The 53,538-nt window shown below is 69.7% G+C and carries 57 protein-coding genes (1 of these 57 only partly in view); 21 read left to right on the top strand and 36 right to left on the bottom strand.

All coding sequences use genetic code 11. From position 1 onward, the window contains the following. Window positions 1-56 precede the first annotated feature (56 nt). The gene (locus ACFPOE_RS01895; RefSeq protein ID WP_376848302.1) at window positions 57-1,193 is read right to left on the bottom strand and encodes an amidohydrolase family protein; all 1,137 of its coding nucleotides are present in this window, start codon (window positions 1,191-1,193) and stop codon (window positions 57-59) included. Window positions 1,194-1,263: 70 nt separating this feature from the next. Here ACFPOE_RS01895 and ACFPOE_RS01890 point away from each other — a divergent pair, with 70 nt between their 5' ends. Continuing rightward, window positions 1,264-2,157, top strand: a complete 894-nt coding sequence (locus ACFPOE_RS01890) for an NAD(P)-dependent oxidoreductase (protein ID WP_376848301.1) — start codon at window positions 1,264-1,266, stop codon at window positions 2,155-2,157. A gap of 29 nt (window positions 2,158-2,186) precedes the next feature. Here ACFPOE_RS01890 and ACFPOE_RS01885 read toward each other — a convergent pair whose 3' ends face one another. Next, window positions 2,187-3,074, bottom strand: coding sequence for an NAD(P)-dependent oxidoreductase (locus ACFPOE_RS01885; RefSeq protein ID WP_376848300.1), 888 nt, complete (start codon window positions 3,072-3,074; stop codon window positions 2,187-2,189). Window positions 3,075-3,196: 122 nt separating this feature from the next. Further along, window positions 3,197-4,174, bottom strand: coding sequence for a LysR family transcriptional regulator (locus tag ACFPOE_RS01880; protein WP_376848299.1), 978 nt, complete (start codon window positions 4,172-4,174; stop codon window positions 3,197-3,199). A gap of 97 nt (window positions 4,175-4,271) precedes the next feature. On the opposite strand from ACFPOE_RS01880, the gene ACFPOE_RS01875 reads away from it, so the two are divergent. Genes ACFPOE_RS01875 through ACFPOE_RS01840 form a run of 8 tightly spaced genes read left to right on the top strand, consistent with a single transcriptional unit; the run spans window position 4,272 to window position 12,653 of the window. Continuing rightward, on the top strand, window positions 4,272-5,333 hold the full coding sequence (locus ACFPOE_RS01875) for a Gfo/Idh/MocA family protein (RefSeq protein WP_376848298.1): 1,062 nt from the start codon (window positions 4,272-4,274) through the stop codon (window positions 5,331-5,333). A gap of 42 nt (window positions 5,334-5,375) precedes the next feature. Then, entirely contained in the window at window positions 5,376-6,362 is a 987-nt protein-coding gene (locus tag ACFPOE_RS01870) for a Bug family tripartite tricarboxylate transporter substrate binding protein (protein WP_376848297.1), read from the top strand. 22 nt (window positions 6,363-6,384) lie between these two features. Beyond that, the gene (locus ACFPOE_RS01865) at window positions 6,385-7,500 is read left to right on the top strand and encodes a Gfo/Idh/MocA family protein (RefSeq protein WP_376848296.1); all 1,116 of its coding nucleotides are present in this window, start codon (window positions 6,385-6,387) and stop codon (window positions 7,498-7,500) included. A gap of 8 nt (window positions 7,501-7,508) precedes the next feature. Next, window positions 7,509-8,504, top strand: a complete 996-nt coding sequence (locus ACFPOE_RS01860; protein WP_376848295.1) for a Gfo/Idh/MocA family protein — start codon at window positions 7,509-7,511, stop codon at window positions 8,502-8,504. A gap of 1 nt (window position 8,505) precedes the next feature. Further along, a complete protein-coding gene (locus ACFPOE_RS01855; RefSeq protein WP_376848294.1) occupies window positions 8,506-9,603 on the top strand; it encodes a flavin reductase in 1,098 nt (365 codons plus the stop codon). A gap of 22 nt (window positions 9,604-9,625) precedes the next feature. Next, window positions 9,626-10,720 carry an LLM class flavin-dependent oxidoreductase gene (locus tag ACFPOE_RS01850; RefSeq protein ID WP_376848293.1) on the top strand — a complete coding sequence of 365 codons (1,095 nt, stop codon included), beginning with the start codon at window positions 9,626-9,628 and terminating at the stop codon, window positions 10,718-10,720. Beyond that, window positions 10,717-11,520, top strand: a complete 804-nt coding sequence (locus ACFPOE_RS01845; RefSeq protein ID WP_376848292.1) for an alpha/beta fold hydrolase — start codon at window positions 10,717-10,719, stop codon at window positions 11,518-11,520. Before ACFPOE_RS01850 ends, ACFPOE_RS01845 begins: the two co-directional genes overlap by 4 nt. Before the next feature lie 23 nt (window positions 11,521-11,543). Further along, window positions 11,544-12,653, top strand: coding sequence for an amidohydrolase family protein (locus ACFPOE_RS01840; protein ID WP_376848291.1), 1,110 nt, complete (start codon window positions 11,544-11,546; stop codon window positions 12,651-12,653). 42 nt (window positions 12,654-12,695) lie between these two features. Here the strand turns inward: ACFPOE_RS01840 and ACFPOE_RS01835 are convergent, their stop codons facing one another. The 19 genes from ACFPOE_RS01835 to ACFPOE_RS01745 form a co-directional block, all read right to left on the bottom strand. After that, the gene (locus tag ACFPOE_RS01835) at window positions 12,696-14,798 is read right to left on the bottom strand and encodes a xanthine dehydrogenase family protein molybdopterin-binding subunit (RefSeq protein WP_376848290.1); all 2,103 of its coding nucleotides are present in this window, start codon (window positions 14,796-14,798) and stop codon (window positions 12,696-12,698) included. Next, the gene (locus tag ACFPOE_RS01830) at window positions 14,798-15,277 is read right to left on the bottom strand and encodes a (2Fe-2S)-binding protein (RefSeq protein ID WP_376848289.1); all 480 of its coding nucleotides are present in this window, start codon (window positions 15,275-15,277) and stop codon (window positions 14,798-14,800) included. Before ACFPOE_RS01830 ends, ACFPOE_RS01835 begins: the two co-directional genes overlap by 1 nt. 4 nt (window positions 15,278-15,281) lie before the next feature. After that, window positions 15,282-15,995, bottom strand: a complete 714-nt coding sequence (locus ACFPOE_RS01825) for an ABC transporter ATP-binding protein (RefSeq protein WP_376848288.1) — start codon at window positions 15,993-15,995, stop codon at window positions 15,282-15,284. Further along, the gene (locus tag ACFPOE_RS01820; RefSeq protein ID WP_376848287.1) at window positions 15,985-16,725 is read right to left on the bottom strand and encodes an ABC transporter ATP-binding protein; all 741 of its coding nucleotides are present in this window, start codon (window positions 16,723-16,725) and stop codon (window positions 15,985-15,987) included. Before ACFPOE_RS01820 ends, ACFPOE_RS01825 begins: the two co-directional genes overlap by 11 nt. After that, on the bottom strand, window positions 16,722-17,702 hold the full coding sequence (locus ACFPOE_RS01815) for a branched-chain amino acid ABC transporter permease (protein WP_376848286.1): 981 nt from the start codon (window positions 17,700-17,702) through the stop codon (window positions 16,722-16,724). Before ACFPOE_RS01815 ends, ACFPOE_RS01820 begins: the two co-directional genes overlap by 4 nt. Beyond that, the gene (locus tag ACFPOE_RS01810; protein ID WP_376848285.1) at window positions 17,699-18,568 is read right to left on the bottom strand and encodes a branched-chain amino acid ABC transporter permease; all 870 of its coding nucleotides are present in this window, start codon (window positions 18,566-18,568) and stop codon (window positions 17,699-17,701) included. Before ACFPOE_RS01810 ends, ACFPOE_RS01815 begins: the two co-directional genes overlap by 4 nt. A 1-nt stretch (window position 18,569) precedes the next feature. Beyond that, the gene (locus ACFPOE_RS01805; RefSeq protein WP_376848284.1) at window positions 18,570-19,817 is read right to left on the bottom strand and encodes an ABC transporter substrate-binding protein; all 1,248 of its coding nucleotides are present in this window, start codon (window positions 19,815-19,817) and stop codon (window positions 18,570-18,572) included. Window positions 19,818-19,864: 47 nt separating this feature from the next. After that, window positions 19,865-21,595: a CocE/NonD family hydrolase gene (locus tag ACFPOE_RS01800; protein ID WP_376848283.1), complete on the bottom strand. Its 1,731-nt coding sequence runs from the start codon at window positions 21,593-21,595 to the stop codon at window positions 19,865-19,867. Between the two features lie 8 nt (window positions 21,596-21,603). Beyond that, window positions 21,604-22,317, bottom strand: coding sequence for an ABC transporter ATP-binding protein (locus ACFPOE_RS01795; RefSeq protein WP_376848282.1), 714 nt, complete (start codon window positions 22,315-22,317; stop codon window positions 21,604-21,606). Continuing rightward, entirely contained in the window at window positions 22,314-23,057 is a 744-nt protein-coding gene (locus ACFPOE_RS01790) for an ABC transporter ATP-binding protein (protein ID WP_376848281.1), read from the bottom strand. The genes ACFPOE_RS01795 and ACFPOE_RS01790 overlap by 4 nt, the downstream gene beginning before the upstream one ends. Further along, window positions 23,054-24,088 carry a branched-chain amino acid ABC transporter permease gene (locus ACFPOE_RS01785; protein WP_376848280.1) on the bottom strand — a complete coding sequence of 345 codons (1,035 nt, stop codon included), beginning with the start codon at window positions 24,086-24,088 and terminating at the stop codon, window positions 23,054-23,056. Before ACFPOE_RS01785 ends, ACFPOE_RS01790 begins: the two co-directional genes overlap by 4 nt. After that, window positions 24,088-24,972, bottom strand: coding sequence for a branched-chain amino acid ABC transporter permease (locus ACFPOE_RS01780; protein WP_376848279.1), 885 nt, complete (start codon window positions 24,970-24,972; stop codon window positions 24,088-24,090). The genes ACFPOE_RS01785 and ACFPOE_RS01780 overlap by 1 nt, the downstream gene beginning before the upstream one ends. A gap of 13 nt (window positions 24,973-24,985) precedes the next feature. After that, complete coding sequence (locus ACFPOE_RS01775; protein WP_376848278.1) at window positions 24,986-26,245, bottom strand: ABC transporter substrate-binding protein; 1,260 nt, start codon at window positions 26,243-26,245, stop codon at window positions 24,986-24,988. After that, window positions 26,238-27,506: an FAD binding domain-containing protein gene (locus ACFPOE_RS01770; RefSeq protein ID WP_376848277.1), complete on the bottom strand. Its 1,269-nt coding sequence runs from the start codon at window positions 27,504-27,506 to the stop codon at window positions 26,238-26,240. The genes ACFPOE_RS01775 and ACFPOE_RS01770 overlap by 8 nt, the downstream gene beginning before the upstream one ends. 3 nt (window positions 27,507-27,509) lie before the next feature. Then, window positions 27,510-27,956 (bottom strand): VOC family protein, encoded by a 447-nt coding sequence (locus ACFPOE_RS01765; RefSeq protein ID WP_376848276.1) that lies wholly within the window; start codon window positions 27,954-27,956, stop codon window positions 27,510-27,512. A 137-nt stretch (window positions 27,957-28,093) separates the two neighbouring features. After that, complete coding sequence (locus ACFPOE_RS01760; RefSeq protein ID WP_376848275.1) at window positions 28,094-30,532, bottom strand: xanthine dehydrogenase family protein molybdopterin-binding subunit; 2,439 nt, start codon at window positions 30,530-30,532, stop codon at window positions 28,094-28,096. Beyond that, window positions 30,529-31,029, bottom strand: a complete 501-nt coding sequence (locus ACFPOE_RS01755; protein WP_376848274.1) for a (2Fe-2S)-binding protein — start codon at window positions 31,027-31,029, stop codon at window positions 30,529-30,531. Before ACFPOE_RS01755 ends, ACFPOE_RS01760 begins: the two co-directional genes overlap by 4 nt. 22 nt (window positions 31,030-31,051) lie before the next feature. Then, on the bottom strand, window positions 31,052-31,927 hold the full coding sequence (locus ACFPOE_RS01750; protein WP_376848273.1) for an FAD binding domain-containing protein: 876 nt from the start codon (window positions 31,925-31,927) through the stop codon (window positions 31,052-31,054). A 13-nt stretch (window positions 31,928-31,940) separates the two neighbouring features. Continuing rightward, a complete protein-coding gene (locus ACFPOE_RS01745) occupies window positions 31,941-32,588 on the bottom strand; it encodes a CoxG family protein (protein WP_376848272.1) in 648 nt (215 codons plus the stop codon). 93 nt (window positions 32,589-32,681) lie between these two features. Between ACFPOE_RS01745 and ACFPOE_RS01740 the strand changes: the two genes are divergently transcribed. The 7 genes from ACFPOE_RS01740 to ACFPOE_RS01710 all read left to right on the top strand — a co-directional run bounded on the left by ACFPOE_RS01740 (window position 32,682) and on the right by ACFPOE_RS01710 (window position 38,900). Then, the gene (locus tag ACFPOE_RS01740) at window positions 32,682-33,401 is read left to right on the top strand and encodes a TetR/AcrR family transcriptional regulator (RefSeq protein WP_376848271.1); all 720 of its coding nucleotides are present in this window, start codon (window positions 32,682-32,684) and stop codon (window positions 33,399-33,401) included. An 87-nt stretch (window positions 33,402-33,488) separates the two neighbouring features. Further along, window positions 33,489-34,211 (top strand): class I SAM-dependent methyltransferase, encoded by a 723-nt coding sequence (locus ACFPOE_RS01735; RefSeq protein ID WP_376848786.1) that lies wholly within the window; start codon window positions 33,489-33,491, stop codon window positions 34,209-34,211. A 108-nt stretch (window positions 34,212-34,319) separates the two neighbouring features. Then, window positions 34,320-35,237, top strand: coding sequence for a LysR family transcriptional regulator (locus tag ACFPOE_RS01730; protein ID WP_376848270.1), 918 nt, complete (start codon window positions 34,320-34,322; stop codon window positions 35,235-35,237). A gap of 144 nt (window positions 35,238-35,381) precedes the next feature. Then, window positions 35,382-36,272: an NAD(P)-dependent oxidoreductase gene (locus ACFPOE_RS01725; RefSeq protein WP_376848269.1), complete on the top strand. Its 891-nt coding sequence runs from the start codon at window positions 35,382-35,384 to the stop codon at window positions 36,270-36,272. Window positions 36,273-36,307: 35 nt separating this feature from the next. Then, on the top strand, window positions 36,308-36,889 hold the full coding sequence (locus ACFPOE_RS01720; RefSeq protein WP_376848268.1) for an amino acid synthesis family protein: 582 nt from the start codon (window positions 36,308-36,310) through the stop codon (window positions 36,887-36,889). A 57-nt stretch (window positions 36,890-36,946) separates the two neighbouring features. Beyond that, the gene (locus ACFPOE_RS01715) at window positions 36,947-37,915 is read left to right on the top strand and encodes a tripartite tricarboxylate transporter substrate binding protein (RefSeq protein WP_376848267.1); all 969 of its coding nucleotides are present in this window, start codon (window positions 36,947-36,949) and stop codon (window positions 37,913-37,915) included. Between the two features lie 31 nt (window positions 37,916-37,946). Beyond that, window positions 37,947-38,900 (top strand): 2-hydroxyacid dehydrogenase, encoded by a 954-nt coding sequence (locus ACFPOE_RS01710; RefSeq protein WP_376848785.1) that lies wholly within the window; start codon window positions 37,947-37,949, stop codon window positions 38,898-38,900. 36 nt (window positions 38,901-38,936) lie between these two features. Here the strand turns inward: ACFPOE_RS01710 and ACFPOE_RS01705 are convergent, their stop codons facing one another. Beyond that, the gene (locus ACFPOE_RS01705; RefSeq protein ID WP_376848266.1) at window positions 38,937-39,239 is read right to left on the bottom strand and encodes a hypothetical protein; all 303 of its coding nucleotides are present in this window, start codon (window positions 39,237-39,239) and stop codon (window positions 38,937-38,939) included. Between the two features lie 173 nt (window positions 39,240-39,412). Here ACFPOE_RS01705 and ACFPOE_RS01700 point away from each other — a divergent pair, with 173 nt between their 5' ends. Then, complete coding sequence (locus ACFPOE_RS01700) at window positions 39,413-39,724, top strand: hypothetical protein (RefSeq protein ID WP_376848265.1); 312 nt, start codon at window positions 39,413-39,415, stop codon at window positions 39,722-39,724. Between the two features lie 70 nt (window positions 39,725-39,794). On the opposite strand, the gene ACFPOE_RS01695 is transcribed toward ACFPOE_RS01700, so the two are convergent. After that, entirely contained in the window at window positions 39,795-40,175 is a 381-nt protein-coding gene (locus ACFPOE_RS01695) for a hypothetical protein (RefSeq protein ID WP_376848264.1), read from the bottom strand. Between the two features lie 273 nt (window positions 40,176-40,448). On the opposite strand from ACFPOE_RS01695, the gene ACFPOE_RS01690 reads away from it, so the two are divergent. Next, window positions 40,449-40,631, top strand: a complete 183-nt coding sequence (locus tag ACFPOE_RS01690) for a hypothetical protein (RefSeq protein WP_376848263.1) — start codon at window positions 40,449-40,451, stop codon at window positions 40,629-40,631. Here the strand turns inward: ACFPOE_RS01690 and ACFPOE_RS01685 are convergent. Genes ACFPOE_RS01685 through gspG form a run of 10 tightly spaced genes read right to left on the bottom strand, consistent with a single transcriptional unit; the run spans window position 40,618 to window position 49,521 of the window. Next, window positions 40,618-42,006: a GspE/PulE family protein gene (locus ACFPOE_RS01685; RefSeq protein WP_376848262.1), complete on the bottom strand. Its 1,389-nt coding sequence runs from the start codon at window positions 42,004-42,006 to the stop codon at window positions 40,618-40,620. The genes ACFPOE_RS01690 and ACFPOE_RS01685 overlap by 14 nt on opposite strands. Window positions 42,007-42,009: 3 nt before the next feature. Continuing rightward, complete coding sequence (gene gspD / locus ACFPOE_RS01680; protein ID WP_376848261.1) at window positions 42,010-44,091, bottom strand: type II secretion system secretin GspD; 2,082 nt, start codon at window positions 44,089-44,091, stop codon at window positions 42,010-42,012. Window position 44,092: 1 nt separating this feature from the next. Then, entirely contained in the window at window positions 44,093-44,887 is a 795-nt protein-coding gene (gene gspN, locus ACFPOE_RS01675; RefSeq protein WP_376848260.1) for a type II secretion system protein N, read from the bottom strand. A gap of 11 nt (window positions 44,888-44,898) precedes the next feature. Further along, on the bottom strand, window positions 44,899-45,378 hold the full coding sequence (gspM, locus tag ACFPOE_RS01670) for a type II secretion system protein GspM (RefSeq protein WP_376848259.1): 480 nt from the start codon (window positions 45,376-45,378) through the stop codon (window positions 44,899-44,901). Beyond that, complete coding sequence (gspL, locus tag ACFPOE_RS01665) at window positions 45,375-46,583, bottom strand: type II secretion system protein GspL (RefSeq protein WP_376848258.1); 1,209 nt, start codon at window positions 46,581-46,583, stop codon at window positions 45,375-45,377. The genes gspM and gspL overlap by 4 nt, the downstream gene beginning before the upstream one ends. Before the next feature lie 39 nt (window positions 46,584-46,622). Further along, complete coding sequence (gene gspK / locus ACFPOE_RS01660) at window positions 46,623-47,606, bottom strand: type II secretion system minor pseudopilin GspK (protein WP_376848257.1); 984 nt, start codon at window positions 47,604-47,606, stop codon at window positions 46,623-46,625. Continuing rightward, the gene (locus tag ACFPOE_RS01655) at window positions 47,603-48,301 is read right to left on the bottom strand and encodes a PulJ/GspJ family protein (protein WP_376848256.1); all 699 of its coding nucleotides are present in this window, start codon (window positions 48,299-48,301) and stop codon (window positions 47,603-47,605) included. The genes gspK and ACFPOE_RS01655 overlap by 4 nt, the downstream gene beginning before the upstream one ends. After that, a complete protein-coding gene (gspI, locus tag ACFPOE_RS01650; protein WP_376848255.1) occupies window positions 48,301-48,654 on the bottom strand; it encodes a type II secretion system minor pseudopilin GspI in 354 nt (117 codons plus the stop codon). The genes ACFPOE_RS01655 and gspI overlap by 1 nt, the downstream gene beginning before the upstream one ends. Next, window positions 48,651-49,106: a GspH/FimT family pseudopilin gene (locus tag ACFPOE_RS01645; protein WP_376848254.1), complete on the bottom strand. Its 456-nt coding sequence runs from the start codon at window positions 49,104-49,106 to the stop codon at window positions 48,651-48,653. Before ACFPOE_RS01645 ends, gspI begins: the two co-directional genes overlap by 4 nt. Then, window positions 49,081-49,521, bottom strand: coding sequence for a type II secretion system major pseudopilin GspG (gene gspG, locus ACFPOE_RS01640; RefSeq protein ID WP_376848253.1), 441 nt, complete (start codon window positions 49,519-49,521; stop codon window positions 49,081-49,083). Before gspG ends, ACFPOE_RS01645 begins: the two co-directional genes overlap by 26 nt. Before the next feature lie 40 nt (window positions 49,522-49,561). Between gspG and ACFPOE_RS01635 the strand changes: the two genes are divergently transcribed. Next, window positions 49,562-50,014 carry a type II secretion system protein N gene (locus ACFPOE_RS01635; RefSeq protein ID WP_376848252.1) on the top strand — a complete coding sequence of 151 codons (453 nt, stop codon included), beginning with the start codon at window positions 49,562-49,564 and terminating at the stop codon, window positions 50,012-50,014. 6 nt (window positions 50,015-50,020) lie between these two features. Here ACFPOE_RS01635 and ilvA read toward each other — a convergent pair whose 3' ends face one another. Continuing rightward, entirely contained in the window at window positions 50,021-51,565 is a 1,545-nt protein-coding gene (ilvA, locus tag ACFPOE_RS01630; RefSeq protein WP_376848251.1) for a threonine ammonia-lyase, biosynthetic, read from the bottom strand. 221 nt (window positions 51,566-51,786) lie between these two features. Here ilvA and ACFPOE_RS01625 point away from each other — a divergent pair, with 221 nt between their 5' ends. Next, entirely contained in the window at window positions 51,787-52,236 is a 450-nt protein-coding gene (locus ACFPOE_RS01625; protein WP_376848250.1) for an OsmC family protein, read from the top strand. A gap of 2 nt (window positions 52,237-52,238) precedes the next feature. Here the strand turns inward: ACFPOE_RS01625 and coq7 are convergent, their stop codons facing one another. Continuing rightward, the gene (coq7, locus tag ACFPOE_RS01620; protein ID WP_376848249.1) at window positions 52,239-52,868 is read right to left on the bottom strand and encodes a 2-polyprenyl-3-methyl-6-methoxy-1,4-benzoquinone monooxygenase; all 630 of its coding nucleotides are present in this window, start codon (window positions 52,866-52,868) and stop codon (window positions 52,239-52,241) included. 306 nt (window positions 52,869-53,174) lie between these two features. Between coq7 and ACFPOE_RS01615 the strand changes: the two genes are divergently transcribed. Further along, a protein-coding gene (locus tag ACFPOE_RS01615) for a porin (RefSeq protein WP_376848248.1) crosses the window boundary here: on the top strand, window positions 53,175-53,538 show its 5' end (the start). It continues 689 nt past the right edge of the window; 364 of the gene's 1,053 nt are visible here — the first part of the coding sequence; its start codon is at window positions 53,175-53,177; the stop codon falls past the right edge of the window.

The raw sequence follows: 53,538 nt of genomic DNA, 5'->3' as shown, positions 1-53,538 counted from the left end.
AGCGGCCGGCCGCACTGCGTTACCGGCGCCGCCCGCCGTCGTCGCGCTGTCGCCCGTTAGAACTTGATCTTCAGCAGCCGCGCGGCGTTGCCCCCGACGATCAGGTCGCGGTCCGCCTTGGGCAGGCGCTTGACCTGCGCCACCAGTCCCAGCGGGTCGTCCTCGCCCATGTCGTACGGGTAATCCGTTCCCAGCACCACATGGTCGGCGCCGTAGCGGTCGATCAGGCGCTTGAGCATTTCCGGATCGAAGGTGATCGTGTCGAAGTAGAACTTCTCCAGGTACGACGACGGCTTGCGCTTGATCACCGTGCGGCAATCGGGCCGGGCGCGCCAGGCATGGTCCATCCGCGCCCAGTAGTGCGCGATGAAGCCGCCGCCGTGCGCCACCACCACCTTCAGCTTGGGGTGGCGCGCCATCACGCCGTCGAAGATCAGGTGAGACACCGCCACCGTGGAATCCAGCGGATTGCCGATGACGTTGTTGAAGTAATGGTGCGTCAGGCGGTCGGCCTGCGTGTAGCCCAGGGGGTGCATGAAGATCACCACGCCCAGCTCCTCGCAGCGCGCGAAGAACTTCTCCAGCCCCAGGCTCGGATCGGTGAGGTTCTTGCCATTGACGTTGGTGCAGATCTCCACGCCGCGCAGGCCCAGGTTCTTCACGGCGTAATCGAGTTCGCGCACCGCCAGCTGCGCGTCCTGCAGCGGCACGGAGCCGAGCCCGACGAAGCGGTCGGGCGTGTCGGCCACCACCTTGGCGATGCCTTCGTTCACCTCGCGCGCCAGCTCGGCGCCATAGTCAGGCTCGGTGAAATAGAAGAAGTGGTACGGCGCCGGGCACACCGCCTGGATGTCCACGCCCATCCGGTCCATGTCCTTGAGCCGCTCGGTCACGCCCGACAGCTTGGGCGCCCGCGTCTTCATCTGCTTGACATTGGTCTCGCGCGTGAGCTCGTCGGCAAAGATGACGGTGGGGTCGTACTGGGCTGCGTTGAGCTTCGCGGTCTTCGCGTTCACCTCCGGGTTCAGGTAGTGGCAGTGCAGGTCCACCACCTTGGCCTTGCCGCTGCGGGTGCGCGCCACCGGCCGGGCACTGGTCGCGGCCTTGGCCGGGGCGGCGCGGGCGGCGGCGGAAAGAGGGCCGGAATGCTGGTGCTTCGGGTCGGTGCAGCCGGGCGTGCAGGTATAGAACACTGGTTTGTCTCCTTCGAATTTTTGCCGATCCTATGCTAACTTCGCGCATCGCACGAACGGGGAATACACCATGCACGTAGGCATCGCCGGCACCGGCAAGATGGGAAGCGCGATCGCACGGAGGCTGCTGTCGCTCGGCCACCAGGTCACCGTCTGGAATCGCACGCCGGAGCGGGCGCGGCCGCTCATCGACGAGGGCGCGCAGTGGGCGGCGACGCCGGCTGCGGTCGTGCCCGGCACCGACGCCGTCATCACGATCGTGACCGACGCGAAGGCGCTGCACGACGTGTACTTCGGTCCGGGCGGCCTCGCGACCGGCGATGCGAAGGGCCGGCTGTTCGTCGAGATGAGCACGGTGCCGGCGGAGACGCAGCGCGAGATGGCGGCACGCGTCAAGGCGGCCGGCGCACTGTACGTCGAATGCCCGGTCGGGGGAACCACCGGGCCGGCGGCGCAGGGCAAGCTGTTCGGGTTTGCAGCCGGCGACGCGCCGGACATCGAGCGCGCGCGCGATCTGCTGAGCCTGCTGTGCCGCCGGGTGGAGCACGTGGGCCCGATCGGCGCCGGCGCGATGATGAAGCTGGCCGTCAACCTGCCGCTGATGGTGTACTGGCAGGCGCTGGGCGAGGCGCTGTCGCTGATCGAGCCGCTGGGGCTGGACCCGTCCCGCGTGATGGACATCATCGGGGACACCTCGGGCGGCCCCAACCTGCTGAAGGTGCGGGGCGGTGCCATCGCCCAGGCGCTGGCGGGCCAGGACACCGGGCCGGTGAGCTTCGACCTGGCCAGCATGCGCAAGGACGTGCGCACGATGATCGACCAGGGCGCCTCGCAGCACTACCGGATGCCGCTGACCGAACAGACCCTCAGGATCTTCGACGACGCGATCGGCGCCGGCCTCAAGGATGCCGACTGCACCCAGCTGCCCGTCTGGTGGTTGCGCAAGGCCGGCAAGAGCAGCTAGGCCCGCGCCTGGATGCTGCTGCGTTGCGGCTAAGAAGCGCGCCGCGCTTTCCTGGCCGGCTTCGGCCCGCCCACCATCCGCTCGAGCACCGCGTACACCGCGGCCGTGTCGTCCTCGCCATGCCCCAGGGCCATCGCCGCGTTGTAGATCGGCATGCTGGCTGCGAACAGCGGCGCCGGCGTGTCGGTGCGCTGAAGCGCCTCCTGGATCAGGCGCATGTCCTTCTGCCAGATGGCGACCTTCATGGTGGCCTGGTCCCAGCTGCGGTCGACCATCATCGGGCCGCGCACCTGGAACATGCGCGAGCCGCCCGCGCCGTCCGCGACCACGCGCACGATCTGCGCCGCATCCAGCCCGGAGCGCTCGCCTAGGAGGATGGCTTCGGCCGTGGACAGGTTGTGGATCGCAACCAGCAGGTTGGCGACCAGCTTCATGCGGATGCCGTTGCCGAAGGCGCCGACGTCGTAGCGCACCCGCGCGAACCCATCGAACACCGGCGCGAACTCACCGATCGCGGCCGTGTCGCCGCTGGCGTAGACGGCCAGGTCGCGCGTGAGCGCCTGCGCGCCGGTCCCGGACAAGGGGCAGTCCAGCAAGGTCATGCCGGCGGCGGCGAGCGTGTCGCGGGCGCGCAGCTTCGCGGTCTCCGGCAGCGTGCTGGTTTCCGCCAGCACCCGGCCCCGGCCGCCGGCCGCCACCAGCTCGGCGCAGACGGCGTCCAGCGCCGCCTCGCTCGGCAGCGACAGCACGATGCGGCCGCAATTCTTCACCACCTCGGCGACGCCGGCGCACGGGGTGCCGCCCGCGCGCTTCAGGCGGGTGCGCGCGGCGGCCACCGGGTCATGGCCGAAGACCTGGAAGCCGGCTTTCACCAGGTTGGCGGACATCGCCGAGCCCATGATGCCCAGGCCGATCATGCCGACGCCTTCCGGCCCGGCTGCGCGCGGGGCGGCCTTGGCGCGGGATGGGGTGCGGGACGTTTTGCGTGCGGGCGCAGCAGCCATGTTGGTTCCGTGCGAAAAGTGGAAAGGGCGATTGTCTACGAGCGCGAACGTGGCGCCTTCGGCGCGGCGGCCTTGCGCGGCTGGCGCTGCGGCAGCCGGAACACGCCCTCGTCGGACAGGCTCGAGAATTGCCGGGCCAGCGCCTCGGCCACCTGCCGGATCGCCGGCGTATCCCGGCCCGACAGCGGCTGGGCGATGACCAGCATCCGGTGCAGGTTGACGTTGGCGACGTGGAAGGCGTCGAGCCGCCGCCCGTTCACATCCTGCTGGAAGGTGGAGGCGGGCATCAGGGTGATGGCCTGGCCGCGCAGCACCATGCGCCGGATCGCCTCCACCGAATCGACTTCGGCGGCAACCTCCAGCCTGCGGCCGTGCTTGCGCAACTGGTCCTCGATCACGATGCGCAGCCCCGAGGTGACGACCACCGGCTCGTTGCACAGGTCGTCGAGCGAAAACGACGGCTGGATGCCGCGCGCGCCGGGCGGCGTGACCACCAGGATTTCCTCGGAGACGGCCGGCTCCTGCTGCAGCATGGCGGTGCGGGGCGGGTTGGTCAGCACGGCCAGGTCGATGCGGCCCGTCAGCAGCAGGTCGAGCAGCGTGGAGCTGAAGCCCTCCACGATCTTGAGCTGGATGCCGGGAAAGTCCGCCCCCACCTGCGCCAGGCAATCGGGCGCCAGCATGGGGGCGAGGGTGGGCGACAGGCCCAGCGTGACCTCGCCTTCCACATCCCCGGCGCCGTCCTTCAGGTCGGTGCGCGCGAACTCGACCTCGCGCACGATGCGCCGGGCCCGGTCGAGGAAGCGCCGGCCGGCCGGGGTGAGCTGGATGCCGCGCGGCAGCCGGGTGAACAGGGTGCAGCCCAGCTCCTGCTCGATCATCTGGATCTTGCGGCTCAGCGCGGACTGCACGATCCCCAGCTCGCCCGCGGCATGGGTCACGCTGCCCAGTTCGGCGGCGAGGATGAAGCACTTCAGCGCGCGGATGTCCATCGTGTTTGTTCTAGAAGCCATCTCATTCTTGCATGGCTACGATGACAACATTGCGTTGGTACAGGGCGGACGGGTTGCTTAGCATCCATCCACGCAAGACATACCTGGAGCAAATTGCATGGATTCGATCGAAGTCGCCGTCATCGGCACCGGCTGGTGCGGTGGCATCCGCGCCGAGACCCTGGCCCGCCATCCGCTGGTGAAGGCGCTGCACATCGCCGAGGTGAACCCGCAGCGGCTGGCCGAGGTTGCCGCCCTCACCAAGCCCAAGACCGCCACCGCCGAATGGCGCGACATCGTCGCCAACGAGGCGATCGCCGCGGTCTACATCTCCGCCACCCCGGAGACCACCCACTACCCGATGGCCAAGGCCTGCCTGCAGGCCGGCAAGCACGTCTTCCTGGAAAAGCCGATCGCCATGGAACTGGACGAGGCGGACGAGCTGATCGCGCTGGCCCGCAGCAAGCACCTCAAGTTCACCATCGGCTACTCGCAGCGCTTCAACACCAAGTTCGCCTACGTGCGCAAGGCGATCCGCCAGGGCGAGATCGGAACGCCCGTCAGCGTGCTGGTCTCGCGCCACATCAGCCGCGCACTCGGCAAGAAGATCACCGGCCGCACCAAGCTGTCGCCGGCCGCGATGGAGTCCACGCACGACCTCGACTTCGTGCTGTGGTGCCTGGAGCCGGCCAAGCCGGTCCGGGTCTATTCGCAGAACAACTTCGGGGCCATCCAGCAGGCCAGCGGCGCAGCCGTGCCCGACCTGCAGTGGATCACGGTGACGATGGACAACGGCGTGTCGTTCGTGGTCGGGGGCGGCTGGAGCCTGCCGCCGAACTATCCCAACTTCTCCACCACCATGATCGAGATGATCGGCACCGACGGCGCGATCTTCGTCGACGACAGCCACAAGGACGTGGTGGTGCGTTCCATGAAGGACGGCATGCAGCTGCCGATGTCCTCCATGCCCGGCGAGAAGGTGGAACACGTCTGGGCCGGCCCGATGTCCGCCGAGACCAGCCACTTCCTGGACGCGGTGGTGCGCGACGAACCGGTGATGGTGACGCCCGAACATGCCCGCATGGTCATGGAGCTGTACATCGCGGCCGACCTCTCTGCGGAAACCAACCTGCCGGTTTCGCTGCCGCTGGCCCGGCAGCCGCTCGCCAAGGCCACCTGAGAGCGGCCGGCATCCCAACCAAAAAAAGCTGGAGACATGAACATGCATCACTTCCGTCGTCGCCTCGTGCTGGCTGCCGCCTTGGCGCTGCCGCTGCTGGCATTGCCCGGTCTGGCGCGGGCCCAGGCCTATCCCAACAAGCCGATCAAGATGATCGTGCCCTTCGCGCCCGGCGGCGCCTCCGACTTCGTGGCCCGCATCCTGACGATGCGGCTGTCGACGGAACTCGGCCAGACCGTCTTCATCGAGAACAAGGCCGGCGCGGCCGGCAACATCGGGCTCGACCTGGCGGCGATTGCCGCGCCGGACGGCTACACCGTGTTCCTCGGCAATGTCGGCACGCTGGCCATCAACCCGGCGATCTTCGGCAGCAAGCAGAAGACCACGGCAACCGACTTTGCGCCGGTCTCGCTGGTGGCCAACGCGCCTGACATCCTGATCGCCAACATGGCGGTGCCGGTCAAGACCGTCGGCGAACTGGTGGAGTACGCCCGCAAGACACCGGGCATGAGCTTCGCTTCGCCGGGCAGCGGCAGCCTGAACCGCCTGGAGATGGAACTGTTCCGCAGCGAGGCCAAGCTGGACATGGTGCACATCCCCTACAAGGGCGGCGCCGGGCCGGCCATCATCGACATCGTGGGTGGCCACGTCCCGATCATGTTCGTGCCCGTTCCCGCAGCGATGCAGCTGATCAAGGGCGGCAAGCTCAGGGCGATCGCGGTGGCGAGCGCCACGCGGCTGTCGACCCTGCCGGACGTGCCGACGCTGGCGGAATCGGGCTACCCGCAAGTGGTGGGCGGCTCCTGGCAAGCCATCATGTTCCCCAAGAACACGCCGGCCCCGGTGATCGCCAGATGGCACGCGGCGCTGGTCAAGGTGCTGGCGCGGGACGACGTGAAGGCGGAATTGATGCAGGGCGGCGTGGAGACGGCGACCAGCGCCTCGCCCAAGGAGCTGGCCGATTTCATCCATGACGAGGCCCGCCGCTGGGGCGCCGTCGCCAGGGCGTCGAACGCGACGGCGGATTGACGCACAAGAAGGACCAAGAGACATGACAGTTGCATCCCGTCCCATCGGCCTGGCCATCATCGGTGGCGGCCGCGTGGGCCTGTTCCGCGGCGAAGTCGCCGCCCGCCATCCGCTGGTCAAGTGGGTCGGCCTGGCCGAACTCAAGCCCGATCGCGCCCAGGAGGTCGGCCGCAAGATCGGCGCCAACTTCGTCACCGCCGACTACAAGGAATTGCTGGCCCGGCCCGAGGTGGATGCCGTGATCATCGCCACCGACGAACACCTGCACGTCGCACCGGTGCTGGAGGCGGCGCGCCTGGGCAAGCCGATGCTGATCGAAAAGCCGCTCGCCACCCGGGCCAGCGAATCGCGCCAGGTGATGGAGGCGATTGCCGCCGCCAAGGTGGACGCGGTGGTCGGCTACACCCAGCGCTTTCGCCGCCGCTGGCTGGCCGCCAAGGAAAAGGTCAGCACCGGCGCGCTGGGGGACGTCACGCTGGTCACCAGCCGCGCCTTCATGAACCGGCTGGTCGCGATCGACAACTACACGCGCACCGACGACCCCTCCAGCATCTCGCCGATGGTGATCTCCGGCACCCACGCGCTGGACATCGTCATGTGGATGATGCAGGGCAAGAAGCCGGTGGAGATCTACGCCAAGTCCAACGACAAGGCGCTGGGCCCGCAGTACAAGGGAATCGACTGCACCGCCGGCATGATCACCTTCTCCGACGGCAGCGCCTACCACCTGAGCATCAACTGGGCGCTGCCCACCAGCTGGCCGGGCGCGGTGTACAGCCTGGACGTCGGGATCGTCGGCACCGAAGGCGTGCTGACCATCGACGACACGCACCGCGACATCGTGCTGGCCGTGTCGCGCCCGCAGAACCAGGGCTACGCGCCGGACAAGCAGCGGCTGGTGGACTTCATGGGCAGCTACCCGCCGGGCGACATGGCGCTGGGCGAACTGCGCGGCCCGATGCGCGACGAAACCGAGTCCTGGCTGAACCGCGTGGGCGCCGGCTGGACCACCCAGGCCGCCACCGCCGCCGAAGCCCACATGAACCTGATCCTCACCAAGGCGCTGGACCTGTCCGCGCGCACCGGCAAGGCGGTGCGCTGCGAGGAATGGGACGCGCTCGAAGCCCAGCTGGATTGAATGCAAGCATGTTGAACATCGCAGTCATCGGCCTCGGGTGGTGGGGCCGCATCATCGTCGACAACATCCGCAACAGCGACAAGCTGCGCGTGGTGCGGGTCGCCGACGTCAACCCGGCGTCGGAAGCCTTCGCGCGGGAGCGCGAGATCGCGTTCTGCGCCAGCTTCGAGCAGGTGCTGGCCGACCCCGCGGTCCAGGGCGTCGTGCTCTGCACGCCGCATTCGCAACACACCGACCAGATCGTCGCTGCCGCCCGCGCCGGCAAGCACGTGTTCTGCGAGAAGCCGCTGTCGATGACGCGGGTCGACGTGCTGCGCGCGGTGGCGGCGGTGGAACAGGCCGGCGTCGCGCTGGCGGTCGGGCACGAAAAGCGCTTCGAACCGCCCATCCTGGAGATCATGCGGCTGGTCAAGGACGGCTCGCTCGGCATCCCGTTGCAGGTGGAGGCCAACTTCAGCCAGGACAAGTTCCTGGCGCTTGCCAGCGACAACTGGCGCCTGTCGGGCGCCGAGGCGCCGGCCGGCCCGATGACGGCAACCGGCATCCACCTGCTGGACCTGTCGATCGGGGTGTTCGGCGAAGCGGACACCGTGCACTGCAGCGTCAAGCAACTGGGCAGCCCGCTGACCAACGGCGACACGCTGGCCGCACTGGTCACCTTCAAGAAGGGCGGCCATGCGCTGATCACCGCGATCCTGGCGACGCCGTTCGCCGGCCGCTTTGCCGTGTACGGCTCCAAGGGCTGGGCCGAGGTGCGCGACAAGACCCATCCGGAGGCGCCCGAAGGCTGGACGCTCACCACGCACCTGCGCGGCGAGTCCCTGAAGTCGGTCGACATGCCGCCCGCGCCGGCCGTGCTGAACAACCTCGAGGCGTTCGCCGATGCGGCGCAGGGGCGGGCGCCCTATCCGGTGCCGCGCGAGCAGATGATCGCCAACGTCAGCGCGCTGGAAGCGATCTTTCGCTCCGCCAAGAGCGGCGGCATCGAGAAGGTCGAAGGCTGAAGTGGCGGATCCGGCCGGCACTCCCTTCGATGCGCGCGAACTGCGCCAGGTGTTGGGCTCGTTCGTCACGGGCGTGACCGTGATCACGACGGTCGATGCGGCCGGCAAGCCGCACGGCCTGACCGTCAACTCCTTCAGCTCGGTTTCGCTGGACCCGCCGCTGGTCCTGTGGAGCCAGTCGCTCAACGCGCCCAGCCACCCGGTGTTCCTGCAGGCCGAGCGCTTCGTGGTCAACATCCTGGCCGACGACCAGGTGGAAATCTCCAACAAGTTCGCGCGCGGCAACGCCGACAAGTTCGCCGGCTGCGCGACCGACCCCGGCCTCGGCGGCGTGCCGCTGATCCGCGGCAGCGCCGCCTGGCTGGAATGCCGGCGCATGGAAAGCTTCCGCGGCGGCGACCACATGGTGTTCCTGGGGCAGGTGGAGCGCATCGAGCGCACCGGCCGCCAGCCGCTGGTGTTCGGCGGCGGCCGCTACCTGGTGGCGCAGCCCCACGACCTGGGCGCGTTGCTGACCGAGAGCGGCCCCAACATCGCGCGGCTGCAGGCCGTGCGGCTGGCCACCCGCGCGGTGGTGGAACTGTCCGACGAGATCGACGAGACGCTGGGCCTCGGTGTCTGGGGCAACCACGGCCCCACCATCGTGCGGTGGGAAGAGGCCAAGCTGCCGGTGAGCGACAACCTGCGCACCGGCCTCGTGCTGCCGGTGCTCACCTCCGCGACCGGGCTGGCCTTCGCCGCCTGGCTGCCGCCCGAGCTGAGCGCGCCCTTCATCGATGCGGAACTGGCGCAGGACGGCAACGACCAGTTCCTTGCGGATGCGCGGGGCCTGCCCGAGCGGCTGGCGGAAATCCGCAGCCAGGGCTTCGTGCGCCTGGTCGGCATCGACGACTTCACCGAGCTGTACGGGCGCAGCATCAGCGCGCTGAGCGTGCCGGTGTTCGACCCGGACGGCGCGATGGTGCTCGCACTCACGGCCATCGGGGCCTCGGACCGGCTGGACACCAGCGACTCCGGGAAGGTCCTCGTCGGCATGCTGCGTTGCGCCGCCACACTCACTCAGCGCCTGCGCGGCAGCTCCGCGCCGGCCAGTCCATGAAACCTCGAACTGGAGTCCCCCAATGAAACTCGGCATGTTCATGATGCCGCTGCACCCGCCCGGGCGTATCGCGACGCAGACGCTGGAGGAAGACCGCCAGGCCTTCCTGCTGGCCGACCGGCTGGGGTACTGCGAAGGCTTCGTCGGCGAACACGTCACCGACCTGGCGGAGAACGTCACGTCCTGCCTGATGTTCCTGGCCTCGCTGGCGCACGAGACGAAGAACATCGTGCTGGGCTCCGGCACCATCAACATGCCCAACGGCCACCCGGCAGCGATCGCGGCGCAGGTGGCGATGCTGGACCACATCCTCAAGGGCCGCTTCATCATGGGCATCAGCCCGGGCGGCCTGATGTCGGATGCCGAGGTGTTCGGCAACTACCAGAAGAACCGCAACGCGATGTTCGTCGAGGGCATCAACACGGTGCTCAAGATCTGGGAAAGCGACGGGCCGCTCGACATCGAGGGCGAGTACTTCAAGGTCTCGACCAAGCAGACCGCGATCCCCGAAATCGGCCAGGGCATGATCCTCAAGCCCTACCAGCGGCCGCACCCGCGCATCGTCGGCACGGCGGTGGCGCCGTTCTCGCCCGGCGTCACCGAGATGGCCAAGCGCGGCTGGCAACCGATCTCGGCCAACTTCCTGCTGCCGGAGTGGGTCAAGTCGCACTGGCCCAAGTACGTCGAGGGCCGCACGGCGGTGGGCGCCAAGGCCGACGCTTCCGAATGGCGGGTGGCCAAGTCGATCTTCGTGGCGGACGACGAACAGACCGCGCAGCGCTATGGCAAGTCGCAGGCCGGCCCCTACCATTTCTACTTCAAGCAGCTCACCCGCAAGCTGCTCGGTGGCGGCCGCGGCAACCTGTTCAAGCTGGACCAGTCGCAGCCCGACAGCGAGATCACCCCCGACTACATCACCAACAAGCTGGTGATCGCCGGCACCGTGGACAGCGTGGTGGAGCAGCTGCTGGCCTTCCGCGAGACCACCGGCGACTTCGGCACGCTGCTGTACGCCTGCCATGACTGGGTCGATCCGGCGTTGAGCAAGCGCTCGATGGAGCTGATGGCGCAGGAGGTGATGCCGCGCCTGAACGCCGCCATCGGGAGCGCCGCATGAGCGCGAACGTCCTGCAGAAGCTGCGCGTCGGCGCCAGCGAGATCGCCTGCCGTGTCGACGGCCCCGCCGGCGCGCCGGCAGTGCTGCTGGTGCACGGCATCCTCACCGACCACCGCGCCTGGGATGCGGTCGCCGCCAGGCTGCAGGGGAGATTCCGCGTCGTGCGCCCTGACCTGCGCGGCCACGGCGCCGGCAGCGCGCCGGCGGGGCCGTACACGATGCAGGAGCTGGCCGACGATTGCGCGGGCCTGCTCGACGCGCTTGCGCTGGACCGCGTGCACTTCGTGGGCTCCTCGCTCGGCGGCATGATCGGCCAGCAGGTCGGCGCACGCCACGGCCATCGCCTGCTGTCGCTGACGCTGGCCAACACCGCGGCCGTGCAGGGCGCGCCGGCGTCATGGGATGAGCGGGTCGCAGTGGCGCGCAAGTCCGGCGTGGCCGCCCTGGCGGACGGCACGCTGCAGCGCTGGTTCACGCCCGGCTTCGCCGAACGCGCCCCGCAGGAGCTGGCGCGCATGCGCGAGCTGCTGTGCGGCACCAGCGTGGAGGGCTTTGCCGGCTGCGCGCAGGCCGTCCGCGACCTGTCCCAGCTGCAGCTGCTGTCCACGATCGCGGTGCCGACCCTGGTCGTGGTCGGAAGCGAGGACAAGGCCACCCCGCCCGAGCAAGGCAGGCAGATTGCCGACGCCATCCCCGGCGCCCGGCTTGTGACGCTGCCGGCCGCCCACCAGGCCGCGGTGGAGCAGCCGCAGGCGTTCTGCGATGCCTGGCTGTCCTTCGTGGACGGCCTGGGCAGCTGACGAATCACAACCAGGAGACAAGAATGACCAACCGCAGGGCCTTCCTCGCTTCGACCGCCGGCGCCATCCCCGGCCTGATGTTCTGCGGCTGCAGCCTGCTGCAGGGCTGCAGCACGCACGCGCAGACCGTCGGGCAGGCCGGCGCTTCTGCCTCGCTCGGGTTGCGGCGCAGCCGCGTGAAGACCATCGACGTGCACGCGCACTGCTTCTTCCAGGATGCGCTGGACGTCGCCAAGCTGGGGCTGAAGGACGTCATTCCCGCGCCGGTCAAGGGCACGCCCGAGCACATCATCGTGCTGGACCAGCGGCTCAAGTCCATGGACGCGATGGGCATCGACATGCAGGTGCTGGGCATCAACCCCTTCTGGTACCGGGAGAACGTCGAGATGGCGCGCGCGGTCTGCACCATCCAGAACGAGAAGCTCGCGCAGCTCTGCGCGCTGAAGCCGGACCGCTTCGCCGCGTTCGCGTCCCTCACGCTGCAGAACCCGCAGATCGCGGTGCAGCAGCTTGAAACCGCGATCAGGAAGCAGGGCCTCAAGGGCGCCGCCATCGGCGGCAGCGTGGCGGGCGAAGCCTTCTCCGACCCGAAATACCACCCCGTGTGGGCCAAGGCGCAGGAGCTGGGCGCGGTGCTGTTCATCCACCCCCAGAGCACGCCCGAGCTGAACAACCGGTTCCGCGGCAACGGCTGGCTGTCCAACGTCATCGGCAATCCGCTGGACACCACCATCGCGCTGGAGCACCTCGTGTTCGAAGGCACGCTGGACAAGTTCCCGGGGCTCAAGGTGCTGGCCGCGCACGGCGGCGGCTACTTCAGCGCCAGCTCGGTCCGCTCGGACGTGAGTTGCTATGTGTCGCCTTCGAGCTGCAACCCGGCGATCACGCTGAAGAAGAAGCCGTCCGAATACGCCAAGCAGATCTACTACGACTCGCTGGTGATCTCGCCCGAGGCGCTGCGCAACCTGGTCGCGCAGGTGGGCGCCAGCCAGGTGATGATCGGCACCGACCAGCCGATTCCCTGGAACGAGGCGCCCATCGACCACGTGATGGCCGCGCCCGGCCTGTCCGACGCGCAGCGCGACGGCATTCTGGGCCTCAACGCCGCCCGCCTGCTCGGCATCCCGACCTGAGGACGCGCGGAGCGTGCGCAGCAGGGCGCCGGGCCGCCGCCCTCACGCCAGCAGGCGCAGCAGCCGCTCCCGGCTGATCGGCAGGTCCGTGACCCGCTGGCCGACCGCGACGGACACCGCATTCGCGATGGCCGCCGCCGTCGGGCCTTGCGATGCCTCGCCGGCGCCGAGCGACGGGTTGTCGTGCGCTCCCACCAGTTGCGTCGCGATCGCCGGAACCTCGCTGAAGCGCAGCACCCGGTAACCCTCCCACCCCAGGGCAACGGGCCGGCCCCCCTCGAAGCGCACGGACTCCAGCGTCGTCCAGCTCACCGCCTGCACGATGCCGCCATCGAGCTGGTTGCGCACGCCGTCCGGATTCACCACCAGCCCGACGTCGGCCGCGCACCAAACGCGGCGCACCTGCACCTCCTGCTCCAGCGCCACCTCGGCGACCACCGCGCACCAGGCGCCGCGGCCCTTGTAGCGGGCCAGGCCGATGCCCCGCGTGAGCGCGTCGCCGGCCGCGCCCGGGCCATGCCAGTCGCACATGGCCAGCACCTGCCGCAGCACGGCAACGGCGCGTTGGTCCTGCAGGTGCGACAGGCGGAACTGCGCCGGGTCGCAGCCGGCGCGTTGCGCCAGTTCGTCCATCATTCCCTCGATCGCGAACACGTTGGCGAAGGCGCCCAGCGCGCGCAGCGCCGACGTGCGCACATGGGTGGTCGCCAGGCCGAGCGACAGGGAGCGCTGCCCCACTTGGTACAGCGGCTGCGCATTGCGGGTCGCGCCGCCGCCGCGGTCCTGCGGCACGTCGATGTCCTGCGTGCGTTCGAAGCGCGCATCCAGCGCCGGGGCCGCCAGCAGGTTGGGCGTGCCGCCGACGCCCGGGCGCATGTTGTGGCTGGTGCTGAGCACGTGCGTGTTCCAGCGCGCGATCCGTCCCTGGCCGTCCAGGGCGGCGCGGATCCGAACCGCCATGGGCGCGCCCAGCGGGCCTTCCCGCAGTTCCTCCTCGCGCGACCACTGCACGCGGATCGGCGTCCCCGGCAGCGCCGTGGCGACGAGCGCGGCATCCAGCGCCGCATCGTCGGCTCCGTTGTGGCCGTAGCAACCCGAGCCCGGCACGTGCTGCACGTGGACGCTGTCCGGCGCGAGCGCCAGCACGCGGGCAATCTGGTCGCGCAGCGGGAAGATGCCCTGGCTGTGCGTCCACACCTGCAGCACCTCGCCCTGCAGCCAGGCCACGCCGCAGCTCAGGCCGATGGACGCGTGGGCGATGAAGGGACGCGTCCATGTCGCTTCATACGCGGGGCCGGCCGCCGGTTCGCCGGCTCCCTCCGGCTCGATGATCGTCTGCACCGCCGGCTGGCGCGCCAGCCACGCTGGCGTCGCTTCATCCACCGCCGGCAAGGGTGGCGCGTCCCAGCCCACGCAGGTGCGCAGGACCTCCAGCGCCGACCGCGCCGCGCGCTGCGTCGGCGCCACGCAGCCCAGGAAGTCGCCACGGCGGACCCACTGCGCTGGCGTCCTGGCGGCGAAACGCTCCGCGTCGAAGCCGGCGATGCGCGCGCCGCGCACCGGCAGCCGGAGCGCAACCGCATGCTGCATCCCCGGCAGCACCATGTCATGCAGGAAGGCGCCGCCGCCGAACTTGGCGCGCAGGTCCGTGCGCGGCAACGCTTCACCGACGCTGCCACCCGCCTGTGCGGGAGCCATGCGGTCGTCCGCACCGATGGGGATCGCGAGCAACGCGGCGCCGTCGCGCCAGTAGCTCCAGCCGGTGGGCCGGCCGCCATGGCGCACTTCGCCGCCGCGCACTTCCAGCTCGCCGAACGGCAGGTCCAGGGCGCGGGCGGCCGCCTGCAACAGGCGCCAGCGCAGCACCGCGCCCAGCGTGCACATCACCGGCCCGGACTGCTCCAGCGACAGGCTGCCGACGGTGAAGCCCTCGTTGGGCCAGCGATGGGTGCTGGCGGAGCGCATGTCGACCTGCGCCGGCGCCACGCCCAGGCCATCGGCCACCAGCTGCGACAGCGCCGTGAGAATGCCCTGCCCCAGTTCGACCTTGCCGGTGCGCACCGTCACCCGTCCGGGCGTCTCGAAGCCGATCCAGAGCCCGGGATCGGGTTGCGCCGCCAGCGACGCAGGCAGCTGCAGCTGCATCAGAGCGCCCCTGCGCCTTCGCGCAGCGCCTGCCAGCTTGCCTGCACCGCAGCGACGATGCGCGGCTGCGCCCCGCAGCGGCAAAGGTGATCGTCCAGTGCCCGTGCGATGGCGGCGGGCGAGCCGTCGGCCGATTCGCGCACGAAGGCCAGCGAGCGCATCAGGATGCCGCTCAGGCAGAAGCCGCACTGGCCTGCCTGCAAGCGCTCGAACTGCGCCAGCAGCATCCGGCCTTCTGCGCTGGAATCGAGCGATTCGACGGTGGCGATGGACCTGTCCTGCAGATGGCCGGCCTCGACCTGGCAGGCCGGGCGCGGCGCGCCGTCCACCAGCACGACGCAGGCGCCGCAACGCTCCTGCCCGCAACCGTAACGCGTGCCCCGCAGCATCAGCTCGTCGCGCAGGTAATCGACCAGCGAGCAGCGCTCGCCCTGCGCCACCTCGCACGGCCGGCCGTTGACGCTGAATCGGACGTTCATCGGATCATGTGACGCTCAGGTGGGAGGTGAATGCCTTCGGGTCGGCCAGCACCTGCGCCGCCGTGCCGCTGATGGCGACCGCGCCGGTGTTGAGCACCACCACGTCGTCCGCGAGCGTCATCGCCAGCTTGAAATTCTGCTCCACCAGGATGATCGACAGGCCCTCGGCCTTCAGCTGTGCGATGCCCCTGACGACCTCGACCACGAGCAGCGGCGCCAGCCCCTCGGAGGGTTCATCGAGCAACAGCACCTCCGGGTTGCCCATCAGGGCGCGGCCGATGGCCAGCATCTGCTGCTCGCCGCCCGACAGGGTTCCGGCGCGCTGGCGGCGCCGCCGCTCGAGGTGCGGGAACAACTCGAACACGCGCTCCATGGTCCAGGGGCGGGGGACGGGGCGCATCTGCGCCGCGACGGCGAGGTTCTCGTCCACGGTGAGGCTGGGAAACACGCGCCGTCCCTGCGGCACCAGCCGCACGCCGCTGCGCGCGATCGCCTCCGGCGCCAGCGCGTCGATCGCCGTGCCGCCGGCGCTGATGCGGCCGCCGCTGGGCTTGATGAGGCCGGCGATGGTCAGCATGGTGGTGCTCTTGCCGGCGCCGTTGCGCCCGAGCAGGGCCAGCAGGGCGCCGCGGCGCAGGCTCAGGCTGACGCCATGCAGCACGTGGCTGCGGCCGTAATGGGCATGCACGCCGTCGAGCACCAGGGCATCAGACGCCAAGGTACACCTCCTGGGTGCGGGGATCGGCCACCACCATCTCGCGGTCGCCCTCGACGATCAGCTGGCCGTAGTGCAGCAGCGAGATCTGCTCGGCGAATGCCAGGGCGCTGTCCATGTCGTGCTCGATCATCACGATCGTCGTCTCGCGCGGGATGTCCGCGATGAGCGCGCACACGATCGTCCTTTCATCCTTGGACAGGCCGGCCAGGGGCTCGTCCAGCAGCAGCAGGCGCGGCGACTGCGCCATCGCCACGGCGATCTCCACGCGGCGCTGCTCGCCGTACGAAATCTCGCCCGCGAGCTGCTCCGCGCGGTCGGCCAGGCCGACGGTGTCCAGCACCGCCAGCGCCTGCTGGTGCAGTGCGCGCTCGGACACCAGCGCACGCAGCGGCTGGAAGCGCCGCCGGTCGGTGCCCAGGATGCCCAGCACCACGTTGTGCGCCAGCGTGTCGCGCGGAAAGAGCGTGATCACCTGGTAGGTGCGGCCCATGCCCAGGTGCGCGCGGCGCCGCACCGGCAGGTGGGTGACGTCCTCGCCGAAGATCCGGATGCTCCCCGAGTCGCTGGCGATGTCGCCCGCGATCTGGTTGAACAGCGTCGTCTTGCCGGCGCCGTTGGGCCCGATGATCAGGCGCCGCTCGCCGGGCTGCACCGTGAGCGACACGTCCTGCGTCACCGCCATGCCGCCGAAGCTCTTTCGCAGGTGGCTGACCTCCAGCGCCGCGGTCATGCCCGCCCCCTGGACAGCCTGCGCCGGGCCGACGACAGGCCCGCCACCAGGCCGGCCGGCATGAAGACCACGATGAACAGGAACACCAGGCCCAGCATCATGTTCCAGCGCTCGATGAAGGCCGAGGCATAGTTCTTGAGCACCACCACCAGCAGCGCGCCGAGCGCCGGCCCGTACACGGTCCCGGCGCCGCCGGCGATCACGCTGAGCAGCGCTTCGGCGGACACCGGCACGGCCGTCACGCTGGGGTGGATGTACTTGTGGAAGTAGACGTACAGCAGGCCGGCGACGCCGGCGAAGAAGCTCGATGCGACGAAGGTCGTCCAGCGGATCGCCCACACGTGGTACCCGAGCGCGGCCATCCGCCGCGGCTGGTCGCGCGTGCCGCGCAGGCTGGCGCCGAACGGCGATTCGATCAGCCGCTTCATCAGGTAGACGCAGAGGCAACCGATCGCCAGCGAGAACCAGTAATAGTTGCTGCTGATGTCCAGGTCCCAGCCGAAGGGATGCGGCCGGGTCAGGCCCGAGATCCCGTTGTCGCCGTTGGTCACCGATACCAGCCGGTAGCCCAGGCCCCAGACGATCTGCGACAGCGCCAGCGTCAGCATCAGGAAGCCCAGGCCGCTGGCGCGCAGCGAGATCCAGCCGAACAGCATTCCCATCGCGGTCGTGACCATCAGCGCCGCCGGCGCCGTCACCGCATGCCCCAGGCCCATCCGGGTGGTGAGCCACGCGCTGGTGTACGCGGAAATGCCGAGGAAGGCGGCGTGGCCCAGGGAGGTGAGCCCGCCATAGCCCACCAGCAGGTTCAGGCTGGAGGCGAACACCACCGCGATCACGACCTGGCTGGCCAGGTTGACGAAGTATTCGCCGACTGCGAAGGGCAGCAGCGCCAGCAGCACGACGATGCCCAGCGGCAGCCACCGCCACGCGGTGGATGCTGCGAAGGCGCCCTCAGGGCGGTCCGGCGCGCTCATGAGAGGCTCCGCCCGAACAGGCCCTGCGGCCGGAAGGCCAGCACCAGCACCATCGGCAGGAACAGGATGACGTAGGCGAGGTCGGGCACGAGGAAGATCCCGAATGTGTAGATGAAGCCGACGATGAAGCTGGCCACGAAGGTGCCGGCCAGGCTGCCGACGCCGCCGAGGATCACGACGATCAGCGCCAGCGGCAGCATCTCGGCGTCCAGGCCCGGGTAGGCGTTGAAGATCGGCCCGGCGAGCGTGCCGCCCAGTCCCGCCAGCGCCGCGCCCAGGCAGAACACCGTCGTGAACAGGAGCGAAGCGGGGATGCCGACGGCACGCGCCATCGGCATGTCGTCGACCCCGGCGCGGATCATCGCGCCCAGGCGCGTGCGCTCGATCAGCAGATACAGCAGCAGCGCCGCGACGATGGAGATCGCCAGCACCACCAGCCGGTAGGCGGGAAAGCTCAGGCCGAACAGATGCAGCGGCATCTGCAGCATCGCCGGCGCGTTGACGGGCAGCGGGTCGCCCCCCCAGATCATCAGGCAGGCGTCGGCGGCGACGAAGGACAGCCCCAGCGTCGCCAGCACCTGGCCCTGGGAATTGCCGCCCAGGCGGCGCAGGATCAGGCGCTCGATCAGGCCGCCGAGCAGGCCGACGCAGAGCATGGCGGCGAGCGCGGCGAGGAACAGGTTGTGCCCCTCCCGCACCACCGTCGCCGCCACGTAGGCGCCGATCATGAACAGCGAGCCGTGCGTCAGGTTGGCGACCCGCATCAGGCCGAAGATCAGGGCGAATCCCGACGACAGCATGTACAGCAGCCCTCCGAGGGCCAGGCTGTTGAGCGTCTGGATCGCCCAGATCTGCAGGCCGCTCATTTCAGCTTTCCAGGTTCTTGGACGGCGGGTAGTCGCGCGAGTACACCGGGTTGGCCAGGAAGGCCTTCGGGTCGTAGGTCCAGAACTGGCTCACGTTCGGGTAGGTCTTGATCACCGAATTGACCAGCCGGCCCTCCTTGCGCTGGACCTGCCGGATGTAGACGTCGCCGACCACGTTGCCGTACTCGTCGAAGCGCACCGGTCCGCGTGCGGTCTGGACGTCGGTCTTGCGCAGGGCCGCCATGAACGCCTCCTTGTTCGCCACATTGCCCTTCACCGCGTTGAGCGCAGCCTCCAGCACCGAGCCGTTGCAATAGGTGGCCGCGGCGTAGAAGCCCGGGTCGTAGCCGAACTGCTTGCGGAAGGCCGGGGCGAAGCGCGCGTTGATCGGATTGGCCAGCTCCGCCGAGTACCAGCAGGATGTCTGGATGCCCAGCGCCTCGTCGCCCATGTTGCGCAGCACCGATTCGTCGATCGCGGTCATGCCGCCGACGATGGCCACCTTGCCGCGCAGCCCGTACTCGTTGAACTGGCGGATGAAGCGAAAGCCGTTGGACCCGGCAAAGCCCAGGAAGATCGCGTCGACGTTGGTCTTCATCTGCGCCAGGAAGCTGCCGTAGTCCGGGGCGGTGAGCGGCGGGAACATCTTCTGCACGATCTTGCCGCCGTTCTCCTCGAACACGCGCTGGAAGCCGGCGTTCATCTCCTGGCCGTAGGCGATGTCGTCGGCGATCATCGCCATGCGCTTGTACTTCAGCGTCTTGGCGCAGTGGTCGGCCATGACGTGCGAGCACTGGGCCGAGGTCGAGGTGGCGCGCACGAACCAGGGATTGGGCTTGCGCTGCGTCATGTCCTCGGCGGCCGCGACCGACAGCGTCGGCACCTTGTGGGCCTTGATGTAGTCGTCGATGGCGAGCGCCTCGAAGGCGGCGAGCGGGCCGATCAGGACGTTGACCTTGTTGAGCTCCACCAGCTCCTGGGTCTTGGCCTTCGCCGTCGCCGGGACGCCGCCCGTGTCGGCCACGATCAGCTGGACCTTCCGCCCCGCGAGCATGTTGTTGCGTTCCGCCAGGTACATCACCATGGCGCGCTCCATGTCGATGCCGCCGGAGGCGAGCGGCCCGCTCTTGACGGTGAGCAGCCCGACCCGGATGGGTTCGCCGGCTGCCTGTGCATTGACCGCGCCGGGCAGCGCCGCGCTGGCGGCGGCCGCCGCGGCGGCCGTGACGAATTCGCGTCTGTTTTGCATTTGAAAGTCTCCTTGTCGCTGGGTCGTTGAAGAAAGCGGGATCCTTGTCAGGTGCCGGCGGGAATCACCGGCAGCAGCAGCCAGCCCTGGTGGCCGGGGCCGAAATGCAATGTGGTGGTGCCGCCGAACTCGCGCGCCGGGCGGTCGCGCGGGTCGTCGTGCAGGAACGGCCCGCAACCGCGCAGCTCGTTCTTGAAGTTCGACAGCTTCAGCCCGGTCTTCTCGGCGTAGATGTAGTCGCGGCCCCGCACCGACAGGGCGATGCGGCAGCCGGCCGGCACGACCATCGAGGTGGGCCACAGCTCGATGTCGAGGTCCACCGGTTGCCCCGGCACCAGCTTGTCGACGCGCGTGTGGCTGTGGTACGGCCGCCATTCGCGGCTGAGCTCGGGGTCCAGCGCGCGCTGCGACGCCCGCAGCCAGCCCTGCGCCACCGGCGTGTGCGGGTCGATGGCGCCGGCGAAGGTCACTTCGCGCAGGTCGGCGGTGAACACCCGCACGACCAGGAAGATGTCGGCGTCGGTGGTCGTCGAGGAGACCCGCAGCCTGGCGGCCAGCGGGCCGGTGATCTCGGTGGACTGCGGCAGCGGCGCCGACAGGAAGCTCAGGCCGTCGCCCAGCGCGTCGAAGGAGACGCTGGCTTCGGCTTGCGGCGCGTCCGGCAGCAAGGCCTGGCCGGCAGGGCACAGGTGCATGCGCGTCCATTGCGTGCGCGCGATCGGCCACGCGCTCTCGGTGCGCTCCACGAAATGCTCCGGATGGCGCACCTGCAGGCGCACCGCCGGCTCGCGGTCCCAGCCGTTGCGCTCGCCCTTGAGGAAGTGGCCGAAGAAGCGCTTCTGGATGGCGATGCCGTAGTCGGTGTAGAAGTGGGTCCAGTGCTCCAGCCCGTGCATCTCCAGCCACTTGTGCCTGGAGGCGGCGCGGATGAAGGCCTCGCTGTTGCCGCGCAGGTGCAGGCCCTGGCCGCCCCAGTTGCCCGCGGACAGGAAGGGCACCGTGATCGCGTCCCACTTCGCGGAACGCTCCCGGTGGTAGTCGTCCTCCAGCGGGTGCGACAGGATGTCGTCGCCGAAGGAGCAGCGGCTGGCGGCGAGCTGCGCGTCCGACAGGGTCTCGTCGCCGCACACCGGCAGCAGCGGATTGGCGCGGTTGCGCGGCCCGCGCCCGCCCAGGCCGTACTGCACGGTCTTGACCTGCATGTCGTACCAGTTCGCCCAGAAGGTGGACAGGATGCCGCCGTGGTGCGTCATGTCGCGATACCAGTCGGCCGCGCCCTCCCAGATGCACATGGCGGCGAGGTGCGGCGGCTGCAGCCCTGCCACCTGCCACTGGTTGATGCCGAAGTAGGAGACGCCGGACAGGCCGACCTTGCCGCTGGACCACGGCTGCACGCCGGCCCACTCGATGCAGTCGTGGAAGTCGCGCGTCTCGCGCGGCGAGAAGTGGTCGACGTAGCCCGGCGAGCGCCCGCAGCCGCGCGAGTCGACCCGCACGCAGACGTAGCCGTCGGGCACCCACTTCTCCGGATCCACTACTTCCCAGTTCTGGTACAGGTTGGACGAGCCGTGCGGAACGTCGGGGTGGTCGGCCACCATCTTCTGCCACGCGCTCGGATAACCGTCCTGGAACGCCAGGCCCTTGGCGTACGGCCCGTAGCTCAGGAGCACCGGGTAGCGCCCGGCTGCCGCGGGGCGGAACACGTCGGCGCGCAGCACCAGGCCATCGTCCATCGCGATGCCAACGTCCCAGTCGATCGCCATGTCCGTCTTGGCCATCTTCGCTCCTACACCGCGCAATAGCGGTTCTGGATGTCCGTGTCCGCCAGCAGCTCCGCGGCGGTCCCCGTGTGAACGATGTGCCCCTGGTCCAGGATGTACGCGCGGTCGGAGATCGACAGCGCGCGCTCCACGTTCTGTTCCACCAGCAGGATCGTCGTGCCCTGCTGCTTCATGCGGCCGAACAGTTCGAACATCTCGTCCACCAGCACCGGCATGATCCCTTCCGACGGTTCGTCCAGCAGGATCATCCGTGGCCGCGCCATCATCGCGCGGGCGATCGCCAGCATCTGCTGCTCGCCGCCCGACAGCGAGGTGGCCTCCTGTTCCAGCCGCTCCTTCAGGCGCGGAAAGGTGGCCGCGATCTCCTCGATCATCGCGTCCGTCTCGCCGCGGCGGGCACTGGCGATCAACCCCAGCTGCAGGTTCTGGCGCACGGTCAGGCCGGCGACGATGCGCCGGTCTTCGGGAACGTAGGCCAGCTCCAGGTGATAGCGCAGGTGCGCCGGCTTGCCCTGCAGCTGGTGCCCGGCGAAAGTGATCTGGCCGGCGCTGCGCGCCAGCAGGCCCATCAGGGTGCGCAGCGTCGTCGTCTTGCCGGCGCCGTTGCGGCCCATCAGCGTGACGATCTCGCCCGCATGCACCTCGAACGAGATGCCCTGCACCACGTGGCTGCGGTCGTACCACGCGTCGAGGCCGGTCACCTGCAGCAGCGGCATCATCCCTTCCCCAGGTAGACGCGGCGCACTTCCGCATTGGCGCGGATGTCCTGCGGCGTGCCGTCGGCCAGCAGCTCGCCGTGGTGCAGAACGATCAGCCGGCGGCAGATGCCCATCACCAGCTTCATCTTGTGTTCGACCAGGATGACCGTGCGCTCCGCCGCCAGCTGCTCGATGAGGCCCATCATCACGGTGGTCTCTTCCGGCGACATGCCCGCCGTCGGCTCGTCCAGCAGCAGCAGCTGCGGGTCCGACGCCAGCGCCATCGCCATCTCCAGGGCGCGTTGCTGCCCGTGGGCCAGGTCGGCGGCCGTGCGGCCGGGCACGTTGCCCAGCCCGACGCGCTCCAGCAGCGCCTGCGCCTGCTCGGCCACTCCGGCGAGCGCGGTGCGCGCCCGCAGGAAGTCGAAGCGCGCGTGCCGCATCTGCACCGCGACGCGCACGTTCTCGTGGGCGCTGAGCTGCTTGAACACATTGGTGATCTGGAAGCTCTTGGCGATGCCGAGCCGCGCGTACGCGTGTTGCGGCAGCGCCGTCACGTCGTCGCCGCGGAACAGCACGCGGCCGGTGGTGGGCGCGATGGCGCCGCTCAGGATGTTGAAGAAGGTGCTCTTGCCGGCGCCGTTGGGGCCGATGATGGCGCACAGCTCGCGCGCCCGGAAACTGGCGCTGATGTTGCTCAGGGCCTTGAACTGGCCGAAGCGCATGCTGACGTCCCGCGCTTCCAGGATGACGTCGCTCATTTCGCGGCTCCCGCGCCGGGCGCCGCGACGGTGGCGCCGACGTCGCGCGCTGCCGGCGGCTCCGGCAGCCGGGTGCGGCGCCGCAGTTCATGCAGCAGCGTGCCCCAGATGCCGCGCGGGAAGAACAGCACGAACAGAATGAAGATCACGCCCACCACGGCCATCCAGTGCGTCGTGAGGTTGGTGACCGCGTCTTCCAGGTACAGGAATACCCCGGCGCCGACGAATGGGCCGAAGAATGTGCCCATGCCGCCCAATAGGCACATCATCACCGCGTGGCCGGAGGTCAGGTAATGCAGCGAATCGATCGGCACCACCGACAGGTGCAGCGCGCGCAGCGCCCCGGCCAGGCCGCACAGCGCCGCCGACAGCACGAACACCAGCAGCTTGGTGCGGCCCACGTCGTAGCCGCAGGCGGCGGCGCGCTTGTCGTTCTCGCGGATCGCCTCCATCACCGCCCCCAGCGGCGACGAGAGGATGCGCGACACCAGCCACAACGCAGCCGCGACGAAGACGTAGATCACGTAATACTTGGTGGTCGGGTTGGTGAAGTCCAGGCGGAAACCCGCCAGGTCGACGGCATCCACCCGCACGCCCCGCAGCCCGTTCTCGCCGCCGGTCCAGCGCTCCGCCTTGTAGAAGGCGTAGTAGACGATCTGGCCGAGCGCCAGGGTGACCATGGAAAAGTAGATGCCGCGGGTGCGGATGGCCAGCCAGCCGATCACCAGGCCGACCAGCGCGGACGCCGCAACGCCGACAGCGATGGCCAGGGGCCACGGCAGCGCCATGTTCACGATGGCGATCCCTGCCAGGTAGCCGCCGGTCCCGAAGAAGGCGGCGTGGCCGAAGGACAGCAGGCCGGTGTATCCGAACAGCAGGTTGAAGCCCACCGCGTACAGGCCGAAGATCAGGATGTTGACCGCCAGCGCCTCGTACGGCATCAGCAGCGGGAACACCAGCAGGAACAGCAGCACCGCCGCCACCCGGTGCCGCTCGACCAGCCTGATCCAGGACATCAGCCGTGCAGTCATCAGGCCATCAGTCCGGCCTTGCCGAACAGCCCCTGTGGGCGCACCAGCAGCACCAGCGCCATCAGGACGAAGATCGACAGCTCCGCCAGGTCCGGCGCGAACAGCGAGGTGAGGCTGACGACCATGCCGACCAGCAGCCCGGCCACCACCGCCCCGGGCAGCGATCCCATTCCGCCCACCACGGTGACCACGAAGGATTCGGCCAGCACGGTGATGCCCATCTCGGCGTTCACTGCCCGCGTCGGCGCCGCCAGCACGCCCGACAGGCCGGCGATGGCGGTGCCGATGCCGAACACCAGCCACCAGATGCGGGAGACGTCGACGCCCAGCACGCGGACGATCTCGGGGTCGCGCGAGCCCGCGCGGATGATCAGGCCGTAGCGCGTCTTCTCGATGAACAGCCACAACGCGAACACCACGACCGCCGTGGCCCCGATCAGCACCAGCCGGTAAAGCGGGAAGTGGCCGAAGCCCAGGTCGACCGCGCCGCGCAGCGCCGGCGGCGTGCTCGAGGGCATGCCGTCGATGCCGAACACCATCCGCATCGCCTCGATCAGCACGTAGCTCAGGCCGAAGGTCAGCAGCAGCGGATAGTCGATGCCGCGCCCGTACAGCGGCCGCACCAGGAAGCGCTCGCACAGCAGCCCCACCGCGCCGACCACCAGCGGCGTGATCAGCAGGCTCAACAGGAAGCTGCCGGTCGCCACCTGGAAATAGACGCCCAGAAAGGCGCCGACCATGAAGAAGGCGCCGTGGGCGAAGTTCACCACCGTGAGCATCCCGAAGATCAGCGACAGGCCCACCGCCAGCAAGGCATACACCGCCCCCAGCGCGAGTCCGGTGACAAGCTGCAGTGCGACCAGCGAGACGGTGACGTGCTCCACGGGACTTGGGGGATCAGGCCTTGTGCCCGAGCTCGGCGCAGCTGCGCAGGTTGGCCTCGCTCGGCGCGTCGACGTGGACGATGTTGAACACGTCGTCGGGCCCCTTCATGGCCTTGGCGCCCTTGGACTCCACGATGATCACCGACTGCACCGACTGGTGGTCGCACTTGCGGTAGAACTGGTCGCCCTTGTACCAGTTGTACTTCATGCGGCTCATCGCCTCGCTCACCTTGAGCGACTCGGTCGACTTGGCGTCGAGCACGCCCTGCAGCACGCTGCGCACGCCGGCGTAGCCGAGCGCGCCGTAGTCCGACGGCACGGCGCCGCCGTAGGCCTTGCGGAACTTGTCGTTGAAGGCCTTCGCGCTCGGGATGGTGCTCTCCATGCCCCAGTAGTACGAGGTGCCGCCCACCACGCCCTCGAACACGTCCGCGCCGCCGCTCATGCGCGCGGTCAGCACCAGCACCGGCGTGATGATGCGGGTGGTCTCCTTCAGGCCGAAGTCCGTGGCCTGCTTGCAGGAGTTGGTCAGGTCGCGGCCGAAGTTGCACAGCACCAGGATGTCCGGCTTGAGGGCCTGGATGCGCGGCAGGAACGCCGAGTAGTCGGCGGCGCCGATCGGGTGGCGGATGTCGGCAAGCGTGGTGGCGCCCAGCTCCTTGCCGGCGCGCTCGAAGCCGCGCACCATCTCGTGGCCGTAGGCATAGTCGGCCGTCAGGTAGACGATCTTCTTGCCGTACTTCGGGAATGCGTACCGCGCGACGGCCCCGGAGGTGAGGTGCGGATTGAGCGCCTCGTGAAAGGTGTACGGGCTCCAGTCCTTGGCCTCGTTGATCGCGTCCGACTGGCTGATCGAGTTGAAGATCACCTTGCGCTCGCGCGTCACGGCGTTCATCGACAGCTGGGTGGCGGCGGACAGGGAGCCGACGATGAAGTCGGCCTTGTCCTTCTCGATCAGTTCCAGCGTGCGGGTCGCCGCCTCGCCCGGGTTGAGCTTGTCGTCGCGCACCAGCAGTTCGGCCTTGCGGCCGTTGAAGCCGCCGGCGTCGTTGAAGTCCTTGATGGCGATCTCGGCGGCGCGCACCTGGTCGCGCGCCTCGGCCGAATAGGCGCCGGTCTGCGGCACCAGGAAGCCGATCTTGATGTTGGCCCCCTGCGCGTGCACGATGTTCACCGCGAACGGCGATGCCGACAGCGCGACGCCGGCTGCGCCTGCCTGCAGCAGCTGGCGGCGCGACAGCGCGGACGAAGAAGGATCTTGCGATTCAGCCATGGTGGGTCTCCTCGGGGTGGTTGTGGGTTGCGCCGGGCTGCGACGAACGGGATGCGAGCTCGATGCGCTCCAGGTCGACGGCCGTCTCCGCCATGACGGCCAGGGCGTCGCGCGGCTGCGCGCTGTTTCCGTCCTGGCCGCAGGCCTGCATGTAGGCGCCCAGGCGCCGCGCGCGCTGCACGACCTGCTGGCCGGCGGGCTGCCGCACGGAGGCATAGGCTTGCAGCGCCTGCGGCGTCGCGCCGTGGGCCCGCACTGCCTGGTCGAGCGCCAGCGCGTCCTGCATCGCCTTGGTCACGCCCATGCCGACGTGCGGACGGGCGACGAAGGCGGCGTCCCCCAGCAGGGCGACGGCGCCGTCGACCAGCGTCTCGGAGCTCAGGTCGTGGATCGGCTGCAGGAAAGGCTGCGCGCATTTCTCGACGATCTCGGCAAAGGCCGGCGCGAGCAGGCGGCGGCCGTCCGCGCGCATCGCCGCCACGCTGCGCCAGGACACCCTGGCCGGCGGAATCCCGTGCGGGAAGTGCACGCCGTCGGCGTCGGTGAGCAGCTGCGCCAAGCCGTCGGGTGCCGGCGCCGGGCGGTACCAGACGAAGTTCCAGGCGCGCTCGCCGGGCTGCGTGCTGTTGCCGGCGCCGGCCACCGGGTAGCCGAGCATCTGCTCGCCGGGCGGCAGGCAGAAACTGAAGCGGTCGAACACGGCGTCCCGCGCGCCGCGCGACAGCACCGCCTCGTCGCACAGGCCGCGCCATGCGACGTAGCCGGCGTACTGCGGCTGTACTTGCGGCCAGTATTGCTGGCGCACCGCGGAACGGATGCCGTCGGCGGCGACCAGCAGGTCGCCCTCGAAGATCCCGGCGCTGGTGTGAAGCCGCACTTTGCCGGCGTCCTGTTCCACCGACTGCGCCACCACGCCCTGCCGGTACTGCACGCGCGGCAGGTCCGGCAGCATGCCGTGCAGCAGCTGGTAAAGGCGGCTCCACGAGGTCAGGACCTGCGGCATCTCCATCTCGCCCAGGACCCGGCCGTCGCTGTCCAGCGTGACGCGCCCCGGCACCGTGATGCCCAGCGCGAAGTCGCGCGGCATGCCGCAGCGCCGCAGGCCTTCCTCGAGCGCGTGGTGCGTGACGATGCCCGCACCGCGGCCGTCCATGGCGCCGGCCGCCTTCTCCAGCACGGTCACCTCATGGCCCGCGCGCGCCAGCAGTACGGCGGCCATCAGCCCGCCGAGCGACCCGCCGGCCACGAGGACGTGGGACATGCCTCAGCTCCCGGGTGCGGACTGCTCCGCCGCGGGATAGTTCAGCTCGATCACGACGCCGTTGGGATCGTCCAGGAACAGCTGGTGCAGGCCGATGGTGGGAACGGTGCGTTCGCGCGCGGCGACGCCGATGGCGCGCAGGTGCGCGCGCATCGCCGCCAGGCCGGTCGCGAAGAAGGCGACGTGGTCGACGGCGCCGGTGCCGTGCAGGCTGGAGGCGTCGCGGTCGCCCAGGTAGTTCTTCAGGCCCTTCGCGTCGTTCGGATCCATGCCAATGAGGTGGACGACGGCGTTGGCGATGTCGCCATGGTCGCCGCGGTACATCCAGAAGCCCGGGAACGGGAAGTCCGGACGCGGGCCCACCGTCAGCCCCAGCACCTTCTCGTAGAAGGTGCGGGTGGCTTCGAGGTCCAGGGTGCGGACCGAGAAGTGGTTCAGGGACAGCGTCATGGGCGGATTCCGGGCGGCGGAGCAGGGGGCAACCGCCTGCACTCCCCTTTATTGACCAAGCTGTAAACCATCGCAGCATTGTTGAAGTGAGGGTGGGCGCGCTGCATCGGGACGAACCCTAGGCGCGATCGGCGTGCTCACGGGACGTGGCCCAGCGCCCGCAGGATCTTCTCCGGCGTGATCGGCTGCGACCACACCTGCGCGCCGAGCGGCGCCAGCGCATCGTTGATCGCGTTCATCACCGCCGCCGGTGCGCCGGCCGTCCCGGCCTCGCCGGCGCCTTTAGCGCCGAGCTGGCTGCTGCGGGTCGGCGTCTGCACGTGCGCCACCTCGATGTCGGGCATCTCGGAACTCATCGGCACCAGGTAGTCGGCCAGGCTGGCGTTGCGCATCAGCCCTTGGTCGTCGTACAGGCACTCCTCGAGCAGCGCGCCGCCCAGGCCCTGCACGATCGCGCCGCGGATCTGTTCGTCCACCAGCTGCGGGTTGATCACGCGCCCGCAGTCCTCCACCGCCCAGTGCCGGAGCAGCCGCACCTGGCCGGTCTCCGGGTCGACCTCCACGTAGGAGGCCTGCACGCCGTTGGTGAAGATGAACGGGAAGTCGCGCTGCGCGTAATGGCGCGTCACCATCAGTTCCGGCGTGAAATCCTTGGGCAGGGTGTCGGACCGGTAGTAGGCGACGCGGCCCAGTTCGGCGAAGGAGAGCAGCTGGACGGACGTCTGCGCGTCGACCACATGGCCGCGCCGGACCGCCAGGTCGGCGGCGTCGCGTTGCAGCATCACCGCCGCCAGCTTGAGGATGTTGGCGCGCAGCGCCTGGCCGGCCAGCAGCACCGCCTCGCCGCCGATGCCCGCGCCGCGCGAGGCCCAGGTGCCGCCGCCATAGGGCGTCACGTCGGTGTCGCCGGTGATCACCCGCACCATCTCCAGGTCGACGCCGACGGCATCCGCCGCGATCTGCCGGAAGATGCCGTCGTTGCCCTGCCCCTGTTCGCCGACGCTGGCCATCACGGTCACGGCGCCGGACGGATCCAGCCTGGCGGTGCAGCCGTCCTGGGACGCGATGCGGGCGCCGCCCACGCCATAGAACGCGGCGCCCGGATTGGTCAGCTCGATCAGCGTCGCGAAGCCGATGCCGCGGTGGATGCCGCGCTGCCGCAGCGCCGCCTGCTCGGCGCGCAACGCCGGGTAGTCCATCATCGCTTCGATGCGCCGCAGGCACGCTTCGTGCGACAGCACTTCCAGGCGGATGCCGCTGGCGCCGGTGGCGGGATAGGAATCGTCGCGCATCACGTTGCGGCGGCGGAACTCCAGCGGGTCCATCCGCAGCTGGCGCGCCGCCAGGTCCACCAGCCCCTCGGTGACGGCGCAGGCGATCGGATGGCCGACGCCGCGGTACTGGCAGGTCGGCGTCTTGTTCTGGAACACCACCTTCAGGTGCGCCCGGTACTGCTGGTGCCGGTAAGGGCCGCCGACCAGGTTGACCACCTGGTTGCCCTCGATGGCGCTGGTGCGCGGGAACATCGAATAGGGCCCGATGCCGGTCAGGTCGTCGATCTCGAAGGCCAGGATCTCGCCGTCCCGCGTGGCCGCCAGCCGGCCCTTCACCCGGTGGTGGCGCGCGTGGATGTCGCTGGTGAACGACTCGATGCGGTCGGCGACGAACTTCACCGGCCGCCGGCACAGCATCGACAGCGCCACCGTGGCGAAGTCGTCCGGATACGCATGCACCTTGATGCCGAAGGAGCCGCCCACGTCCTTGCAGACCACCCGCACCGCCGACTCGGGCAGCTCGAACTGGCGGGCGTACAGGTCCTGCATCATGTGCGGCGCCTGGCAGGAGTGGTACACGGTCAGGCGCTGCTCGGCGGCGCTCCAGTCGGCCAGCTGGCTGCGCGGCTCCAGCGTCACGCCCGTGTGGCGCCCGAATTCGAAGGTGGTTTCCACCACCGTGTCGGCCCGCGCGAACGCCTCGTCGACGCCGGCGGTGGCCAGGCTGCGGGTGAAGCACAGGTTGTCGCCGAGCTCCGGATGGATCACCGGCGTGTCCGCATCGAGCGCGGTCTCCATGTCGACCGCCGGCGGCAGGCGCTCGAAGTCCACCTGCAACAGCTGCAGCGCGTCTTCGGCCTGCTCGCGCGTCTCGGCGACGATCGCGACGACGGCCTCGCCCTGCCAGCAGGCGCGCTCGATCGCCAGCGGATACTGCAGGGCGGACTTCATGCCCGCCAGGTGCGACAGCGTCGCCACCCACGGCTTGCACACCGTGGCGATGTCGCGGCCGTCCGCCACCATCACCACGCCGGGCATGGCGCGGGCCGCGTCGGCGTGGATGCGCAGGATCCGGCAGTGCGCCACCGGACTGCGCCAGAACACGACGTGCGCCATCCGCGGCAACTCGATGTCGTCCACGTAGACGCCTTGCCCCTGCACCAGCCGGCGCGCGCTCGGCCGCTCGCGGCTGGTGCCGATGTAGCGCGGGTCTTCGGTGACCGAGTGCAGCGGCGCCTCCACCTGGTCCGGCCGCTCGACCACCTCGCCGGCCGCGCGCGGCTCGATCGTTCGCGTCGTCATGGGCGGGCTCCCGTGGCCGTCCGGCCGGCACGCGCATCCAGCGTTTCGCAGACGGCATCGACGATCGCCTGGTAGCCGGTGCAGCGGCAGTAGTTGCCGCTCATCCAGTCGCGCACCTCGGACCGGCTGGCGTCGGGCTTGTGCTCCAGCAGCTCCTTGGCCGCCATCACCATGCCCGGCGTGCAGAAGCCGCATTGCAGGGCGTTGTGCCGCACGAACGCGTCCTGCAGGTCGCTCACGTCGCCGTCGCGGCTCAGGCCCTCGATGGTGCGCACGGTGCAGCCGTGCGCCTGCACCGCCAGCGTCAGGCAGCCGCGCACGATGCGGCCGTCGACCTCCACCGTGCAGGCGCCGCACACGCCGTGTTCGCAACCCAGGTGCGAGCCTTTCAGGCCGAGGCTGCCGCGCAGGAAGTCGACGAGATGCTGCCGCGGTTCGACGCTGCGCTGCTGCGCCTGGCCGTTGACGGTGAGCTCGATGGTGTGTCGTTCGGCCATGGTGCCTCTTCGCGGGTGGAGTTCAGGCCGCCAGCGCCGAGCGGCTGGCATGCGCGGCCGCCAGCAGCCGGCGCGCCAGCACCGTTGCCAGGTGCTGCTTGGTGGCGCCCTCGTGGTGCAGGTCGGGCATGGTGTCCAGCTCCGCCTTCAGCGAAGCCAGCGCGATCTCGATGGTGGAACTGGTCAGCGCGCGGCCGGCAAGCAGCGCTTCCGTGCGCGGCGCCCGCAGCGGCGTCGCGCCGACGGCCAGGAAGCCCAGGCGGACCTGTTGCGCCACCGTGCCCTGGAAGCGGGCCGCGACGGCGACGCCGGCGGCGGCGTAATCGCCGCGCCGCCTGGCCAGCTCGTCGAAGCCGAACCAGTCCGCCGTGGTGGCCACCGGCACGTCGGCGCCGATCAGCAATTCATCCGGCGCCAGCGCGGTGGTGTAGAGGTCGACGAAGAATTGATCGGCCGGGATGCGGCGCTGCCCGCGCGGCCCCTGCACCGTGACCACGCCGTCCAGGGCCAGCAGGCAGGCCGGCCATTCGGCGGCGGGGTCGGCATAGGCAAGCGAGCCGCCCCAGGTGCCGGCATTGCGGATGGCGCGGTGCGCGATGTGCGGCGCGGCGGCGCACAGCAGGGGCGCCAGCTCCGCCACCAGGGCGGACGCCTCGATGTCGCTGTGGGTGGCGAGCGCGCCGATCCACAACCGGTCGGCGCGACGCTCGATGGCCCGCAGCACTTCGATGCCGGTGATGTCGATCAGCAGCGCCGGTTCGGACAGGCGCATGTTCAGCGTCGCCAGCAAGGTCTGGCCGCCGGCCAGCACGCGCGCGTCGTCGCCGTGCTGTGCCAGCAGGGCCAGGGCTTCCTCGACGGTCCGGACCCGGGTGTAGTCGAAGCGGGGTGATTTCATGGTGTTGTCCGTTTCAGCACAGGGCTTTGCCGAGCCAGACGCCCAGGGCCGTGGACGCGACGCCCAGCAGGAACCACAGCACGCGGCTCGCCTCGCCGGGCGGCGCGGCAACGCGCGCAACGAGGGGCGCGGCCGGCAGGCCCGGGGATGGGGCTGCCAGCGTTGCGGCTTGCTGCAACGGGGACGCCCCGGGCGGAACACCGTCCTGCGGCGACGCCGGAACCGGCGCCAGCTGCGCCCGCAGCGCCTGGAAGAACTGGTCGGCCAGCTGCTTGGCGGCGGCATCGATCATGCGGCCGCCGATCTGTCCCAGCTTGCCGCCGACGCTGGCCCGCACGGCGTAGGTCACGCGGGTACCGTCCGCGTCTTCATGCAATTCGACCTTTGCGCTGCCGGTTGCCATGCCGGCAGCGCCGCCGGAACCCTCGAAGCCCATGGCGCAGCGTTGCGGCGCCTGCACGTCGCTCAGGGTCAGCGTGCCGTTGAAGCGCGCCCGCACCGGACCGGCCTTGACCATCACGCGGGCCCGGCGCACCGAGTCCGACTCCTGCACCAGCTCTTCGCAGCCGGGGATGCAGGCGCGCAGGACGTCGTTGTCGTTCAGCGCCGACCAGACGCGCTCACGCGGCGCGCCGATGGCCACTTCGCCATTGAGTTCCATCAGTCTGTCGCCTCCAAGGGGTTGGACGGGTGGGCCCGCCACGCCGGTTCCGGTTAAGATTTTGTATTGACCAAACGTTCAACAATGATAGGAATGAAGGACAGCTCCGTGAACGGCCGCGCCCCCCGGACAAACCCTAGCGGGGAGGCCGGGCAGGCCGAGGGCGCGGGCGCGGCGCCGCCAGCGTCGCGGCGCCGGATGTCGGTGGCGGAACGCGAGCGCCACATCGCCGAGGGCGCCATCGCCTTTTTCGCCGAGCACGGGCTCGATGCGCAGATGCGCGAGCTGGCCGCGGCAATCGGCGTCACGCACACGCTCGTCTACCACTATTTCCCGACCAAGCGCGCCCTGGTCGACCGGGTCTACCAGGACGTGTTCGCCGGACGCTGGAAGCCGGAGTGGGAGGCGCTGCTGGACCGCCGCGACCTGGACGTGGAGGAGAAGCTGGTGCGCTTCTACGTCGACTACGCGCGCACCGTGCTCACCCGCGACTTCGTCCGGATCATGATCTTTTCCGGCCTCAACGACCGCAGCATTCCCAACCGCTTCTTCGCCCTGCTGGGCGAGCGGCTGTTTCCGCGCCTGATCCGCGAAACGCGCCGGCACCGCGGCAACCGCGGCCGTGGCCGGCCGGGCGTGCGGGAGTACGAGATGCTGATGGGGCTGCACGGCGGCATCTTCTACGGCGGCGTGCGGGTGTTCATCTACGGCCAGCCGATCCATCCGCAGCAGCCGGCACTGGACGACGAGACGGTGATCCGCGACCGCGTGCGAAGCTACCTGGACGCCAGCCTGGCGCTGTTGCCGGGTTGAGCACGCGGCTCGCGTCCGCTGCCGGCACCCGGGACGGGCGCGATGGCAGGCGCCCTCGTCCGCCTCCCGACCGATCCCGCCGTGGCGATGTACGATCTGCGCCATTCGCCGAGGGACAGCATGTACGACGCAGTGTGGGAGAGCATCTTCAGCAGCCGCGGATGGGGCCGCTACCCTGCCGAGGACCTGGTCAGGTTCGTCGCGCGCGAGGCCTTCGGCGTGGCCGATCGCGGCAGGCTCAAGGCGCTGGAGCTCGGTTGCGGACCGGGGGCAAACCTGTGGTTTCTCGCGCGCGAACGCATCCCCTTCGACGCCATCGACGGTTCGCCCACGGCGGTCAGCCAGGCCACCGCGCGGCTGGACGAGGAGCTGCCCGGCTGGCGCGGCCGGATCCGCTGCGGCGACTTTTGCGCGCTGCCCGAAGACTTCACCGGCTACGACTTCGTGATCGACTCCGAGGCGATCTGCTGCAACGACCTGGCCGAGAGCCGCAGGCTGATCGAGCAGGTCCACGATCGCCTGCTGCCGGGCGGCGCGTTCTGGTCGCGCACGTTCGCGCCGGGCACATGGGGCACCGAGGACGGCGAACGGGTCGGGGACGATTACTGGCGCTTCGCCAGCGGCCCGCTGGCCGCCAAGGGGGCGATCCGCCTCACGCCCCGCGACTCGATTCCGGCGCTGTACGGCAGCCGCTGGGAATCGCTCAGGGTGGGCGAGATCACCCGCCACGATGGCGACCCGCGCGAACAGATCCGCGAGTGGATCATCGTGGCGCGCAAGGCCGCGAGTCTGCCCGCGCCCGGCCGGTGACGTTCCGCTCCGGATCCCGCCTCGCCTCGCGCGCCGCGCGATGATGGATACTCCACACGGGCACGGGTGCCGGTCTTTCGGCGCCGGCTCCGCACTGCCTCGGGCCCGATGAAATTCAGTCTCAGACAAATGGAGGTCTTCCGGGCCGTGATGCTCACGGGCTCCATCCGGGCCGCCGCGCAATTGCTGTTCGCATCGCAGCCGGCGGTCAGCCGGATCATCGCGCACACCGAGCAGACCCTCGGCCTGATGCTGTTCAACCGGGTCAAGGGCAAGCTGACGCCGACTCCCGAGGGGGAGGCGCTGTTTCGCGAGGTGGACGAGTTCTACCAGCAGGCGGTGAAGGTCGACGAATTCGCCCGCGCGCTCGCCCTCGGCCCGTCGGGCACGCTGAGGATCGCCGCCAGCCCGAGCCTGTCGCGCGGCCTGATGTCGCGCGCGATAGCGCAGTTCGTGCAGCGCTATCCGGGCATCCACGTGAACTTCAGGACCACATTGCTGAACAGCATGCCGCAGGAGGTGCTGAGCAACCGGGTCGACCTGGCGGTGTCGGTGCATCCGATCGACCATCCGAACCTGCGGGTCGAGCCCTTCACGCGCGGCCGCATGGTGTGCGTCGTGCCGCTGGGCCACGAGCTCGCGCAGCTGGCCACCGTGCCGCTGGCCGAACTGGCCCGCTACCCGGTAATCTCGCACGACGCCGGCATCCCGTTCGGGCGGCTGGTGGCCGCCGCGTTCGAGCGGGCCGGCGTGGAACTGAAGACGCGCATCAACATCCACCAGAGCGACATGGCCTGCTCGCTGGCGCGGTCGGGGGCCGGGGTGGCGATCGTCGACGAGTTCACTGCAGAGGGCATGGGCTGGACCGACCTGCAGACGCTGCCGCTGGCCGACGAGATCGTGCTGGAGCCCAGCATCGTGCGCTCGGTGTTCGACCACGGGCGCACGCACGCCGGGAAGTTCATCGAGGTGCTCAAGCAGCAAGCCGCCCGCGAAGGCCACGGCCAGACGAGCGCCCAGCCCTGAGCGTCCGGCCCGGAGCGCGCCGCCGATTAACCTGAGCGCATCCCCTGGGCCAGAAGCAGCACTCGCCATGCGGCGGGCCCCGCCTTAGAGTTCAGCGCTCCCCGCCCTTGGCTGCGCGGACATTCATTCCACCCAGGACCCCCCATGAAAATCGGATTGATCGGCCTCGGCAACATCGGCGTGCATTTCGGCACCCGGCTGCTGGCCGCCGGCCACGAGCTGCACGTGCACGACCGCAGCGCCGCCGCCCAGGACCGGCTGGTGGCCAAGGGCGCCGAACCCGCAGCCAGCGCCAGGGAGCTGGCCTCGCGGGTCGAGATCGTGCTGCTGTGCCTGCCGATGCCGCGCATCGTCGCGGACGTCGCCGCCGAAGTGGCGCAGGGCGACCGGGTGCGGATCGTGCTCGATCTGTCCACCACCGGCCCGTCGGTCACCAAGGAAATCGAGGCGCTGCTCCAGGCCCGGAACATCGCCCTGGTGGGCGCGCCGGTGAGCGGCGGCACCGCCAATGCCGAAAAGGGCGCGCTGGCCGTGATGCCGGCCGGCCCGGCGGCGGCTTACGAGGAAATCGAGCCGCTGCTGCGCGTGATCGGCAAGAACATCTTCTACCTGGGCGCCGATCCGAGCCTGGGCCAGACGCTCAAGATCATCAACAACACGCTTTACGCGACCAGCATGGTGGCCAGCTGCGAAGCGCTGGTGTACGGCGTCAAGGCCGGCCTGGACCCCAAGACCATGCTGGACGTGATCAATGTGTCCAGCGGCCGCTCGTTCGCGACGCTGGAGCGCATCCCGCAATGCGTGCTGGATCGCAGCTTCCCGGTGCGCTTCACGACCGAGCTGCTGCACAAGGACATCAAGATGTGCATCGACGAGGCCGAGAAGCTGGGGGCGCCGATGCTGGTCAGCCCCGCCGCGCGCCAGTTCCTGGCCTTCGCCATCAGCCAGGGCGACGGCGACAAGGACAACGTGTTCCCGATCCGCCACTTCGAACAGTGGGCCGGCGTGCAGTTCGGCGCCAAGCCGGCCGCCTGAGCGCCCTTTCTCACCATCACCCAAGGAATCGAGCCATGTCCCTCATCAACATCCGCAAGAAGCTGCTCACCATCGAGTCGATCCGCCACGAAGGCGGCCCGCCGCGGGACGTCCCGATCAAGATGGGCTGCATCGCCGTCGTGCTGCAAAACCCGTATGCCGGCCGCTACGTCGAGGACCTGGAGCCCTTCGTCAAGGACGCCACCGAGATGGCCAACGGGCTGGTGCCCGAGCTGATCGACGCCCTCGGCGGCGCCGACAAGATCCAGGCGTATGGCAAGGGCGCGATCGTCGGACTGAACGGCGAGCTGGAACACGGCGCCATCTGGCACATCGCCGGCGGCTGGCCGATGCGTTCGTTCCTGCCCAAGGCCAAGTCGATCGTGCCGGCGGCGAAGGTCGTCGCCTCGGCCGGCACCCGCCTGCAGGTCCCGATGCACCATATCGAAGCCTGCTACGTGCGCAGCCACTTCACCACCATGGACGTCGGCATCATCGACGGCCCGCGCCCCGACGAACTGCTCTACGCGCTGGTGATGTCCACCGGCACCCGCGTGCACGAACGCCTGGGCGGCCTGCGCGCCTCCGAAATCAAGCTGGGCGACGGCCAGCGCTGATCGTCCGAACCGGCGCGATGCCCGCCGTGCCCCGCCTTTCACATCCACAAGGTCCCAATGCAAAGCACCACTTTCCTCAAGACAGTCGCCGCCTTCGCTCTTGCCGCCTGCTGCCTTGCCGCGCAGGCCGCCGACTGGCCCGAGCGCCCGATCACGCTGGTGGTGCCGCTCGCCGCCGGGGGCAGCACCGACACGACCGCCCGCCTGCTGGCGCAGCACCTGGGCGACGTGCTGGGCCAGAAGGTCATCGTGGACAACCGCGCCGGCGCCGGCGGCAACATCGGCTCGGCCTACGTGGCCAGGGCCAAGCCCGACGGGTACACGCTGCTGCTGCACGCCAGCACCATCGCCACCAACGTCAGCCTGTACAAGGACACGGGATTCGACCTGCGCAAGGACCTCATCCCGATCTCGCAGGTCGCGCTCATCCCCAACGTGCTGATGGTCAACAACGAGGTCCCGGCCCGGACCTTGCAGGAATTCATCGCCTACGTGCGCGGCAACAAGAGCGCCGTCAACTATGGCTCGGCCGGCAGCGGCACCTCGTCGCATCTGGCCGGTGCGCTCTTCAACAGCCTGGCGGGCGCTGACATGGTCCACGTGCCGTACAAGGGCGGTGCGCCGGCCAACGCCGACCTGCTGGCCGGCCAGATCCAGGTCGTGTTCGCGCCGCTGGTGGAAGTGCTCCCCTACATCGACTCGGGCAAGCTGCGTCCGCTGGGGGTGACGACCAGCAATCGCTCGCCACGCCTGCCCAACGTGCCGGCCGTGAACGAAGCGCTGCCCGGTTTCGAGATCGTCCTGTGGAACGGCGTCTTCGCACCGGCCAACACCCCGCCCGCGATCGTCAGCAAGCTCAGCGCCGGCATCCAGAAAGTGCTGCAGGACCCGGCCGTGCGCAAGATCTTCGCCGACCAGGGGTCCACCGTGGTGGGCAACACGCCGGCCGAGTTCAAGGAGGTCCTCGCCGGCGAGATCGACAAATGGGGCAAGCTGGTCAAGCTGTCCGGCGCCCGCGTCGACTGATCGCACCGGCCCGACCGCCCTCCTTCGCATGATGAAACCCAGGCTTCTCGTCCTCGTCTATCTCTCGGTCGAACACCGCGCGCTCGTCTCGGAGCGCTTCGACATGATCTATGCACCCAACGAGGGGCTGGGAGCCGACCGCTCGAACGGGGCCGCGCAGATCGCAGCGCATGGCAGCGAGATCCGGGTCGTGCTGACCAACGGCACCAACGGTCTGCTGGCCACGGAGATCGATGCGTTGCCGAGGCTGGAGCTGGTCTGCACGGTGGGCGTCGGTTTCGAGAACGTCGCGCTCGAGCGGGCCAGCCGGCGCGGCATCCCGGTGTGCAATGCGGCGGGGACCAACGACGATGCCGTTGCGGACCACGCCATGGCCATCCTGCTGGCCGCGGTGCGCCGCGTGCCCTTCCTGAACAACGGCGTGCGGCACGGCTTATGGCGCGACGACATTCCGCGGCCGCCGCACGTCTCGGGCCGCAGGATGGGCATCTTCGGCCTGGGGGCGATCGGCAGGAAGGTCGCCCGGCGGGCCCAGGGTTTCGACATGGACATCGGCTACCACAGCCGCACGCGCCGCGACGAGCTGGGCTTGCGGTGGTTCGACGACATCGTCAGCCTGGCCGGCTGGTGCGACTTCCTCGTCATCGCCGCGCCCGGGGGCACGGCAACCTACCACGTGGTCGACGCGAAGGTGCTGGATGCGCTGGGTCCGGACGGCGTGCTGGTGAACATTGCCCGCGGCACGCTGGTCGATACCGACGCGGTGGCGGACGCGCTGCGCGACCGGCGCATCTGGGCCGCCGCCCTCGATGTCTATGAAGGCGAGCCGACCCCGCCGGCGCGCCTGCTCGAATTCGACAATGCGGTGCTCACGCCCCACATCGGCGGCATCTCGCCGCAGGCAATCCATGCCTCCGTGGTCCGCTTCCTCGAGAACGCCGAAGCCCATTTTTCCGGCAAACCCCTGCTCACCCGGGTCAACTGACGCCGAACGGCGAGCCGGCCGCGGGCGAGCTCGCCATCAGCGGCTCTTCTTGCCGACCCGCGCAAAGGGGTCGAGATCCTGGAATTCGCTGGGCGTCTGCTTGTCGCGTTCGTAGATCCGCGCCGACGGCGTCAAACCCTGCATCTGGCTGTCCAGCACGTTGAGCGAGTCTTCCCACAGCGCCCAGTCGGTGTGCTCGTTGCCTTCGACCACGTCGGGCAGCGACGCCTCCTCCGGCAAGGCAGGGGGTTCTTCCTTCCTGGCAGGAGCACCGGGACGGGCGGTGGACCTGGTGGCCGGCTTCGCAGCAGGCGCGGAACGCTTGAATGGATTGAACATCGTGGACTGCCGCAAAGCCGCCTGTGGACGGCAAGGCTCCCTGGGCCCGTGTGCCGGGGTCCATAGCCCCTGGCACGGCCCATTCTGTAATTACTTCAGATTAAAGACAACTACCCATCCCGAATTGACATCGAGGCCCAGCCGTTCATACTGCCCGCAGCCAAGAGCGAGCTATGGACGAAATACGGGCCGAATTCTGGGAGGCGCTGCGACACCTGTTTCCGGACAATGCGGTCGCCATCGCGCTGGAGCATGGCGATCTGCTGATTTCCTGGAAGACCAACGACGATCCGTTCCGGCCCAACAAGCGCTCGGCGCCCATCTACCTGCGGTTCGAACCCGCCTTGCTGCAGGCGATGCGCGACGCCAGCCCGCGCCAGCGCGAGATCCTGGCCGCGCGCGAGGTAGACACCGTCAAGGCCGGCCTGTGGGGCTACCAGCCCGACGACCCGCTGCATCACGCGCGCTTCATCGTGCTGGGCTGAAACACGAACAGCCCGCAGGCCATCGCCTGCAGGCTGCTCGAACTGGCGGGCCTTGCGACCCGGAGCGCCTTCAGTTGCGGTCGCGGCGGGCGGCGCGGGCGATGCGCACCGGGGCGGGAGCCGGCTCCGGAGCGGCGCCCATCGTGGTGGCCGTGGTGGTGGTTTCCGTTTGCGCTGCAACGACCGGAGCCGGTGCAGGTTGGGCCATCACGGGTGCCGGGGCGACAGCCACTTCCTGCTGGCGCACGATGGTCGCGGTGCGGACCGTGTCGGTCAGGCCGGGCACGCCGGTCTCGCCCATCGAGGTCATGTGGGTGCTTTGCTGGCCGGCGCCGAGGGCGGGGTTGGCAATGTACGGATTGGGCGGAACACCCTGGGCGACAGCGACGCCGATCGCGGCGACAGCGGACAGACCGGCGATCAGGCCGACGACTTTGGTGGTTGCAGACATGGTGAGACTCCTTAAAGATTGAAAAAACGGCGCGCCAAGTTCGTGGCAGCAACTGCAAGTTAGTTGGCGCAGGGGAGGCCTCACGTCAGGCCATCACGACAATGCCTGTGGGACAGCGCCTGCCGAACTTTTTGACAAAGTTCGCATCACTTTGTGATATTCGATTGCAAGGCTCTGCAGTGGAATGGCGCCCGCACTGACGCCGGTCCGCGGTGGCGGCCGAGGCGTGAAACAAGCACGGCGGCCACGATCGAAGCTCAGGAGAGACGCAACATGAGTCCAGACGACATCACGCCGCCGGAGCCGGTTCCGCCGCACACGCCGCAGCAGCCCCCGGGCCAGAGCCCGGAGCCGCCGCCCGCCGAGGACGACCGTCCGGCCGCGCCGCCGGTCAAGCTGCCGGGCCAGCCCCACGCGCCGGAGCGCGTCGCCGCCGGCCGGCCTATTCGCGCGTGACGCGCACCAGCTCTTCGCGCGAGGTCAGGCCTTCGCGCACCAGCCGTTCGCCGTCCTCGCGCATCTGCGTCATGCCGGCGCTGAGCGCGGCGGCGCGGATGTCCGCCTCCGAAGCGCGGTTGTGGATCTGCGCGCGGATCGCCTCGTTGGCGAGCATCAGCTCGAAGATGCCGGTGCGCCCCTGGTAGCCGGTCTGCCCGCATTGGGCGCAGCCGGCCCCGTGGCACTGGACGCACAGCTTGCGCACCAGCCGCTGCGCCAGCACGCCCAGCAGCGATGAACTCAGGAGGAAGGGCTCCACCCCCATGTCGATCAGGCGGTTGACGGCGCTGGGCGCATCGTTGGTGTGCAACGTGGCCAGAACCAGGTGGCCCGTGAGCGACGCCTGGATCGCGATCTGCGCGGTTTCGTAGTCGCGGATCTCGCCGATCATGATGACGTCCGGGTCCTGCCGCAGGATGGCGCGCAGCGCCTTGGCGAAGTCGAGATCGATCTTGGCGTTGACCTGGGTCTGGCCGATGCCGGGCAGCTCGTACTCGATCGGGTCCTCGACCGTCATGATGTTGCTGCTGCCGGCATCGAGGCGGCTGAGCGCGGCATACAGCGTGGTCGTCTTGCCCGAGCCGGTCGGGCCGGTGACCAGGATGATCCCGTGCGGCTGGGCAATCAGCTGCAGGAAGCGCCGCAGCGTCTCGCCGGTCATGCCGACCGACTCCAGGCTCAGCTTGCTCTCACTCTTGTCCAGCAAGCGCAGCACGGCGCGTTCGCCATGCGCGCTGGGCAGCGTGGACACGCGCACGTCCACCGCCCGGGTGCCGATGCGCAGCGAGATCCGGCCGTCCTGCGGCAGCCGCTTTTCGGCGATGTCCAGTTCGGCCATGATCTTCAGGCGCGAGATCAGCGCCGCGTGCAGCGCCCGGTTGGGCTGCACCACCTCGCGCAGCGTGCCGTCGACGCGAAACCGCACCGAGGAGTGGCGCTCGTACGGCTCGATGTGGATGTCGCTGGCGCCGTCGCGCGCAGCCTGCGTCAGCAGCGCGTTGAGCATGCGGATGATCGGCGCGTCGTCGCTGGTTTCCAGCAGGTCTTCCACCGCCGGCAGCTCCTGCATCATCCGCGACAGGTCGGCGTCGTTCTGCACCTCGCTCACTACCGTGGCGGCGCTCGACTCGCCCTGGGCATAGGCGGCGCTGATGCGCTGCGCCAGCGCCTGCGGATCGAGCTCTTGCACCGTGGCGACCGGGTGCTTGCGCAGCACCTCGCTCCAGGCGCCGCGCGCCGGTGTGCCGGCGTGCCACAGCACCAGCCGGTCGCCGTCGTCTTCCAGCAGCAGCTGGTTGCCGCGCGCAAAGGCGTAGGGCAGCGGGTAGCGCATCGCCTACTGTCCCAGCGGCGGCGCCGGCTTGTCCGGCTTCGGCTCGGTGCGCAGGGCCGGCAGCACCGGCGCCTCGTTGATCGGCACCGTGACGCTGGACGGCGGCTGCGCCGCCTCCTGCTTCAGGCGCATCAGGTCGTAGCGATCGAGCGACAGCTCGTCGCCCTGCGGTGCGTCGCGCAGCACCACCGGCCGCAGGAACACCATCAGGTTGGTCTTCTTGCGGCTGCGCGTCTCGCTCTTGAACAGGTTGCCGAACAGCGGGACGTCGCCCACGCCGGGCACCTTGTCCTGGTTGCGGGCGTATTCGTCCTGCAGCAGCCCGCCCAGCACCACGATCGAGCCGTCGTCCACCAGCACGCTCGATTCGATCGAGCGCTTGTTGGTGGTGGGGCCGTTGGGCGAGTTGATCGTCGCCGGGTCGACGCTGGAGACCTCCTGGAAGATCTGCAGCTTCACGGTCCCGTTCTCGCTGATCTGCGGCTTCACGCGCAGCGTCAGGCCGACGTCCTTGCGCTCGATGGTCTGGAACGGGTTGACGGTGCCGCTGCTGGCGCCGGTGTTGGTGAACTGGCCGGTGACGAAGGGCACGTTCTGGCCGATCACGATCTTGGCCTCCTCGTTGTCCAGCGTCAGCAGGTTGGGCGTGGACAGCACGTTGCCGTCCCCGTGGGTCTCCAGGAAGTTCGCCAGGAAGCCGAGCACGTAGACCCCGCCGTAATTCCTTGCCACGCCCACGTTCAGGCCGGCCGAGGGCAGGACCGATCCGACGGCGGCGGTGGCCAGCGAAAAGATGTTGGTGCCGCCGATGGTGAAGTTGGTGCCCAGCACGCCGATGTTCTTGTCGCCCTTGTTGCCGACCGGGCCCTGCCACTGGATGCCGAACTGGGCCGCCTTGTCGGCATTGACCTCCGCGATCAGGCTTTCGACGAACACCTGCGCGCGGCGGGCATCGAGCTTGTCGATCACTGCGCGCAGCTGGCGGTATTGCGGCTCGGCCGCCGTGATGATCAGCGAGTTGGTGGCCGGGTCGGCCTGGATCTGGCCGCCGGTGGACGGCTGGGCCGAGGGCTGCACCGGCGCGGTGGCGCCGCCGCTGCCGCCCGGCGTGGTCGACAGGCCGGTGGTCGACGGCGTGCTGGGCAGCCCCGATCCCCCGGTGGTGCCGGCGCCGGTGCCGCTGGCGCTCAACGCCGCGCGCAGCGTCACGGCCAGCTTGGTGGCGTCCGCGTTCTTCAGGTAGACCACGTAGATGTTGCCCGAGGGGCTCTGCGCGGTCGGCTGGTCGAGCTTCTCGATCAGCGAGCGCACCAGGTTCATCCGGGCCGCGTTGGCGGCGCGCACGATGATCGTGTTGCTGCGCGGCTCGGCCACCACGGTGGTGCGAAACGACGTGTCGGCCTGGCCCTGGCCGGCCGCCACCACCGGCGCCGAGCCGGACTCGACCAGCCGGGCGACCAGCGGCGCGATGTCCGACGCCAGCGCGTTGCGCAGCGGGATGATCTCCACGTCGGTCGCGTTCGAGACGTCGAGCGCGGCAATGATGCGGCCCAGCCGCTGCAGGTTGTCCGCATAGTCGGTGATGACCAGCGAGTTGTTGCCCGGGTTGACGTTGATGGTGTTGTTCGGGCTGATCAGCGGCCGCAGGATCGGCACCAGGTTGCCCGCCGTCTCGTGGTTCAGCCGGAAGATCTGGGTGACGATCTGGCTGCCGCCGACGGCCGGCGGGCCGACGGTGACCGGCCCGCCCTGCAGCTTGGCATCCGCCTCCGGCACCACCTTGAGCAGCCCGCCCACGTCGACCACGGTGAAGCCGGACAGCCGCAGCGTGGCGGCGAACTGGTTGAACGCCTGCGCCGGCGGCACCGGCCGCTCGGTGGACAGGGTGATGGTGCCCTTGACGCGCGGATCCACCACGATGTTGCGGCCGGTGATCGCCGCCATCGTGCGGGCCACCGCCTCGATGTCGGCGTTGACGAAGTTCAGCGTGACCGGTTCGGTCGCCCGCTGCGCGAACAGCAGCGCCGGCGAGCCGGCCAGCAGCGAGCCGAGCGCCAGGGAAATGACAGCAAGACGGAATTTCATGTCAGCCTATGGTGATGGTCGCCCGTGCGCCGCGGCGCCGGCCGATGATGTTCAGGAGGTTCGACAGCGCCGCCTCGCGCTCGGGCGCGGCGCTGGCAGTGCCGGAAAAATGCAGTCTGGAGCCGATCCACTGGCCGCTGCCCGTCAGCTGCAAGGCGCCTTCCAGGGTCTCGAGTTGGAGTGTCGATGGAGAACCCCCGTTGAGGGTGATGCGGTAGCTGCCCATGGGTTTCAGGGTGGACAGCCGCGACGACAGGCGAGAGGCGGTCAGTTCGACGCGCCCGGCCACCGCCACGCGCCCTTCGACCCATTCTACTGAAAGCCCTTTCGTCGCCAGCACCAGGTCGCCCTCGACCTGCAGCGTGTTCCACGGGGTGCCGAGTCCGGCCAGCACCGCCGCCGGCCACTGCGTGCGCTGGTCCCCGATGCGCAGTTCGACGCCGCCCCAGCGCAGGCGCGTGCGCACTTCCAGCGGCTCGGTGGTGCAGCACACCGGGGTCAGCCTCGCGTCGACGCCGCCCCACGCGGGGCGCAGGCGCCAGTCGATCCGACCGGGCAGCGCGGCCACGTCGTTGCTGCCGCTGCCGCCGGCCAGCAACAGGCGGGCCGAACCGTTCCAGACCGTGCCGGCCGGGTCGTCCAGCACGACCCGCCCGGAGCTGGCGCTCGCCACCGCGGAGGCGAGCCAGCGCGCCGGCGCGAACAAGGCCAGCGCCAGCAGCACGCCCAGCAGCAGGCCGCCCCAGGCCCAGGCCCAGGGAGCGGCGGGCCAGGAGGCAGGAATCGGGCGGGCCATGGGCTGGGCGCTCAGCGGGCCGGCAGGGCCAGCACCAGCGTGCCGTCCCACAGGCCGGCCGGGTTGCGCGTCAGGTGCGCCTCCGTCGGCAGCACGCGGGCGTTGGTGCGGGCCTGCGCCAGCCACTGGCCGAGCGCTTCCGGTGCCACGCCGGCCAGTGCGACCGTCACCCGCTCGCCGGCGAGCGTCATGCGGGCGCCGGTTCCCAGTCTCTCGCGCACCGTCGCCTCCAGCAGGCGGCCGGCTTCGTCGGCAGTCTGCCGCGGCTGCGATTGCAGCGCCTGGGCCTGCGCCTGCAACCCCTGCATCTGCTGCAACTGGGCATCGAGGCTGCGATGCTGTTCCTGCGCCGTGCGCATCACGGCCAGCGGCGGCGCCAGCAGCAGCCACCACAGAAGGGCCGCCGCCACCAGCCCGGCGGCCGCGGCCACCAGGTGCTGTTCGCGCGGCGCCAGCTGCCCCCATTTGCGCGACAACGCCGGGGCGATCATGGCGCCTCCCGCACGTTCAGCACCAGCGCGTCGCCGCGCAACTCCGCCGCGTAGCCGCGGCTGCGCAGGCTCTCCGCCAGCGCGGCAGCCTCGGGCGGACTGGATGCCAGCCCCTTGACCCGCAGTTCGCCGGTGACGTAGTCGATCGCGCTCAGCGGCCGTTGCGGCGGCGCCACCGCGGCCAGTTCGCCCAGCATCGCTTCCATGTCGCGGCTGGACGTGGCACCCGCGCCCTGGCGCAGCAGGGCCACTTCCTTTTCCATCTGCAGCGGGGCGTCCACCACCACCTTGACCTGCGGGAAGGTGGTGGTGAGGACGCGCTGGACCGCCGCATGCTTGGCCGCCAGGCTGGAGCGCTCCTTCCAGGCCCACGCGTTCAGGCCCGCCAGGTTCGCTGCCACCAGCACGATCGCGCCCCAGCGCGCCGGCCGCCATTGCGGCGCGCGCAGGACGTCGTTGCCCAGGGCCGCCAGCCGCTTGACGGCGCGGGCCCGGTTGGAGCTGGCGAACTCGGACTGCGCCAGGTCCCAGCCCGATTGCGCGGCCCGCAGCCAGCGCTGCGGCGCCTGCTGCAACTGGACCGGATGCTGCAGCAGCTGTTCGGCCAGTGCGGCGACGGCGGGCTCGGCGATCCGCTGGGCGTCGTCGGGCAGGGGCGGCAGCAGGGCAAGGGCGTGGGCCGCCAGCGGCAGCGCCAGCACCCCGTCGCTGCCGGTCAGCACCAGGGTCGCGTGCTCGGGCTCGCCGATGGCGCTCAAGGCCAGCGGCTCTTCCGGGGTGAACTCGGGCACGATGCGCGAGATCGGCCGGCCGGCGGCCTCCAGCACCTGCACCGCGTCGCGCAGCCATTGCCGCGAACAGACCGCCACCCAGACCGGCTGGCCGGGCACCGCACGGGGCTGCAGCGCGAAATGGAGCGCCTCCGGCTCGTCCAGCAGGCGGTCTTCCAGCAGGCCTTCGAGCACCGCGCGCAGCCGCGGCGACGCCGCTGTCACGCCCTTGGGCAGTTCGACCTGGTGCCAGGACAGCGCCGTCACGGGCGCGATGGCCACCACTTCGCCGGCGGCCCCGGCCGGCTGCGGCAGCAGGGCGACCGGCGCGATGGCGTGCGCGGCGACCGAGCGGCCGTCGGGCGTCACGAGGTAGGCGAATTCCGTGGTGGCGGTCACGGAAGTGGCGGGGAGCAGGAAGATCAGTGAGCTCATTGGCTGCGGCGATTGTAGGCAGGCGGCTGCGGCGCCGGTTCAGCGGGCCGGCAGGGCGGTGCCGGGAGGCGGCGATTCGATCACCCCGCGCTCGCGCCGGATGGCGGTCACGTTCAGGCCGACCCGCTGCAGGACCGAGCGTTCTTCCACCACCATCGTTCCCAGCCGCAGCCGGCCGCGGCTTTCGAAGAAGCTGGAGGCGATGCCGACCTGGTCGTTGCTCATGGTCGACGCCTCGCGCCCGAGGATGCGGGCGGCGTCGCCGAGGTTGCGCAGGGGGGCGCGGTCGCGCTCGGTGACCAGCCGGCGCGCATCCGCCATGCTGGTGCCGTCGATCGCGGCGTAGATCACTTCGGCGCTGGCGGTATTGAGGTTCACCGGCGTGGCAGTGGTCGCCGCCAGCACGGTGACGTAGGGCCGCAGCACCGCCACCGTTTCCGGGGAAAGCCCCAGCCAGACCAGCTGGTCCACCTGCTGCGGCATCAGCGGCGCCATCGGCGACGACCGGTTGGCGGTGCTGGCGTCGCTGGCAAAGCGCAGGTTCTCGGCCAGCGTCGCCAGCTGCGCCGGCGGCAGCCCGAGCAGCGCGAACAGCCGCCCGAAGCTGCGCAGCCCGGCGTCCGAGACCTTGCCGCGGTCGACCAGGTTGCCGACGTTCAGCAGCGACTGCAGGTCGACGATCTGGCCGGACAGGAATGCATCGAGCGAGTCGTCGCCGACGGTGGCGACGCCCTTTTCGGCGGCCAGGAAGGTGGACAGGCGCGCTTCCTCCAGCGGCACCGCCCAGGGCTCGGACAGGAAGTCCGGACCGCCGCCCTTGGCGTCCTCGCGCAGGATCAGGCGCGCCCAGTCGAGCGCGCCGGTCAGGATCCAGGCCGACTGGACGCGGGCGCGCTCGGCCTGCTCCACTTCGACGCTGCGCCACTGCTGCCACATCGCCGCCGACGCGATGGTCGCGACCAGCGTGACCGTCAGCATCGCCATCAGCAGCGCGGCGCCGCGCTGGGTGCGGGGCGCGATCACGACTTGCCCCCGCCGATGGTGGGGCGGACCCAGTCGCGCGTGATCTGGCCGGCCAGGGCGCCGCCGGGCGGCAGCACCAGCACCAGCCGGACGCCGTCCGGGATGACCGGCGTCGTCTGGGCGGCCAGTGCGGCGGCGGCCTCCGGCGTCAGGCCCGGTTGCAGCACCGGCGCGCTGCCGGCGTCGCTCGATTGCGGATTGGTCCAGGCGTCGCGGCGGAAATAGAAGATCTTCCACTCCTGCAACGGGATGACCGCCACTTCGCGGCGCCGCTCCTCGTCGCCGGCGTTCTGCGACCACTGGTCGGCCTGCAGCCAGGCCTGGTCCAGCTGGCCCCGCGTCGTCAGCGGCGGCGACTGCCAGCGCAGCCACTGCCCGCTGCGCGCCGTCCATGCCGCGACCAGCACGCCGCTCATGGCATTGGTCGTGTCGCGCCGCGTCAGCCGCAGCACCCGGCCGTTCCAGTCGAGCGCCGCCGCGCCGGGCAGTTGCACCACGGCGTCGAGGTCGGCGCCCCACTGCGCCAGGCCGACCTGCAGCGTGAGCACCTCGTCGGCCCGGGTGGCGGTGGCGGCCTGGGCCCGCGCCATGCCGTCGAGCCCGCGCCAGCTCATGACCGCCAGCAGCGCCATCGCGAACAGCGCCACCAGCAGTTCGACCAGCGTGAAGCCGCGCGCGTGCCGGGCAGGGGCCATCAGAACCTGCCGACCACGGTGGACAGGCGCAGGATCGGGATCGCCCCGTCCATCACCTGCGCATCGACCCGCCGGAAACTGGGGTTGGGCGTGGGCAGCACCGCCACGTTGACGCTGAAGGCGCGCCCGGCCTGCTCGCAGGCCACCGCGCTGTCGCCGACGCTGGGCATCTGGTGCGACAGCCTGGCTTTCACCAGTTCGTTTTCGGCGCAGATGTGCGCCAGCAGCACATCGGACTGCCGCATGGCATTGTTGGTGAGGGCGGTGGTCGCCTGCAGGCCCGCCACCAGCGCGATGGCGACGATGCCCAGCGCCACCAGCACCTCGATCAGCGTGAAGCCGCGCTGCCTCATTGCTGCTCCGCGCTGACGGCGAACGGGCGCAGTCCGTCGGTGGCGACGCGCAGGCTGCGGCCCGGCAGCGCCGACGATCCCAGCACCACCTGCTGGCGGCCGATGATCGGCTCCGGTCCGAGCTGCAGCGCGCCGGGCCCGCGCACCTCGGTGCCCGCATCCAGCCAGTGCTGCGGCAAGGCGTCCGCCGCCAGCCCGTCGAAGCGGAAGCCGCCGGCGACCGCGCGCCACTGCACCGGGCGGCCGCTGGTGCGCGACTGGGCGCGCGCCGATTCGAGCAGCGCCGCCAGCCGCTGCGCCTCGCGCTCGAGTTGCGTGTCCGCGCTGTCGCGCAAGGCGAAGCTCACGCCTGCGCTGGCGATCGCGATGATCGCGACCACCACCAGCAGTTCGAGCAGCGTGAAGCCGCCGCTGCGCGCACCGGCGCTACTGCCAGGAACCGACGTCCGCATTCTTGCCCTCGCCGCCGGGCTGTCCATCGGCGCCGAACGACATCACGTCGATCTCGCCCTTCACGCCCGGGTTGAGGTATTGGTAGGGCCGGCCCCATGGATCGTTCGGCAGCTTTTCCAGGTACGGCTTCCAGTTGGGCGGCACCGGCGGCGCCGTGGGCCGGGCCACCAGCGCCTGCAAGCCCTGCTCGGAGGTGGGGTAGCGCTGGTTGTCGAGCCGGTAAAGCTTGAGCGCCTGCATCAGGTTGTTGACGTCCGTGCGGGCTGCGGTGGCGCGCGCATCGTCGGCCCGGTCCAGCACGTTGGGGACGATCAGGGCTGCGAGGACGCCGATGATGACCAGCACCACCATCAGCTCGATCAGGGTGAAGCCGCCCTGGACGCGGCGCTTGAAGGGCATGCGGATTGAGTTCATGTCGCTTTCGGATGGATCGGTTCCATGATAATCGCCGCATATGGCAACGAGTGTGCAAAGCCGGTGGCCGGTACGGCTGGCGACGCTGATCCTGTGGCTGCTGGCCGCCGGCAGCTGCGTCTATTGGGCCCTGCGGATGGCGCCGCGCGCCGCGCCCGCGGCGGTGGCCGCACCCGTGCGCCAGCCGTTTGCGGCCGATCCCGCGGCGGTGGCGCGGCTGCTCGGCGCCAGCCCGGTCCTCGCGTCGGCGCCTGCGCAGCCCTCGGCCAGCCTGGCCAGCCGCTTCAGCCTGCTGGGCGTGGTCGCCTGGCGCACCAATCATGGCGCGGCCCTGATCGCGGTGGACGGCAAGCCGCCCAGGCCGTTCCGGGTCGGGTCGGCGATCGACGAGGGGCTGGTGCTGCAATCCGTCGAGGGCCGCAAGGCGGTGCTGGCCGCGGCCGCCGGCGGCCCGCCGGTGCTCACCCTCGAATTGCCCCCGCTCAAGCGCTGAGCCCGCTCAACTCTGCAGGAACAGGCGGTAGACCGGATTGTCCGTTTCGTCCACCGACGGATAGCCAAGGGTCGACAGGAAGGACTTGAAGGCCTTGCTGTCGGCGGCCGGCACCTGCAGGCCGACCAGGATGCGGCCGTAGTCGGCGCCCTGGTTGCGGTAGTGGAACAGCGTGATGTTCCAGCCCGGGCGCATGTGCGAGAGGAACTTCAGCAGCGCGCCGGGCCGCTCCGGAAAGATGAAGCGCAGCAGCCGCTCGTCCTGCGCCAGCGACGAGTGGCCGCCCACCATGTGGCGGATGTGTTCCTTGGCCAGTTCGTCGTGCGTCAGGTCCAGCGACTGGAAGCCGTGCCGCCCGAAATTGGCCGCGATCCGCGCCGACTCGCCCTTGCCGTGGGTGGTGAGCCCGACGAACACGTGGGCCTTGCTGGCATCGCTGATCCGGTAGTTGAATTCCGTGACGTTGCGCGGCCCGCCGGGCAGGTCGCCGATCAGTTCGCAGAAGCGCCTGAAGCTTCCGCGTTCCTCCGGGATGGTCACCGCGAACAGCGCCTCGCGCTCTTCGCCCACCTCGGCCCGCTCGGCCACGAAGCGCAGGCGGTCGAAGTTCATGTTGGCGCCGCACAGGATCGCCACGTAGGTCTCGCCGCGGGTCTTGTTGGCGGCGACGTACTGCTTGATGGCCGCCACCGCCAGTGCCCCGGCCGGCTCGACGATGCTGCGCGTGTCGACGAACACGTCCTTGATCGCGGCGCACACCGCATCGGTGTCCACGGTCATGAATTCATCGACCAGTTCGCGCGCGATCCGGAACGTCTCCTGGCCCACCAGCTTCACCGCCGTGCCGTCGGAGAACAGGCCCACGTCCGCCAGCGTGACGCGCTTGCTGGCGGCGACCGATCGGGCCATGGCGTCGGAATCGTTCATCTGCACGCCGATCACGCGGATCTCCGGGCGCACCGCCTTGATGTAGTTCGCCACGCCCGAAATCAGTCCGCCACCGCCGATGGCGACGAACACGGCGTCCAGCGGCCCCTGGTGCTGGCGCAGGATTTCCATGGCGATCGTGCCCTGGCCCGCGATCACGTCGGGGTCGTCGAAGGGATGGACGAACGTGAGGTGCTGCTCCCGTTCGAGCTGCACCGCCTTCTCGTGCGCGTCGGAGTAGCTGTCGCCGTGAAGGACCACCTCGCCGCCCAGCGCCTTGACCGCCTCGATCTTGACCTGCGGCGTGGTGACCGGCATCACGATCACCGCGCGCGAGCCCAGCTTGTGCGCCGACAGCGCCACGCCCTGCGCATGGTTGCCGGCCGATGCGCAGATCACTCCGCGCTTGAGCTGCTCGGCGCTCAGGTGCGCCATCTTGTTGTACGCCCCGCGCAGCTTGAAGCTGAACACCGGCTGCTGGTCTTCGCGCTTGAGCAGGACCTTGTTGTGCAGGCGGCGGCTGAGGTTCTTCGCCGGTTCCAGCGCCGACTCCACCGCGACGTCATAGACCTTCGCGGTCAGGATCTTCTTCAGGTAGTCGGCTGGCTTGAGGGGCTTGGTCATGTCCGGCCGATGATAAGGCTGGGCCGCGGGCATGAAAAAAGCCCCCGGGCCTTGCGGCTCGGGGGCTGAATCCACCAAAGGTGAGGTGGAGGAGACAACCGGCGCAGCGCCATCGGGCGCCGCATGAAAATCAGTATATCGCCACTTTTGCTGCGATGCAGCACGGCCGTCGGCTTGAGGCAAGATCCGGGGTTTTGCAGCAACAAGCAAGGAGTCGGAACATGGAATGCACGGTGAGCTGGACCGGCGCGTCGGGCACGCGTTCGGGGATGGGGTTCGTGGCCGAAACCGGTAGCGGCCATGTGCTGATGATGGACGGAGCGGTCGACGAGGCGCAGCCCGCCAACGGCGGCCAGAACCTGGCGCCGCGGCCGATGGAAACCGTGCTGGCCGGCGCCGGCGGGTGCACCGCCTATGACGTGGTCCTGATCCTCAAGCGGGGACGCCACGACGTGCGAGCTTGCTCCGTCAGGCTGACGTCAGAGCGGGCCGCCACCGAACCGAAAGTATTCACGAAGATCCACCTGCACTTCACCGTCACCGGCAGGGCGATCGCCCCCGCGGCGGTGGAGCGTGCGATCGCGATGAGTCACGAGAAGTACTGTTCGGCGACCATCATGCTGGCCAAGACCGCCGAGATCACCACCAGTTTCGACGTGCGCGAGGCCTGAACCTAGACGTAGTGGGCGGTGGTCGTCATGACCTTCGCCGCGGCCCGCATCACGGCCCGGACCGGGGCCGGGAGCTCGCGCCCGCCGGCCTGCGCCGCGGCCGCCGCGTGCGCCGCCTCGTCCTCTTTCATCTGCGCCACGATCGCCCGCGACGCGTGGTCGGCGGCGGGCAGCCGCTCCAGGTGGCTCTCCAGGTGGGCCTCCACCTGGCGTTCGGTTTCCACCAGGAAGCCCAGGCTGGCGCGGTCGCCCAGCCGGCCGGCCACCAGGCCCAGCCCGAACGCGCCGGCGTACCAGAGCGGGTTTAGCAGCGAACGGCGGGCGCCCAGTTCATCGAGCCGGCCCTGGGTCCAGGCCAGATGGTCGGTTTCCTCGCGGGCAGCCTGCTCGAATTGCGCCTTCAGGGCCGGGTCGCTGGTGGTCAGTGCCTGGGCGCTATACAGCGCCTGGGCGCACACTTCGCCCACGTGGTTGACCCGCATCAGGGCGCCCGCCTTGCGCTTTTCGGTCGCGCTCAGGACCGTGGCATCGCCGGGGAGGGTTGGACATTGCCGCAACGCCCGCGGGGTTGCAAAGAGGGTGCGCAGTGCGCTGTCGGCGGCACTGAAAAAGGCGTCGATCGAACGTGTCATCCGACCAGTCTAGCGGTCTCAGGGTACACGCGTAGCAGCGCCAGGCGGCCGGCCGGACTCCTTGGAACCCAAATGTAACCGCCGAGTGTTGCGCGAGGTCCACTGAGCGGTTTCGGGATGTTGTCCGGCTGCAACGAAATGGCATTCAGGAGCCTAAATACTTTGCGAAACCAAGGGCGCTCTGGTGCAATAACCACAACTTCCCAAAAGGAGGTTGGCCCGGGGAACCGGCGGGAGCGCAAAAGTGCCTGCATCAAGTGACCCCTTCGCACCGGAGCCCTATGTTTAACCTTGGAGAAACTTGCAATGAAAAAGTCCCTGATTGCTCTGGCTGTGCTGGCGTCCGCCGGCGTGGCTTCTGCCCAATCTTCCGTCACGCTGTTCGGCATCGTTGACGCGACGCTGGCCTACGGTAAAGGTTCGGTCGCGAACAAGACCCAGCTGACCAATTCCGGCTACAACAGCTCGCGCATCGGCTTCCGTGGCACGGAAGACCTCGGCGGCGGCATGAATGCCTCGTTCTGGCTCGAAGCCGGCATGAACAACGACAACGGCACCGGCGCAGCCACCAGCCTGAACAACCAAGCCTCCGGCACTTCCACCGCGTCGGCCGGTACGCAAGGTCTGACCTTCAACCGTCGTTCCACGGTCAGCCTGGGCGGCGGCTGGG

Origin of the sequence: Caenimonas terrae, assembly GCF_042655405.1 — a bacterium.
Taxonomy (GTDB): domain Bacteria; phylum Pseudomonadota; class Gammaproteobacteria; order Burkholderiales; family Burkholderiaceae_C; genus Ramlibacter; species Ramlibacter terrae_A.
The sequence above is the reverse complement of the archived record's forward strand: the minus strand, read 5'-3'. Positions and strand labels throughout refer to the sequence as shown.

What these genes read in the sequence shown, in the direction of transcription:
- ACFPOE_RS01890 (WP_376848301.1), top strand. Translation starts at nt 1,264, where the DNA reads ATGCACGTAGGCATCGCCGGCACCGGCAAGATGGGAAGCGCGATCGCA.
- ACFPOE_RS01885 (WP_376848300.1), bottom strand. Translation starts at nt 3,074, where the DNA reads ATGATCGGCCTGGGCATCATGGGCTCGGCGATGTCCGCCAACCTGGTG.
- ACFPOE_RS01880 (WP_376848299.1), bottom strand. Translation starts at nt 4,174, where the DNA reads ATGGCTTCTAGAACAAACACGATGGACATCCGCGCGCTGAAGTGCTTC.
- ACFPOE_RS01875 (WP_376848298.1), top strand. Translation starts at nt 4,272, where the DNA reads ATGGATTCGATCGAAGTCGCCGTCATCGGCACCGGCTGGTGCGGTGGC.
- ACFPOE_RS01870 (WP_376848297.1), top strand. Translation starts at nt 5,376, where the DNA reads ATGCATCACTTCCGTCGTCGCCTCGTGCTGGCTGCCGCCTTGGCGCTG.
- ACFPOE_RS01865 (WP_376848296.1), top strand. Translation starts at nt 6,385, where the DNA reads ATGACAGTTGCATCCCGTCCCATCGGCCTGGCCATCATCGGTGGCGGC.
- ACFPOE_RS01860 (WP_376848295.1), top strand. Translation starts at nt 7,509, where the DNA reads ATGTTGAACATCGCAGTCATCGGCCTCGGGTGGTGGGGCCGCATCATC.
- ACFPOE_RS01850 (WP_376848293.1), top strand. Translation starts at nt 9,626, where the DNA reads ATGAAACTCGGCATGTTCATGATGCCGCTGCACCCGCCCGGGCGTATC.
- ACFPOE_RS01845 (WP_376848292.1), top strand. Translation starts at nt 10,717, where the DNA reads ATGAGCGCGAACGTCCTGCAGAAGCTGCGCGTCGGCGCCAGCGAGATC.
- ACFPOE_RS01840 (WP_376848291.1), top strand. Translation starts at nt 11,544, where the DNA reads ATGACCAACCGCAGGGCCTTCCTCGCTTCGACCGCCGGCGCCATCCCC.
- ACFPOE_RS01835 (WP_376848290.1), bottom strand. Translation starts at nt 14,798, where the DNA reads ATGCAGCTGCAGCTGCCTGCGTCGCTGGCGGCGCAACCCGATCCCGGG.
- ACFPOE_RS01830 (WP_376848289.1), bottom strand. Translation starts at nt 15,277, where the DNA reads ATGAACGTCCGATTCAGCGTCAACGGCCGGCCGTGCGAGGTGGCGCAG.
- ACFPOE_RS01820 (WP_376848287.1), bottom strand. Translation starts at nt 16,725, where the DNA reads ATGACCGCGGCGCTGGAGGTCAGCCACCTGCGAAAGAGCTTCGGCGGC.
- ACFPOE_RS01815 (WP_376848286.1), bottom strand. Translation starts at nt 17,702, where the DNA reads ATGAGCGCGCCGGACCGCCCTGAGGGCGCCTTCGCAGCATCCACCGCG.
- ACFPOE_RS01810 (WP_376848285.1), bottom strand. Translation starts at nt 18,568, where the DNA reads ATGAGCGGCCTGCAGATCTGGGCGATCCAGACGCTCAACAGCCTGGCC.
- ACFPOE_RS01805 (WP_376848284.1), bottom strand. Translation starts at nt 19,817, where the DNA reads ATGCAAAACAGACGCGAATTCGTCACGGCCGCCGCGGCGGCCGCCGCC.
- ACFPOE_RS01800 (WP_376848283.1), bottom strand. Translation starts at nt 21,595, where the DNA reads ATGGCCAAGACGGACATGGCGATCGACTGGGACGTTGGCATCGCGATG.
- ACFPOE_RS01795 (WP_376848282.1), bottom strand. Translation starts at nt 22,317, where the DNA reads ATGATGCCGCTGCTGCAGGTGACCGGCCTCGACGCGTGGTACGACCGC.
- ACFPOE_RS01790 (WP_376848281.1), bottom strand. Translation starts at nt 23,057, where the DNA reads ATGAGCGACGTCATCCTGGAAGCGCGGGACGTCAGCATGCGCTTCGGC.
- ACFPOE_RS01785 (WP_376848280.1), bottom strand. Translation starts at nt 24,088, where the DNA reads ATGACTGCACGGCTGATGTCCTGGATCAGGCTGGTCGAGCGGCACCGG.
- ACFPOE_RS01775 (WP_376848278.1), bottom strand. Translation starts at nt 26,245, where the DNA reads ATGGCTGAATCGCAAGATCCTTCTTCGTCCGCGCTGTCGCGCCGCCAG.
- ACFPOE_RS01770 (WP_376848277.1), bottom strand. Translation starts at nt 27,506, where the DNA reads ATGTCCCACGTCCTCGTGGCCGGCGGGTCGCTCGGCGGGCTGATGGCC.
- ACFPOE_RS01765 (WP_376848276.1), bottom strand. Translation starts at nt 27,956, where the DNA reads ATGACGCTGTCCCTGAACCACTTCTCGGTCCGCACCCTGGACCTCGAA.
- ACFPOE_RS01760 (WP_376848275.1), bottom strand. Translation starts at nt 30,532, where the DNA reads ATGACGACGCGAACGATCGAGCCGCGCGCGGCCGGCGAGGTGGTCGAG.
- ACFPOE_RS01755 (WP_376848274.1), bottom strand. Translation starts at nt 31,029, where the DNA reads ATGGCCGAACGACACACCATCGAGCTCACCGTCAACGGCCAGGCGCAG.
- ACFPOE_RS01750 (WP_376848273.1), bottom strand. Translation starts at nt 31,927, where the DNA reads ATGAAATCACCCCGCTTCGACTACACCCGGGTCCGGACCGTCGAGGAA.
- ACFPOE_RS01745 (WP_376848272.1), bottom strand. Translation starts at nt 32,588, where the DNA reads ATGGAACTCAATGGCGAAGTGGCCATCGGCGCGCCGCGTGAGCGCGTC.
- ACFPOE_RS01740 (WP_376848271.1), top strand. Translation starts at nt 32,682, where the DNA reads ATGAAGGACAGCTCCGTGAACGGCCGCGCCCCCCGGACAAACCCTAGC.
- ACFPOE_RS01735 (WP_376848786.1), top strand. Translation starts at nt 33,489, where the DNA reads ATGTACGATCTGCGCCATTCGCCGAGGGACAGCATGTACGACGCAGTG.
- ACFPOE_RS01730 (WP_376848270.1), top strand. Translation starts at nt 34,320, where the DNA reads ATGAAATTCAGTCTCAGACAAATGGAGGTCTTCCGGGCCGTGATGCTC.
- ACFPOE_RS01725 (WP_376848269.1), top strand. Translation starts at nt 35,382, where the DNA reads ATGAAAATCGGATTGATCGGCCTCGGCAACATCGGCGTGCATTTCGGC.
- ACFPOE_RS01720 (WP_376848268.1), top strand. Translation starts at nt 36,308, where the DNA reads ATGTCCCTCATCAACATCCGCAAGAAGCTGCTCACCATCGAGTCGATC.
- ACFPOE_RS01715 (WP_376848267.1), top strand. Translation starts at nt 36,947, where the DNA reads ATGCAAAGCACCACTTTCCTCAAGACAGTCGCCGCCTTCGCTCTTGCC.
- ACFPOE_RS01710 (WP_376848785.1), top strand. Translation starts at nt 37,947, where the DNA reads ATGAAACCCAGGCTTCTCGTCCTCGTCTATCTCTCGGTCGAACACCGC.
- ACFPOE_RS01705 (WP_376848266.1), bottom strand. Translation starts at nt 39,239, where the DNA reads ATGTTCAATCCATTCAAGCGTTCCGCGCCTGCTGCGAAGCCGGCCACC.
- ACFPOE_RS01700 (WP_376848265.1), top strand. Translation starts at nt 39,413, where the DNA reads ATGGACGAAATACGGGCCGAATTCTGGGAGGCGCTGCGACACCTGTTT.
- ACFPOE_RS01695 (WP_376848264.1), bottom strand. Translation starts at nt 40,175, where the DNA reads ATGTCTGCAACCACCAAAGTCGTCGGCCTGATCGCCGGTCTGTCCGCT.
- ACFPOE_RS01690 (WP_376848263.1), top strand. Translation starts at nt 40,449, where the DNA reads ATGAGTCCAGACGACATCACGCCGCCGGAGCCGGTTCCGCCGCACACG.
- ACFPOE_RS01685 (WP_376848262.1), bottom strand. Translation starts at nt 42,006, where the DNA reads ATGCGCTACCCGCTGCCCTACGCCTTTGCGCGCGGCAACCAGCTGCTG.
- gspD (WP_376848261.1), bottom strand. Translation starts at nt 44,091, where the DNA reads ATGAAATTCCGTCTTGCTGTCATTTCCCTGGCGCTCGGCTCGCTGCTG.
- gspN (WP_376848260.1), bottom strand. Translation starts at nt 44,887, where the DNA reads ATGGCCCGCCCGATTCCTGCCTCCTGGCCCGCCGCTCCCTGGGCCTGG.
- gspM (WP_376848259.1), bottom strand. Translation starts at nt 45,378, where the DNA reads ATGATCGCCCCGGCGTTGTCGCGCAAATGGGGGCAGCTGGCGCCGCGC.
- gspL (WP_376848258.1), bottom strand. Translation starts at nt 46,583, where the DNA reads ATGAGCTCACTGATCTTCCTGCTCCCCGCCACTTCCGTGACCGCCACC.
- ACFPOE_RS01655 (WP_376848256.1), bottom strand. Translation starts at nt 48,301, where the DNA reads ATGGCCCCTGCCCGGCACGCGCGCGGCTTCACGCTGGTCGAACTGCTG.
- gspI (WP_376848255.1), bottom strand. Translation starts at nt 48,654, where the DNA reads ATGAGGCAGCGCGGCTTCACGCTGATCGAGGTGCTGGTGGCGCTGGGC.
- ACFPOE_RS01645 (WP_376848254.1), bottom strand. Translation starts at nt 49,106, where the DNA reads ATGCGGACGTCGGTTCCTGGCAGTAGCGCCGGTGCGCGCAGCGGCGGC.
- gspG (WP_376848253.1), bottom strand. Translation starts at nt 49,521, where the DNA reads ATGAACTCAATCCGCATGCCCTTCAAGCGCCGCGTCCAGGGCGGCTTC.
- ACFPOE_RS01635 (WP_376848252.1), top strand. Translation starts at nt 49,562, where the DNA reads ATGGCAACGAGTGTGCAAAGCCGGTGGCCGGTACGGCTGGCGACGCTG.
- ilvA (WP_376848251.1), bottom strand. Translation starts at nt 51,565, where the DNA reads ATGACCAAGCCCCTCAAGCCAGCCGACTACCTGAAGAAGATCCTGACC.
- ACFPOE_RS01625 (WP_376848250.1), top strand. Translation starts at nt 51,787, where the DNA reads ATGGAATGCACGGTGAGCTGGACCGGCGCGTCGGGCACGCGTTCGGGG.
- coq7 (WP_376848249.1), bottom strand. Translation starts at nt 52,868, where the DNA reads ATGACACGTTCGATCGACGCCTTTTTCAGTGCCGCCGACAGCGCACTG.